Here is a 55,461-nt window from a genome sequence, read left to right on the forward strand (position 1 = left end):
GCCCCGTGCCGCGCCGCCCGCCGGCACGACCCAGCCGCCGAGCACATGCGGGCCGTCGGCGAGCAGCAACGGCCGGCTGGTCCCGACGGCGCCGGCGACCGCGAGGGCCGCCCGCTCGAGCTCGCCGGGATCCCCCGCCGACCAGCAGACGAACGCGAGCTGCGGGCCGGTCAGCACGTGGCCGAGCGCGCGCTCGGCCGCCCCGCGGTCGACCGGCTCGCCCGCCAGCAGGGCGCGGGCCACGTCGGCGCGGACGATCGCCGCGCGGCGCTGCCGCCGCTCGCGCTCGGCGACGTGCTCGGCGCCGACCCGCGCGGAGACCATGTCGATGTAGCGGAAGCTGAAGTCCGCGGTCTGCCGCAGCGCGACGACGAGCCGGTCGCGGTCGGGGATCGCCTCGGCCAGCGCGGTGCTCCAGCGGCCCCAGAAGTACGCGTGCCCGAGCCGGTAGAAGCGCAGCGTCGCGTCGACCCCGCCGCCGCGCGCCGCCATCCGCCGGGCGTGCTCGAGCGCGGCGACCGGCGCCTCGGTCGCCTCGACCGGGATCCCGTGGCGGATCATCGAGATGATCGCCTCGGCGTTGGACGCGCACGACGCGTGCGTGACCCCGGCGATGTCCGGGTCCTCCGCGATCTCCGGGATCTGGGCGGCGAGGTCGTCGAACATCTCCTGCGAGACGACGTCGAGCTGCGCCGACCACGCGGTGGCGAGCGCGCGGACCTCGGGGATGGTGGCCCCGGGGGCCGGCTCGTCGTGGGTCGCCGTCACGACGCCGAGCCTCGCAGGTCCGCGGCGGCGCAACCGATCCCCGCGGCGGTCCCCCCGCTCGTATGCTCGCCCGGACCCGGGGCGCCGCGTCGTCGCCCCGGCGGCCGCGCGTCGCGACCGGACCAACGATCAGGAGACGCCGGTGCACAGCTCGATACTCGTGGGGACCGACGGCTCGGGGACGGCCGCGGAGGCCGTCGCCGCCGCCGCGAGGCTCGCCGCGGCAATGGACGCCCGGCTCACGATCGTCTCGGCGTTCGCGCCGGTGCCGCGCAGCCGGCTGCGGGCCGAGGCCCAGCAGGCGCCGTCCGACGTCGAGTGGACCGTCAACGCGCGGGAGGACGTCGAGGCGCTGCTGGAGACCGCGAAGGCGGCGGCCCTGGGCGCCGGCGCGACGAAGGTCCGCACCGCGGCGCGCGAGGGCGACCCGGCGACCGGGATCCTCGACGTCGCCGACGAGCTGCACTGCGACCTCATCGTCGTCGGCAACCGCGGCATGACGGGCGGGGGCGGGCGCCGGTTCCTGCTCGGCGCGGTCCCCGACAAGATCAGCCACCACGCGCCCTGCTCGGTGCTGATCGTCGCGACGACCTGAGGACCTGAGGCCACCGCCACGTGGAGGCGCCGGCTAGCCCTCGACCCCGGCGATCTTGCGCTGCAGCGCCGCGCGCTCCGCGGCGTTGGCGCAGCGGTCGACCGCCTCGCGCAGCGCGGTCCGGGCGTCGTCCGGGCGGCCGAGCCGGATCAGCAGCTCCCCGCGGACGGCGGGGAGCAGGTGGGTGCCCGCGAGGTCCCCACCCGCGGCGATCTCGTCGACGATCTGGAGGCCGGCCCGCGGACCGGAGGCCATCGCGACCGCGACCGCGCGGTTGAGCGCGACGATCGGCGACGGGGCCAGCCGCCCGAGGGCCTCGTAGAGGAGCACGATCCGCGCCCAGTCCGTGTCGGCGACCGACGGCGCGACGGCGTGACACGCGGCGATCGACGCCTGCAGGCCGTACGGACCCAGCCCGCGCCCGTCCCCGGTGGCCCGGGCCAGGGCCGCCCTCCCGCGACGGATCGCCGCGTGGTCCCACCGCCGGCGGTCCTGGTCCTCGAGCAGCACGGGGCGGCCGTCGCCGTCGACCCGGGCGGGGAAGCGCGCCGCGGTGAGTTCCAGCAGGGCGAGCAGCCCGAAGGCCTCGGACTCCGGCGCGATCCGCACGAGCACGCGGGCCAGCCGGCGCGCCTCATCGGCGAGGTCCCGGCGGATCCACTCCTCGCCCTCCGACGCGGAGGAGCCCTCCGTGAAGATCAGGTATACGACGTGGAGGACCGCCCCGAGCCGCCCGTCGAGCTCGTCGCGGTCCGGCACCGCGAACGGCACGCGGGCGGCGGCGAGCGTCTTCTTCGCGCGGGTGATGCGGGCCTGGATGGTCGGGACCGGGACCAGGAACGCCCGCGCGATCTCGTTCGTGGTGAGCCCGCCGACGATGCGGAGCGTCAGCGCGATCCGCGCCTCGCTCGTCAGGACGGGGTGGCAGGTCGTGAACATCAGCGCGAGGACGTCGTCGTCGATCGCGCTGTCATCGAACAGGGCGTCCACGCCGGGCTCGCTCTCGGTCAGGTCCCGGGCCAGGACGGCGTAGCGGTCGTCCCGCGCGGAGCGCCGGCGGAACGCGTCGATGGCCCGGCGCCGACCGGTCGTGAGCAGCCAGCCGGCAGGCTCGGCCGGCACGCCGTCGACCGACCAGGACACCAGGGCCTCCGCGAGCGCCTCCTGTGCGACGTCCTCGGCCAGCGAGAAGTCGCCCGTGAACCGCGCGAGCGCGCCGACGATGCGGGCGGACTCCGTGCGCCACACCGCCTCGACGGCGCCGCGCGATCCCGGGCTGCTCATCGCGGGCTCAGAGCTGCCCGGTCTGCTCGCGCCACGCGCGCTCCTTCTGGATCCACTCGTTGTCCTGCGGGAACTCGTCGATCGTGGTCACGCGCCGGATCTCGGTCTTGCTGCCCGCGGTCAGCGGCGCGCGCTTGGCCCACTCGACGGCCTCCTGCTTCGACGCCACGTCGAGGATGTAGTACCCGGCGAAGAGCTCCTTCGTCTCGCCGTACGGGCCGTCGGTGACGACCGGCGTCTCGCCGCTGAAGTCGACGACGACGGTGTCCTCCGGGGTGTCCAGGCCCTCGGCGGCGAGCAGGACGCCGGCGCGGATCAGCTGGTCGTTGAAGCGCCCCACCGCGTCGAGGATCTCCGCGAAGTCGCCGCCCATGATGGTCGCGAGCGACTCGTCCGTCGGACGCATGATGAGCATGTACTTGGCCATGTCGTTCTCCTTGGTTCCGTGAGGCCCGGTCGACCTCTCACCCGGTGGTCGAACGGGGAGAGCGTAGATCGACACGGGCGCGGGAACCCTCCGGATCCGTCGCCGCGCGACCGGCCCCCCGACCGCGGAGCGCGGCTCGACTACCGTTGACCGCGTGGCGCTCAGAGCCCTGATCGCGGAGGACCAGGTGCTGCTGCGCTCCGGGATCGCGCGGCTGCTCGGCGACGCCGGGATCGACGTCGTCGCGCAGGCCGGCGACGCGGAGGACCTGATGCGCAAGGTCCGCGCCCACAAGCCGGACATCGCGATCGTCGACGTCCAGATGCCGCCGGACCACACCGACGACGGCCTGCGGGCGGCGGTGGCGATCCGCGCCGAGCTGCCGGACACCGCGGTCCTCGTCCTGTCGCAGTTCCTCGAGGAGCGCTACGCGCTGGACCTCGTCGGCGACGACCCCCGCGGCGTCGGCTACCTCCTGAAGGACCGCGTGATCGACGTCGACGCGTTCGTCGCCGCGGTGCGCCGCATCGCCGGCGGCGGGTCGGTCCTCGATCCGCAGGTCGTCGCGCTGATGGTCGGCCGCCGCCGCGCCGGCGACCCGCTCGACGCGCTGACGCCCCGCGAGCGCGAGGTCCTGGGGCTGATGGCGGAGGGCAACTCCAACCGCGGGATCGCCGAGACGCTCGGCGTCGGCGCCGCGGCGGTCGAGAAGCACTCGACGCGGATCTTCCAGAAGCTCGGCCTCGGCACGGAGCCGACCGAGCACCGCCGCGTGATGGCGGTCCTGACGTACCTGCGGGCGGGGTGACGGCGGCGCGGCGGTCGGTCGCATCGAGTTCGGCACCTCAGGGGTACGGACGTCGACGCGCGGCCGCACCACTGGCGGCGCGGCGGTCGGTCGCATCGAGTTCGGTACCTCAGGGGTACGGACGTCGACGCGCGGCCGCACCACTGGCGACGCGGCGGTCGGTCGCATCGAGTTCGGCACCTCAGGGGTACGGACGTCGACGCGCGCCACGCGGCCCGGTGCCGCGCGTGCGTCCCCGCGTCAGAGGGTCCCGGTCGACAGCCCCATGGCCGCGGCGATCGGGTAGCCGATGATCGCGATCCAGACGGTGCCGGCGAGCAGCAGCAGGTAGTCGGCGCGCAGCCGGCCCGGCGCGGGGCCGTCCGGGCGGGCCGAGATCCGGATCACGGCGAGCACGAGGGCGATCGCGACCGCGGCCGCCACGATCGCGAGGCCCCAGGCGGCGGGCTCGGTGTCGTCCTCCGGGCCCGCGAGCAGGACGAGGTGGAAGACCACCCCCGCGAGGACCGACCCGAGGGTGAGGATCCAGGCCGGGGAGCGGACGACGGCCGGCTTCTCGGGCAGCTCGGGGGCGGACACGCCCGGAACCTAGCGGCTCGCCCGCGGCAGGCGCGCGGTCAGACGGGTGCCGGCGGGGTCGTCGTCCGCGACGACGAGGACGCCGCCGATCGCCTCGACGCGGTCAGCGAGGCCCTGCAGCCCGCCGCCGGGGCGCGCGACCGCGCCGCCGCGGCCGTCGTCGCGGACGACCACGAGCAGCGCGCCGTCCTCCTCCCGGACCTCGACCTCCGCCCGCGCCGCTCCTGCGTGCTTCGCCACGTTGGCCAGCGCCTCGGCGATCACGAAGTACGCGGTCGCCTCCACCCGGGGCGACCAGCGGGCGTCGGGCACGTCGACCGTCACGGGCAGCGGGCTGCGAGCGGTCAGCGACTGGACGGCCGCCGCCAGCCCGCGGTTGGTGAGGATCGACGGGTGGATGCCGGCGACGAGGTCCCGCAGCTCGGCGATCGTGGCGCGCGCCTCGCCGACGGCGTCCTGCAGGGTCCGCCGCGCCGCGGCCGGGTCCCGCTCGAGGTCCCCGATCCCCTGCTGGACGCCGAGGGCGACGTTCATCAGCCGCTGCTGGGCGCCGTCGTGGAGGTCCCGCCCGAGCCGCCGGCGCTCGTCGTCCGCGGCGGCGACGATCCGGGCGCGCGACGCGTCGACCGCGTCGGCGCGCGCCCGCTCGACGGCCTCGCGGCGGCGAACGGCCTCCGCCTCCCGCCGCTCGGTCTCGTCGCGGAAGACCACGACCGCCCCGCGGCCGGCGCCCGTCGGGAACGGCGCCGAGCTGTACGACACGGGGACGAGCGAGCCGTCGCGGCGGACGAACCAGTCCTCCTCCACGCGCACGGTCTCACCGGTCGTGCGGGGCCGCAGCAGCGGGCACTCGTCCTCGGGGAACGGCGTGCCGTCGGGGCGGTGGTGGTGGATCGTCGCGTGGCTCGGGCGCCCAAGCAGGCCGGCCTCGTCGAAGCCGAGGATCGCCAGCGCGGCGGGGTTCGCGAAGCCCACGCGCCCCTCGTGGTCGACCACGTAGACGGCCTCGCCGACGCTCTGGAGCAGCGCGGTGAGCGCCATCGGGGGCGGGGCGGCGCCCGATTCCGCGAACCAGGCGCCGGGCGGACCGGCGGGCATCGCCCGAGCCTACGGGGCGCGGACGGAACGGGGCGGATCGTGTCGGGTTCGACACGGGATCGCTTTGGGATTACCATGTGATCCAGTCATGGCCACCGTCACGCAGCCCCGTCCCGACCTCGACGCGCACCGGCACGCCATGCGCGCGGACGTCGACGTCGTGGCCCGCGAGGTCCGCGATCTGCTCGGCGCGCGGCTGGGCGCCTACGTCGCGGGAGTGGGTGAGACGCGCGCGCTGCACGAGTGGGCCGAGGGCGCGCGCACCCCGAGTGCCGACGCGCAGCGGCGGCTCCGCCTGGCCCTCCAGATCGCGACGATGATCGCCGCGACGGACGGGACCCAGACGGCCCAGGCGTGGTTCCAGGGGCTGAACCCGCAGCTCGACGACCGCTCGCCGGCGCGCCTGATCCGCGAGGGCGCGCTCGACGAGGTCGGCGGCCAGGTCGTCGCCGCGGCGCGCGCGTTCGTCGTCGGCGGCTGATGGCCGAGCCGGACGTCGCGATCCCCACCGGCCGGCTGCACCGGCTGGCCCGCCGGCCGGACCCGTGGGCGTGGCCGGACTGGGCCTTCGCCGGTCCGGACGGGACGTTCGGCAACCGCTACGACGACCCGCAGTCGGAGTACCGCGTGCTCTACGCGGGCTCGGACCGCCTGACCTGCTTCCTCGAGACGCTCGCGCGGTTCCGGCCCGATCCACACGTGCTGGCCGTGGAGATCGCCCCGGACCCGCGCGACGGCGACTTCCCGACCGCGCCTGCCGGGCAGGTGCCCGTGACGTGGGTGGACGGCCGCGCGATCGGCACGATCGAGGTGACGTGGCCGTTCACCGACGTCGGCACGCGCGCCGCGCTCGCCCACCTGCGCGACGCGCTGCCCGACCTCATCGTCCGCCACGGGCTCGACGACCTCGACGGGGCGATCGAGCTGTTCGGGCTCGCGCTGGCCTGAGCACCAGCCACCGACGATCGGCCGAGCAGGGCGACCCCGAGCACGGCGTCTGGTCGATCGGGCTCGTCCAAGGACTGATCCACGACATCCCGACCTGCGCCGAGCTCGTCGAGCGGATGATCGCCGAAGCCGACGAGCTCATCCGCGGACGACGCAGCACGCTCATCGCGTAGGGGGCGCCGCCAGCAGCGTCGCTCGGGCCCGCTCGCACTCGTCGGCGGCCCGCAGCAGCGCGTCGCCGAGGCGAGCGATCGCGTCCATCTCGGGCTCCGGGTGCCCGGCGCCGAGCTCCCGCGTCGCGCCCTGGAGCGTCCGGAGCGTCGCCTCGAGGACGCCGAGGATCGCGATAGCCGGCGGCGGGTCCGCCGGCCGCTCCCGGACCTCGGTCTCGAGCCCGCGCGCGGCGAGCATCAGGTCGCACGCGGCGTCGAACACCCGATCCACCGGCGGGCCCTGCCGCTCCCGGGTCAGCCACGTGCGCACGGTCACCATGCCTCGAGCGTGCCGGTCGCGCGCCCCGAGGACCATGGTGGTTCCCCGCCATTCCGGGTCCCCAGATGGCGGGGAGCAGCCATGGCGCCGGGCCCGCCCGCCCACCAGGCTGGGGGCATGCCTCAGACGTTGTTGCCCAGGGACCAGGCGCTGCTCGTCACGAAGCCCGGATTCGACGCCCTGGTCGCCCGGCTCGCGGAGCTCCGGGAGGCCCGGGAGCGCGCCGCCGGCACCGACCCGGCCCCGGGCGACGACACCGCCGAGCTGACGGACCGGATCATCCTCGTGGAGACCGCCCTCGCCCGCGCGGTGATCGCCCACGGTGCCCGCCACGGGTACGCCCTGGCGGCCGTCGGCACGGTCGTCGAGGTCGACGACGGCGCGCGCCCGTGCGCCTACCGGCTCGTCCTCCTCCACGACGAGGGCGACGACACGGCCGCCACCCCGGTGTCGGTGCTGTCGCCGGTCGGCGCCGCCCTCATGGGCCGCGCCGTCGGCGACGCCGTGGAGATCGCGTTGCCGAACCGGCGACTCCGGTCGCTGCTCGTGCGCCGCATCCGGGACGACGCATGACCGTCCGGGCCGGGATCTGGCACCGTCCGTCGATGGGACTGACCACCACGCTCGCCCGGATGCCCCTCGCGCGCCAGATCTTCCTGGTCGCGGCCTTGGTGCTCGGCGGCGTGACCGCGGCGCTCGTCCTCTCGCCGGTCACGATCTCGTCGCCGATGACCGGGCGTGACACCGCCCTGGTCCTCGGTGGGCTGCTGCTCGTCCTCGCGACCATCCACCTCGCGCTGCGCCGCCTGCTCGCGCCGCTGCACCGGCTGGCCGACGCGATGGGGACGATCGACCCGCGCGACCCCGATCCGGGGCTCCGCGCCCGGATCGCCCCCGACGACCGCGACGTCGAGCGGCTGCTGGAGGCGTTCGAGCAGATGCTCGACCGCTTCCGGCTCGAGCGGCTCGACAGCGATCGCCGCACCAGCGCGGCCCAGGAGCACGAGCGGCGCACCATCGCCGGCGAGGTCCACGACGAGCTCGGCCAGACGCTGACCGCGCTGTCGCTGCAGCTCGACCGCGCGACGATGGATCCGCAGCACCGGGAGCTGGCGCAGCGCACGGTCGCCCGCGCGCTCGGCGACGTGCGCGACATCGCCCGGAGACTGCGCCCCGAGGGCCTGGACGACCTCGGGCTCGTCAACGCGGTGATCGCGCTGTGCGTCCGCGTGCAGGAGGAGAGCGGCCTGACGATCGACCGCGACCTCAGCGCCCCGCTGCCGCCGCTGGACGGCGACGTCGAGCTCGCGCTCTACCGGATCGCCCAGGAGGCGCTGACCAACGCCATCCGGCACGCCGACGCCGGCCGCGCGACCGTCGCGCTGCGGGCGGAGGACGGTCACGTCGTCCTCACCGTCACCGACGACGGCCGGGGATTCGTCGCCGCGCCTCCGGCCGACGGAGGCATCGCCGGGATGCGCGAGCGGGCCCGGCTGATCCGCGGCAGCTTCGACCTCCGGGCCGAGACGCGCCTGGGGACGAGGATGCGCTGCGCGGTGCCGGTGCCGTCGCGATGACCGTCCCCCTGCGCACCCGGATCCTGCTCGCCGACGACCACGCGCTCGTCCGCAGCGGCATCCGCCTGATCCTCGACGCCGAGCCGGACCTGCGGGTCGTCGAGGAGGCGGGCGACGGCATCGAGGCCGTCGACCGCGCGCTGGCGACCGACGTCGACCTCGCGATCCTCGACGTCTCGATGCCCGGGAGGACCGGCCTGCAGGCGGCGCGGGAGCTGACCCGGCGCCGGCCCGACGTGCGGATCCTGCTGCTGTCGATGCACGAGAACGAGCAGTACCTGTTCGAGGCCCTGAAGGCCGGGGCCGCCGGCTACGTCCTGAAGTCCGCCGCGAACCGCGACCTCGTCGAGGCCTGCCGGGACGCGATGCGCGGGACCCCGTTCCTCTACCCGCGGGCGCTCCAGACCCTGACGAAGGCGCTGCTCGACGACGCCCGCAGCGGCGGCTCGCTCCCCCGCGACGTCTTGACGGCCCGCGAGCAGGAGGTCGTCAAGCAGATCGCGGAGGGCCTGACGACGGACGAGATCGCCGAGCGACTCGTCATCAGCCCGCACACGGTGCAGCGCCACCGCTCCAACGCCTTGGAGAAGCTCGGGCTGCGCAACCGCGTGGAGCTCGCGCGGTATGCGATCCGGCGCGGCCTCGTGGAGCCGTGAGCACCCGACCGCGAAAAGCACTCTCCCAGGCAATGGTCGCCTAGGAGATGAAGCACTAGTATGCAAGTCGTGACGACGGATCGGAACGTGGCAATCGTCGGTGCCGGGATGATGGGCACCGGCATCGCGGAGACGGCGGCGCGCGCCGGGCTGACGGTGACCCTGTACGAGCCGTCCCCCGAGCCGCTCGAGCACTCGCGGGAGCGCCTCGCCTCGTCGCTGGAGCGCATCGTGTCGCGCGGCCGGCTGACCGAGGAGGAGGCCGCCGCGACCACCGCGCGCGTCACCTGGACCTCCGACCTCGAGGACCTCTCCGACACGACGATCGTCATCGAGGCCGTCAAGGAGGACGTCGACGTCAAGCGCGACGTCTTCTCCCGGCTGGACCGGATCGTCCGCCCCGACGCGCTGCTGCTGTCGAACACCTCATCGATCCCGATCGCCGAGCTCGCCGCCGCGACCGGCCGCCCGGACCGTGTCGCCGGGCTGCACTTCTTCAGCCCCGTCCCCGTGATGTCGCTGGTCGAGATCGTCGTCGCGCTGGAGACCGGCGACGACACCGTCGCTCGGCTGGAGGCCTTCGCCGCCGCGCTCGGCAAGCACGCCGTGCGCACGAAGGACCGCTCCGGGTTCATCGTCAACTTCCTCCTCGTGCCGTACCTGATGGCCGCGGTGCGGATGGTCGAGGAGGGCTTCGCGACCCGCGAGGACATCGACGAGGGCATGAAGCAGGGCTGCGGCCACCCGATGGGCCCGCTGACGCTCGCCGACATGATCGGCCTGGACGTCCTCTACGCCATCGGCGTCTCCCTGCAGAGCGAGTTCCAGAAGCCCGAGTACGCCCCGCCGCCGCTGCTCAAGCGGATGGTCGCCGCGGGCCGCCTGGGCCGGAAGTCCGGCCGCGGGTTCTACGAGTACGCGCCGGCGCAGGCGCCGGTCGCCGCCTGAGCGGCGGCCGGGCCAGGGAGCCCGGGGCAGCGACCGCCGTCCCGCGCGGCCGTGGTCCCGCGACCCGGGGACGACGGTGCCGTCGTCGCCGGTCCTCCGCCCGCTACTCCGCGTCGTCGAAGTCCCCGGCCTCGCGGCGCAGGTCCCGCAGCGCGACGATCACGTCGTCGAGCGCGCCGGGCGCCAGCGGCGCCGTACCGAAGTCGATCGCGTTGACGGCGTGGGTGGCGGCCTCGGCCACCTCCCGCCCGCGCGGCGTGATCGTCGCCAGCGTCGTCCGCCGGTCCTCGGGGTGCGGCGTGCGCTCCGCCAGGCCGCGGGCCTCGAGCGCGTCGACGAGCTTCGTCACGTTCGTCAGGTGGACCTGCAGCCGCACACCCATCTTGCCCAGCGGCAGCGCGCCCTCGCCGCTGTAGAAGAGCAGCATCAGCGTCTCGTAGCGCGAGTACGTCAGGTCGAAGTCGCGCAGGACCGCGTTCAGGCGTGCGACGACGATCTGCTGCGCGCGGACGATCGAGATCACGGCCTCCATCGGCGCCGCGGTCTCGGCGCCCCAGTGCGTCTCCCACTGGCGGCCGGCCTCGCGGATCGGGTCGAACGGCAGCGGCGGCACGCCGCGGAGCGTGCCACACCCGCCCGCCGCCGGCCCCTCCCGCCGCCGACCGGCCGCGCCGCTCGTCGCCTACCCCCAGCTCGCCGGCCCGTGGCGCTCCCGCTCGTCCTTCGCCGTCCAGCCCGCGGCGGCGTCCGCGCTGACGGACAGGATCGCCGCGTCGGCGAGGGCGCGGAACTCGTCGGTGACCTCCAGGCCCCTGGGGCCCTCGAACGTGATCACCGGGTCGGCGCCGGCGCCTATTCGCACCTCGTGGACCCCGCACCGCCACGCCAGGCGGGCGCAGAGGAGGTCGCGGGCCGCCGGGCTCAGCGCGGCGACGTCGGCGGGGACCTCGACGACCCGCCGGTCGCGGCGGTCGCGTCCGTCACGCACGTCCGCCCATCGGAATCTGGGGGGCTGCCAGCTCATCGGGTCCGTCCTGCTCGTCGCTCCTGGGGGCGGGACCCTAGGACCGCGACCGGGCCGTCACAACGAACCTGGCCGAACGGGCAGGCGGGGCCCGCCGGAGGCCGTCCGGGCGGACCTCGGCGGCGCCGGGATCGGGCCGTCGGATGCGCTCGGGCCGGCGTCTCCGGCCGGGCGACGGACGCCGCCGGCCGACATCCGGGACCCGTGCGGCACCGACCGGCAGCCGCCGCGCACTACCCTCCCGCGCATGCCCGACGGCGCCGCGTCCCCCTTCGCGTCGCTCGCCCTCGGCGGCCCGCTGCGCCCGTACCAGCGGCGGGCGCTCGCGGCGTTCGAGGAGGACGTCGCCGCCGGCCGCACGTCGACGCACGTCGTCGCGCCGCCGGGGTCCGGCAAGACCGTGATCGGCATGGAGATCGTCCGCCGGCTCGGGCGGCCCGCGCTCGTCCTCGCGCCGACGGCGACGATCCAGTCGCAGTGGGTGGAGAAGCTCGCGCTGTTCGGCGGCGACGCCGCCGCGCTGCTGGCGCCGGCCGGCCCGCTGCACGTCCTGACCTACCAGGCCGTCTGCCAGACCGCCGACCCCGACGCCGCGCTGCGCGAGGCAGCCGAGGCGCGCCTGGCCACCGAGCGTGCGCAGGCCACGGCGGTCACGGTCGACGCGGCGCGTGCGGACGCCGCCGCGTTCACCGGCGCCGCGCGCGAGCGCCACGAGCGCGACCTGCGGTCCGAGATCGCGCGGATGAAGCACGAGGTCGCCCGTGGCGAGCACGCCGACGCGTCGCTGGAGGCGCTGCTCGCGCCCGGCGCCCGCGCGCGGATCGACGCCCTGCGCGCCGCCGGCGTCGGCACGCTGGTCCTCGACGAGTGCCACCACCTGGCGTCGATGTGGGGCTACCTCGTGCGCGTGATCGCCGCGTCGCTGCCGGGCGTCCACGTCGTTGCGCTGACCGCGACGTCGCCGGCGGACCTGCGCGGCGACGAGGCGGAGCTCTACGCGGGGCTGCTCGGCCCGGTCGACTTCGAGGTCTCGACCCCCGCGGTCGTCCGCGACGGGCACCTCGCGCCGTACCAGGAGCTCGCGTGGTTCACGACCCCGCTGCAGGGCGAGCGCGCGTGGCTCGCGGAGCGCCACGTCCGCTTCGCCGAGCTGCTGGACCGCCTGCACGACCCGGCTGCGCCGGACGAGGAGGACCTCGCGTTCGGGCCCTGGGTGATCGGCCGCCTGCGTTACCGGGACACCGGCGACGGGTCCGCGCGCGTGCCGTTCTCGACGCTCGCCGCGCGGCGACCGGACCTCGCGCGCGCCGGGCTGCGCTACCTCGCCTCGTCCGGATTGGAGCTGCCCGACGACGCGCCGCGCGGCGAGGGCTGGCGCGAGCCGCCGACGCTCGAGGACTGGCTCGTCCTGATCGGCGACTACGCCGTCGGCTGCCTGCGCGCCCACCCCGGCGACGCCGCCGAGCGCCGGCTGACCGAGCTCGGCGTCGGCCTGCGCGACCTCGGCTTCACGCTCACCCGCCAGGGCGTCCGGCGCGGGGCGTCCGACGTCGACCGCGTGCTGCTGCAGAGCGCCGCCAAGCCGCTCGCGGCGATCGAGATCCTCGGCGCCGAGGCGGAGGCCCGCGGCGGCGGCCTGCGCGCCGCCGTCCTCTGCGACACCGAGCACCCGCCCGCCAGCGCGGAAGGGACGGCGCTCGCGCTGACCGGCGGCGCGCGCGGGGTCCTGCGCGCGTTCGCGGACGACCTGCGCACCGCGGCGCTGCGGCCGCTGCTGGTCACCGGCCGGACGGTCGCGTGCCTGCCCGACGACGCCGACCGCTTCACCGCGGCGCTCGGCGCGACCGAGCGCCGCGAGGAGGACGGGCTCGTCCTGCTCGGCACGCCGGGGTGGGACAGCCGCGCCTGGGTCGCCGCCGCCGGCCGCGCCCTGGCCGGCGGCACGACGCAGCTGCTCGTCGGCACCCGCGGCCTGCTCGGCGAGGGCTGGGACGCGCCGACGCTGAACGTCCTGGTCGACCTCACGAGCGTCGCCGCCGACGTCTCCGTGCGCCAGCTCCGCGGCCGCACGCTGCGGCTGGACCCCGCGGACGACCGCAAGATCAGCTCGAACTGGGACGTCGTCTGCGTCGCCGCCGATCTCGCACGCGGGACCGCCGATCACGACCGCTTCGTCCGCCGCCACGCGCACCTGCGCGCGCCGTGCGAGGACGGCTCGATCGAATCCGGCGTCTCGCACGTGCACCCGACGCTGTCGCCCTACCTGCCGCCGCCCGACGAGGATCACCCGGCCCTCAACGCCGCGGCGCTCGCCCGGACCGCCGACCACGACGCGGCCCGCGAGCGCTGGCGCGTCGGCGAGCCCTACGTCGGCGAGGACGTGCCGGTCCTGCTCGTCGGCGCCGCCGCGGGGCGCGAGGGCGCGGGGGCGACGCGGCTGCTGGAGCCGGGGGACGGCGCGGGTGCGGGCGGCGCGGGTGCGGATGCGGATGCGGGCGCCGTACCCCCGGCCGATCCCGGCTCGACGTCCCTCGGCGACCGGCGCTCCGGGCGCCTCGTCGGTCGCGCGGGGACCGTCGGGGCGCCGACCGGCCCGGGAGCACGGGGCGCCGCCCCCGGCCGCCCCGCCCACCGCGCCGGCGGGCGCTCGGCCCCGGTCGGCCGGCCGCTCGGCGCCGAGGCGCTCCTCGCCGACGCCGCCCCGGACGGCCCGCCCCCGTCCGCGGTCGGGCTGGGCGCGGCCTTCCGCCCGAGCGCGCTGCACCGCGCCTACCCGGCGGTCCTGCCCCTGGACCGCGTCGCCCGCGCCGTCGCCGACGCCTACCGCGCCCTCGACGAGATCCGCGGCGCGGCGGCCGACTCGCTCGTGATCGCGCCGCGGCCCGGCGGCCTGGTGCGCTGCGTGCTGAGCGCCGGCGACGCCGAGGAGAACCGCCGGTTCGCCGACGCGCTGGAGGAGGCGCTGTCCCCTGCGCTCGGCCAGCGCTACGTGGTCAGCCGCCCGACCTGGCCGGTCGGCCGGCGGCGGCGCACGGTGGTCTGGCGCGCGCTGACCCGCCGCGCGCCGCTGGACGTCGCGTGGCACCCCGTCCCCTCGGACCTCGGCCGCCACAAGGACCGCGCGACCGCGTACCTGACCGCGTGGACCGCGCACGTCGGCGCGGGCGAGCTGCTGTTCGCGGGCCGCGAGGGCGCGGCCGGCCGCAGCTCGCTGACCGCGGCGACATCCGCCACGGCGCCGTACGTCACGAGCCGCCGCGAGCTGTGGCACTGAGCCGCGGGGCCGGCCGGCGCTGCGGCCACCGGGGACCCTGCGTCCGTCCGGATCTCGGTCGCGGCCCCCGCACCCTGCGATGGTGCGGGGATGGAGACCTTCACGTTCAACGTCACCGAGTTCGAGCCGAACAAGCCGTGGATCGCGCGGGGGACCTCGACGCAGACCATCGAGGCCGCGTCGCACGCCGCGTTCTGGAAGGAGGCGAAGGCCCGCTTCCCCGAGGAGCGCTACCTCGTCACGCCGATGGTGAACCAGGGCTTCTAGACGGCGGCCGCCGCGCCCCCGCTACAGCTTCCGCAGGGCCGTCGCGGCGCTCGTGACCTCGGTCTGCGTGTTCGGGTCCACGTAGATGAACCGGTACCGCTGGGTGGTCGAGCGCGGGACGCGGACCTGGAAGATGCCGTACTTGTCGGTCTTCACCGTCTTGTAGTCCTTGAACGACGAGGACGCCTTGCCCCCGCGCTGCAGGCGGACGGTGGTCGCGGTGTCACCCGGCCGGACCTGGCCCCAGACGTTGGCGGCCTTCGCGGTGCGCCAGCCGAAGATCGGGTTGGCGAAGACGGCCGCCAGCGCCTTGGGCTTGCCGTCGAAGGTGTAGAGGCCCGACTGCCACTTGTTGAAGGTCTGGTCGCCGTTCTTGTCCTCGCCGAGCGACTCGTCGAACCACTCGTACTGCGTCAGGGTCTGCACCCGCGGGTTGCTGGCCGCCAGCCACCAGCCCCACTGGAGGTAGGCGGCGGCGGTGCTCGGCGACTGGAAGCCGTCCTGCTTGTCCGGCGGGTTGGTCTGGTAGCCGTACTCGTCGAGCCAGAGCGGCAGCCGGCTCGCGCCCTGGACCTTCAGCCGCTTGCGGGTCGTCAGCCGGTCGATGGCCTTGATCAGGCGCGGCAGATCCGCCATCCGGGCGTTGTCCGGGTTCGGATCGGGCTTCCCGGGCGAGAACCGCGTCGAGTGCGGGTGGTACGCGAGCGCGTCGCCGGTCACCGGCTTGAAGCCCTTGCAGTCGCCGGTGGTGATCGACCGGTACTTCGCGTTCACGCAGCCCATCGTGCGCAGGAAGGCGAGCGGAGGGGTCGTGGAGTTGGCGCTCGAGGTGAGCCGATCGCCGTACGACGAGGTCGCGCCGATCGCGACCCGCGCGTCGGGGTCCGCGGCGTGGATGGCGTCGTAGCCGGCGCGCGCCAGCTCGCGGTAGAGGTGGGGTGCGACGGAGGTGCACTTCACCGGCGGCTGCGTCGACGGCCGCGACACGCAGGAGTACTGCGGCTGGAGCCAGTAGCTCTGGTTCGGCTCGTTCCAGACGATGTAGCGCGCGACCTTCGGGCCGACGTTCTTCGCGATCGCGGTGGCGAACTTCGCGAACTTCGCGGGGTCGGGCTTCCACGTGCCGTTCTGGCGCGGCGCCTCCGAGGACCCCCACACGGGCCCGGGGCCGGTGACGACGAGCGTGACGTTCAGGCCGTGCTTGACGACCGCGTCGATCTTGGCGTCGAGGTTCGTCAGGTCGTACGACGCCGGGTCGTCCGGCACGAAGCCCGCCGGCATCTTGGTCTCACCCTTGGTGTCCTGCGGGACGAGCTTGTTCCACTGCGCGAAGATCCGGACGTCCTGCACGCCGGAGGCCTTCCACTTCGCGACGGTCGCGTCGGTGCCGCCCGGCGTGTTGCCGTTGAGCACGTTCTCGTCGGCGATCCCGACCTCGAGGTCCTTCGCCGCGAAGGCGCCGGACGGGAGGGCCAGGAGCGCGACGGTCGCGGCGACGAGGGCCGAGCGCAGGAGGCGAGGGGTCATCGGGATGGGTTCTCCAAGGGACGTCCCACCGGGTCGCGGCCGAGGGCGGACGCGTCGGGGCACGGCGGGGTCTGGGCTCTACAACCCGCGGCAACCGTCGATGTTGCGGCGAGAACCACCACGGTACGGGATCTTCGGGCGTGCGACGCCGCCGCAACGCGCGGTTCGCCGCGGTCCTGCGTCGGCGTCGCGACCGGCACCGGGCCCCGCGCGGTCCGACCGCTCAGCCCGGGCTCGTCGCCAGGTCGGCGGCCAGCTCGGCGATCGCCAGGTGCGCGTCGTCGTCCAGGCGCTCGAGGAGGTGGCGGCGCACGGCGACGGCGTGGACCGGGACCGCGCGAGCGAATCGCTGGGTGCCCTCGGCGGTCATCGAGACCTCGACCCCGCCCGCGGCGAGCGGCTCGCGGAGCACCAGTCCGCGGCCCTCCATGCGGCTGATGTGGTTGGACATCCGGCTCTGCGTCCAGCCGAGCACGTCGCACAGGTGCTGCTGCCGGACCGGCAGCGCGCCGTCGCCCGACGGGTCCGCGTCGGCGACGATCCGCAGGACGCCGAAGTCCGCGTCCGACAGGCCCGTCGCGACGCGGACGTCGCGGCGGACGCGCTCGAGGACGACGCCGCTGGCGTGCTTCCACGCGGCCCAGCGGGCGCGCTCCTCGTCGGTGAGCGGCGCGCTCACGCGCCCGTCCGCCGCCGCGGGGTGGTGCTCCGGCGGGTGTCGCGTGGTCGCCTCACGAGAGGAACGCTATCCGATCTCCGGTCCGGATGACAATTGCCTATCGGGATTCACCTATTATTTCGGGACAGGCCCGCCGGGCCCCACCCCGGTGTCGCCGGGGTCACGCGCGACGACACCGCGCCCAGGCGGAGGGCCGGCGCCCGGCGCCCGCCTCAGGCGATCGCGATCCCGCCGTCGACGACGATCGTCGCGCCGGTGATGTACCCGGACCCCGCCCCGGCGAGGAAGACCACGGTCGCGGCGAGCTCCTCCGGCCGGCCGCCACGGCCCAGCAGCGCGCGCTCGGTCACGCCATCCATGTAGCCGTCGGCGTACTGCTCCGTCATCTCGGACGGGAAGAACCCCGGGCAGATCGCGTTGACGCGGATGTCGCGGCGCCGGGACCACTGCTGCGCGAGGTCGCGCGTCAGCCCGAGCAGCCCCGCCTTGCTGGCGGTGTAGGCCGCCTGTGGCAGCCCGGCCGTCGTCAGCGCCAGGACGCTCGAGATGTTGATGATGCTGCCGCCGTCGGTCATCGCCCGCGCGGCCTCCTGGGCCATCCAGTAGCAGCCGTTGAGGTTCAGGTCGATCACGCCGCGGAACTGCTCGGGCGTCTCCTTCAGCGCGGGCACGGCGGTGCCGATCCCCGCGTTGTTGACGAGCACATCGACCCGGCCGAACTCGTCCTTCGCGCGCGCCACGAGCGCCGCGCAGGCCTCGGGGTCGGAGACGTCGGTCGGGACCGCCAGCGCCCGCCGGCCGGTGGACTCCACCAGCTCGACGGTCGCCTGCAGCTTGTCGGCGCGCCGGGCGGCGACGACGACGTCGGCCCCGGCCTCCGCCAGGCCCTTCGCGCACGCCACCCCGAGCCCGGCGGAGGCTCCGGTGACGATCGCGACCTTGCCGTGGAGGGAGAACAGCTCGTCGATGCTCACGGTCCCGACCCTACGGCGCGCGGGGCCGGGACCGCCAGTCAGGCCCGCGCCGGCACCCCGCGCGCCGCGCTCCCGCCGATCCTGCTCCCCGCCGCCGCGCCGATGCGCGCCCCGCCGACGCCGGGCCACGCGTCGGCGAGCAGCTCGTACGAGCGCACCCGGTCGGCGTGGTCGTGCGTGATGGTCGTGATCACGAGCTCCTGGGCGCCGGTGGCGTCGCGGAGCTGCGCCAGCCGCTCCACGGCCGTCCGCGGCGAGCCCACGATCTGGGTCTTCACGCGGTCGGCGACGATCGGGTCGTCGTCCGGACCCCACGGCAGCGCCGCGGCCTCCTCCGCGCTCGGGAACGGGATCGCCCCGGCGCCGGTGCGGATGGAGCGGACCCAGTGGCGGAAGCCCGACGCGAGCTCCGCGGCGTGCTCGTCCGACTCGCCGACGACGACGTCGGCCGACACCGCGACGTACGGCTCCGGCACGGCCTCCGACGGCCGGAACGCGGCGCGGTAGGCCGAGACCGCGTCGATCACCGTGGCGGGGCTGTGGTGGTAGCCGGCGACGAAGCGCAGGCCCTTCTCCCCCGCCACCGTGGCGCTCTCGCCGCCGTTGGCGCCGAGGATCCAGAGCTGCAGGTCCGCCTCCTCGGCCGGGTGCGCGTGCGCCTCGAACCCGTAGGAGGACTCGAACGTGCCGTCGAGGAGGGCGAGCACCTCGTCGATCTGCTCGGCGTAGCTCGGGACCCAGGCGCCCGGCTGCTGCAGCACGCTGAAGAGGTGCGCGATCTTCTCGGGGGAGAACGACGTGCTGTAGTCGAACTTCTTCGGCAGCAACAGCCCGTTGTCGGTCCGCTGGTCCTCCCGGTGGGCGTCGGCGTTCAGCGTCAGGTACGACGCGATCCCCTCGGCCAGCGCGGCCCGGGACTCGGCGTCGGTCTCGACGACGGTCGGGTCCTTCGGCTTCGTCCGGCCCGGCGAGCGGCCGATGCCGAGGTCCAGGCGGCCGGGATGCAGCGCGCTGATCAGCCCGAACTCCTCGACCGCCGACAGCGGCGTGCGGTGCCCGAACTGCACGCCGGCGGAGCCCAGGCGGATCGACTCCGTCGCCTGCGCCACCAGCGCGATCGCGACGGCCGGGGCCACGCCGATGATCCCGGGGTTGAGGTGGTGCTCGGCGAACCAGTAGCGCCCGTAGCCGAAGCGCTCCGCGCTCTGCGCGAGGTCGATCGCGTTGCGCGCCGCCTCCCCGGCGTTCGAGCCGCTGGAGATCGGGATGAGGTCCAGGACGGACAGCGGGACGGCGGGGCTCATGCGGGGACTCCGGTCGGGACGGGGACGGCGGGCCGGCGCGTGCCGGCGGGCGGCAGGCCGAGGTGGTCGCGCAGGGTCGTGCCCTCGTACTCGCGGCGGAAGCTGCCGCGCTCCTGCAGCTCGGGGACGACGCGGTCGGCGAACTCGTCGAGGCCCGCCGGGGTGATGTGCGGGACGAGGATGAAGCCGTCGTCTGCGCGGGTCTGGACGCGCAGGTCGATCTCCTCGGCGATCTCGGCGGGGGTGCCGACGAACGTCTGCCAGGCGGCGTCCTCGATCGCGATGTCGCGGATCGAGAGGCTCCCGGCCTCGGCGCGGGCGCGCCACTCGCGGATCTTCTCCTGGCGGTCCTCGAACCGCCGCGCCTGGCCCTGCTGGATCGCCGTCCCGTCGTCGAGCGGCTCGATGTCGGGCAGCGGCCCGTCGGGGTCGTACGCGGTGAGGTCGCGGTTCCAGACGGCCTCGAGCAGCTGGATCGCCGTCGCGCCGCTGACCTGCTGCGTGCGGATCTCCGCTGCGCGCTCCTCGGCCTCGGCGTGCGTGTCGCCGATGACGAACGTCGCGGCGGGGAGCAGCAGCAGGTCGTCCTCGTGGCGGCCGTGCGCGGCCAGGCGGCCCTTGACCTCGCGGTAGAACGCGCGGGCCTCCTCGATCGGGCGCGGCAGCGTGAAGATGCCGTCCCCGTGACGTGCGCCGAAGTCCCGCCCGGCCTGCGAGTCGCCGGCCTGCAGGATCACGGGCTCGACCTGCGGCGTGCGCGGGACGGAGAAGCGCCCCTCGACGTCGAAGAACTCGCCGCGGTGGGCGAACCGGCCGGCGTCCTCGCCGGCCAGGAAGCGGCCGCTCGCGGCGTCCGCGGGGATCGCGTCGGCGGGCCAGCTGTTCCACAGCTCCCGCGCGATCGCCAGGAACTCGGTCGCCCGGTCGTAGCGGCGGTCGTAGGGCAGGTAGCCGCCGCGGCGGAAGTTCTCGCCGGTGAACGCGTCGGACGAGGTGACGACGTTCCAGCCGGCGCGGCCGCCGGAGAGCTGGTCGAGGCTCGCGAACTGGCGCGCGACCTCGTACGGCTCGTTGTACGTCGCGCTGATCGTGCCGATCAGGCCGAGGCGTTCCGTCACCGCGGCCAGTCCGGCGAGGACCGTCAGCGTGTCGGGCCGGCCGACGACGTCGAGGTCGTGGATCAGCCCCTTCTTCTCGCGCAGGCGCAGGCCCTCGGCGAGGAAGAGGAAGTCGAACTTCGCGCGCTCGGCGGTCTGCGCCAGGTGCACGAACGACGCGAAGTCGATGTGGCTGCCCGACCGCGGGTCGGCCCAGACGGTCGTGTTGTTGACGCCGGGGAAGTGCGCGCCGAGGCGGACCTGGCGCTTGGGGACGGGGCTCACGGGGCCTCCACGAGGTCGGGGGTGCGGGCGTAGCGGGAGAGCGGGCGGTCCAGGCCGAGGTGGCCACGGAGCGTGTCCGCCTCGTAGGCGGTGCGGAAGAGGCCGCGGCGCTGCAGCTCGGGGACGACGCCGTGGACGATCTGCGGCAGGTCGACGGCGGTCGCGGCGGGGCGCAGGCGGACGCCGGCGTAGCCCGCGCGGTGCCAGGCCTCGATCAGGTCGGCGAGCTCGGCGGGCGACCCGGCGAAGATCCGCGCGTCGGACGCGTACGCCTCGCCGCTGAGCGCGTCGAGCCGGTCGAGCCGGCCGCGGGCGGCGGACGGGTCGTCGTCGAGCACGACCACCAGGTCGCCGAGGACGAGCTGCGGCGGCGCGGGGCGGCGCACCTCCTCCTCCGCCGCGCGCACCTCCGAGAGGATCCGCACCAGGTCGTCGTCGCCGTGGGGCGTCACGAACAGGACGTCGCCGACCTGCGCGCCGAGGCGGTACGGCAGCGGGCCGTGGGCGAGGATCGCGACCGGCGGCTGCCCCTGCGGCGAGCGTGGCACGATCGACGGCCCCTTGACCGAGAAGAAGCGGCCGCGGAAGTCCGCGTAGTGCAGGCGGTCGCGGTCGATGAAGCGGCCGGTCGGGACGTCGCGGATCTCGGCGCCGTCCTCCCAGCTGTCCCAGAGCCGGCGCAGGACCTCGGCGTGCTCGCCGGCCTCGGCGAAGAGGTCCTCGACGAACGCCACGATCTCGGGGTCGTCGAGGCGGTCGGGGGTGAAGTCGGGGAACGTGCGGACGCCGACCAGGCGGGCGTCGGCGGCGCTCGGCCCGGCGGTCAGGCGCACCCCCGCCCGGCCGGTGCTGACGAAGTCCAGCGTCTGCAGCGCGGTGGCGACGTGAAACGGCTCGGTGTGCGCGGTGACGACCGTGGGGACGATGCCGATGCGGCTGGTCAGCGGCGCGATGCGGGACGCGAGGAGGACCGCGTCGACGCGGCCACGGACGCGGTCGGTGCGCGGGGTCTGCGGGCCGTAGCCGTCGGTCTGCAGGCCGAGCCCGTCCTCGATCGTGACGAGGTCGAGGAGGCCCTCCTCGGCGAGCCGGACCTGCGCGGCCCAGTGCTCGGGGTCGCCCAGGCGGCGGGCGCCGTCGGGGTCCTCGCGCCAGGCGGCGGGGTGCCAGCCGACGTCGCTGAGCGCGACGGCGAGGTGCAGCGGGTGGTCGGTCATCGGGGGCTCCTTCGGGGGGACGTGGAGGTGCTCATGCGCTCAGCCGAGGATCCGGGCGGCGCCGAAGCCGCCGGACAGGGCGCCGGTGGCGGTCGCGAAGCGGTCGGGCGAGAACGCGCGCAGGCGCGGGTCGGGGTCCTCGCCGGCGAGCAGGCCGGCGACGTGGTCGCCGAGGACGGGCGAGAGCTTGAAGCCGTGGCCGCTGGTGCCCGCGTCCACGACGATCCGCTCCGAGACCGCGCCGATGACCGGCTGCCAGTCGGGGCTGACGTCGTAGAGCGACGCCCAGCCGGCCCCGCGGCGGGCCGACGCGCGGGCGGGGGCGCGCCGGGCCGCGCGCGTCGCCAGCCACTCGTGCTCGTCGTCGTGGATCTCGGCGTCCAGGACGTCGGGGTCCGACGGGACGGTCGGGGCGAGCGGGCCGAGCAGGAACTCGCCGGGGCCGCTCGGCCGCGAGTAGTAGCCGTTCACGACGTCGAGCAGCACGTGGTCCAGCGCCGTCGCGATCGCCGCCGGCTCGTGCCGGAGCGCGGCGACGACGTGGCGCTCCGCGGTCAGCGGCAGGTCGACGCCGACCTGGAGCAGCAGCGGCCGGGTCCACGGGCCCGCGGCGACGAGGAGTCGCTCGACCGCGTGGACGGTGCCGTCCGCGAGCGTCACCCGCACGGCGTCGGCGTCCTCCGCGATCGCCACGACCGCGGTCCCGGTGCGGAACGTCGCCCCGAGGTCCGCGGCGCGCGCGGCGTACGAGACGGTCGTCGCGTGCGGGGCCGCGTATCCGGCGTGGTGCTCCCAGACGCCGATACCGACGTCGTCCAGGACGAGCCCGGGGTGGTCGGCCTCGAGCCGGTCGCGGTCGAGGACCTCGTGCTCGACGCCGGCGGCGGTCAGGCCCTCGGACGTCGCGCGGACGTCGTCGGCGTCGCCGGGCCCGTGCAGGACGAGCCCGCCGGTGCGGACGTAGCCGGAGCGCCCGCCGACGCGCGCGTCGAAGTCCGCGAGGATCCGCGTGCTCTCGCGCGCGACCTCGGCCAGGAAGCGGTTCGTGTAGTAGGAGCGGACGACGCCGCTGGCCCGGCCGGTCGGCCCCGACGCGGGCGTGCCGCGCTCGAAGACGACGACGTCGATCCCGCGGCGGGCCAGGTGGTACGCGGCGGTGGCGCCGTGCGCGCCGGCGCCGATGATGCCGACGGTGTGGCTCACGAGGGCTCCTCGGTGGGGGATGCGGGACTCGTCCGCTCGAGCGTGGGCACCGCCGCCAGCAGCTGCCGCGTGTACTCGTGCTGCGGGCGGGAGAAGATCGCCTCGACGTCGCCCTCCTCGACCACGCGGCCGTCCTTCATCACGAGCACGCGATCGCTCACGTGGTAGATGACGCCCAGGTGGTGGGAGATGAAGACGTAGGCGACGCCCAGGCGCTCCTGCAGGTCCGCGAGCAGGTCGAGCACCTGCGCCTGGATCGACACGTCCAGGGCAGAGACCGGCTCGTCGCAGACGATGATCCGCGGGCTCGGCGCCAGCGCGCGGGCGATCGCGACGCGCTGGCGCTGACCGCCCGAGAGCTCGGCGGGGCGACGGCCGGCGACCTCGGGGGCCAGGCCGACCTGCTCGAGCAGCTCCCGCACCCGCGGCGCGCGGGCGGCGCGCGGGACTCCCGCGACCGCGAGCGGCTCGCCGACGATCCGCCCGACGGTGTACCGCGGGTCGAAGGCGCTCAGCGGGTCCTGGTGGATCACCTGGATCTCGCGCCGCAGGTCGCGGCGCGTGCGCTTGTCGAGCGTCGCCCAGTCGCGGCCGTCGACCTCGACGCGCCCCTCCTCGGGGTCCTCGAACGCCAGCAGCAGCCGGGCGACCGTGGACTTGCCGGAGCCGGACTCGCCGACGATGCCGAGCGTCTCGCCGGCCCGGAGCTCGAGCGACACGCCGTCGACGGCCACGAGCTCGCGGTCGCCGTCCACGGCGAAGGTCTTGCGCAGGTCGTGGGCCTCCAGGATCGTGCCGCCGGACGCCGGTGCCGCCGGGCGCGGCGCGCAGACGCCGGAGCCGGGCGACAGCCGCGTCCCCTTGGCGTGCGCGGCCGGGATCGCCGCGATCAGCCGCTGCGTGTAGGGGTGCTGGGGGTCGTCGAGCACCTGCCGCGTCGGGCCGTGCTCGACGACCTCGCCGTCCTTCATCACGTGGACGACGTCGGCGACCTGCGAGACGACCGCGAGGTCGTGGCTGATCAGGAGCAGCGCGGTGCCGGCGGCGCGGCGGGCCGCGAGCAGCTCGAGGATCTGCGCCTGGACGGTCACGTCGAGCGCGGTGGTCGGCTCGTCGGCGATCAGGAGCGGCGGGTCGGCGACGAGCGCCGACGCGATCAGCGCACGCTGCCGCAGGCCGCCGGAGAGCTGGTGCGGGTACTGCGCGGCGCGCAGCTCGGGCTCGGGGACGCCGACGTCGCGCAGCAGCTCGATCACGCGGGCGGCGCGCTCGTGGCGGTCCAGCAGCCCGTGGGCCAGCAGCGTCTCGGAGATCTCGGCGCCGACCTTGCGGAGGGGGTCGAGCGACCCGAGGGCGTCCTGCAGGACGAAGCCGATCTGCCGGCCGCGCAGGGTGCGCCAGCGGTGCTCGGCCAGGTCGCGCGCGTCGACGCCCGCGACCTGCAGGCGCTGGGCCTGGACGGTCGCGCGCGGCCCGGCGAGCCCGACGAGGCTGCGCGCGGTGACGCTCTTGCCCGACCCGGACTCGCCGACGATGGCGACGCTCTGCCCGGCCTCGATCCGCAGCGAGATCCCGCGGACGGCGTGGGCCCCGTCGCGGAAGGCCACGTGCAGGTCGCGGACGTCGACGATCGGCTCGTCGGCGCCGGGGGCCACGGCGGCGCGGGACGCGCCGGGGGTCGTGGTCGGTGCGCTCATCGGGCCACCCGCCCCTCGGCGCGCAGCTGCAGGCGGCGGCCGACCACGGTCACCGTCAGGACGGTCAGGGTGATCGCCACGCCGGGGAAGACCGCCGGCCACCAGGCGACCGACAGGTAGTCGCGGCTGCTGGCGAGCATCGCGCCCCACTCGGCGGTCGGGGGCTGCGGGCCGAGCCCGAGGAAGCTCAGCGACGAGCCGACGCCGATCGCCGCACCGACGCCGATGGTCGCCAGGACGATCACCGGCCCGACCGCGTTGGGGACGACGTGGCGGAGGACGACCTGCGGCCGGCTCCAGCCGAGCCCGACGGCGGCCTCGACGAACGCCGAGCCGCGGATCCGCAGCACCTCGCCCCGGACGAGCCGGGCGTAGCCGGGGGTCGAGATCAGCGCGATGCCGAGGATCGAGTTGCGGGTGCCCGGGCCGAGCGCCGCGATGATCAGCAGCGCGAGCAGCAGACCGGGGACGGAGAGCAGGACGTCGAGCAGCCGCGACACGACGCGGTCGCCGACCCGGCCGCCCTGCGCGGCGAGCACGCCGAGCGCGGTCCCGAGCACGAGCGCGAGCGCGGACGCCGCGACGCCGATCAGGAGCGACGGCCCGGCGCCGTGGACGACGCGCGAGAAGATGTCGCGGCCGTTCTGGTCGGTGCCGAACCAGTGCGCGCCGCTCGGCCCGGTGAGGGTGTCGGCCGCGCTGGCGGCGTTGGGGTCGGTGCCCGTGAAGAGCCCGGGCGCGACCGCGGCGGCGACGAGCAGAGCCAGCAGCAGCAGGCTGAGGACGAGCCCGACGGGCACCCGCGTGCGGCGGGCCCGGGGACGGGCGAAGGGGATGGCGGCGGCCGGCGGCGCGGCCGCCCCGACGAGCCCGGGGGACGTGGTGGTGCTCATGCGGCGGCCTTTCGCAGACGGGGGTCCAGGCGGACGTAGGCGGCGTCGATCGCGAGGTTGACGACGACGTAGAAGACGGCGGCGACGATCACGATGCCGGTGATCAGGGGGAAGTCCTTCGCGCCGATCGCGTTGACGATCAGGCGGCCGAGGCCCTGGCGGGAGAAGACCTGCTCGATCACGACCGCGCCGCTGATCATCGCCCCGGCGATCCAGCCGGAGAGGGTCACGACGGGCATCAGCGCGTGGCGCAGGACGTGGCGCAACAGCACCGCGGACTCGCCGAGCCCGCGGGTCCGGGCGGTGACGACGAACGGCTCGTCGAGCACGCGCTCGAGCCCCTGGCGCAGCACCTGGACCAGGAGCGCGGTCGGCGTCGCGGCCAGCGCGATCGTCGGCAGGACGAGGCCGGAGATCCCGTCGTTGCCGATCGCGGGGAACCAGTGCAGCCCGAAGGAGAAGACGCTGAGCAGCAGGATGCCCAGCCAGAACGAGGGGATCGCGACGAGGACGACCTCGACCGCCGACGCCGGCCCGCGCACCCAGCGCGGGCGGTTGGCGGTCAGCAGCGCGACGACGATGGCGGTCAGGAACGACACGACGGTGGCCGCCAGCAGCAGCTGGAACGTCGGCCCGATCTGCTGGCCGATCGCCTCGGAGACCGGCATCCGCAGCGCGTAGGACTGCCCGAGGTCGAGGTGCAGGAGGCGCCACAGGTACGCCCCGTACTGCTCGATCGGCGAGCGGTCGAGGTGGTAGTCGGAGACGATCTGCGCGCGGACCTCGGGGCTCAGCTGCGCGTTGCCCGCGATCGCGTCGACCACGTCGCCCTTGACGAGCGAGAGGGCGACGAAGGTCAGGGTGATCGCGCCCCACACGACCAGCACCGCGCTGGCGAGGGGCGCAGGAGACGGCCGGCCACCGTCCGCGCCGCGCGGGAGCGCGGGGCGGACGGGGACGGCCTGCGGCGGACGACCGACGGCGGGGCCGCCGCGCCCTGGGTGCCGACGGAGCTCATCAGGAGCCGATCCAGGCGTCGTAGAACGTCGGGTAGGCCTGCGGCTCGAACGTGATCCCCTGGACCTTGTCCGAGCGCCCGAGCACGTAGTCGAAGACGTAGACCGGGAACGTCGCGGCGTCCTTGGCGATCAGCTGCTGGGCCTGGGCGTACGTGGCCTTCTGCTGGGCCAGGTCGGTCTCGGCGAGCCCCTGCTTCAGGAGCGCGTCGAGCTTCGGGTTGGAGTACCGCGCCTGGTTGGTGCCGAAGCCGCCCTTGGGCGCGATGTTCTCGGTGCCGAACAGCGTGCGCAGGGCGTCCGGGGAGGAGCGCTGCCAGCTGAGGTCCCCGAGGTCGGCCGTGCCGTCGCCGAGCTGCTTGAGGTACGCGTCGAGCGTCGTGTTCTTGTTCACGACCTCGATGCCGAGCTCCTTCGCGGCGGCCTGGATCTGGTCGCCGAGCACGTCGCGCTGCTCGCGGACGTACGCCTTGAGGTACGGGTGCAGCAGCGTCAGGCGCTTGCCGTCCTTCGTGCGGTAGCCGGCGCTGTCGCGGCCGGTCCAGCCGGCCTCGTCGAGCAGCTTCTCGGCCTTCGCCTTGTCGAACGCGTACGCCGCGGCGCTGGAGCCGTCGTAGCCGACCGTCGTCGGGCCGAGCGGGCCGTTCGCGGCCGGGAAGACGCCGAAGTACAGCTTGTCGACGATCGTCTTCCAGTCGATCCCGGCGCGGAACGCCTCGCGGACGCGAATGTCCTTGAACGGGCCGCTCTGAGTGTTCGGGTAGTAGCTGTAGTTGCCGCCCGGCGCGCTGGCGGTGTCGACCGCGAACCCGGGCGTGCCCTTCAGCGCCTTGACGTTGACCGGCGGGACGCTCGCGATCGCGTCGATCTGGTTGCTCGTCAGCGCGCCGTAGCGGGACGAGTCCTCCGGGATCACCGACACCGACAGGCGGTCGAGGTAGGCCGCGCCCTGGTGCTTGGCGTTGCCGGGGCCCCAGGCGTAGGCGGGGTTCTTGACGTACTCGATGCCCTTCTGCGGGACGTAGCCGTCCTTGCTGACGAACGGGCCCGAGCCGACGACCTTGGAGCAGAGCTTCTCGGGCGCCTGCTTCAGCGTCGACGGCGCCTCGATGCCGAGGTACGCGGAGGCGGCGCTCGGGAGGAACGCGGAGTTCGGCGACTTGAAGTGGACCTTCACGTGGGTGGCGTCCACGACGGTCGTGCCGCTGTAGGTCGCGATCGTGTTCGCGGCCAGCTGCGACTTCGTCTTCGGGTCGACGATGTGGTCGAGGTTCGCCTTGACCGCGGCGCCGTCGAACGTCTCGCCGTTGCTGAACTTCACGTCGTCGCGCAGGGTGAACGAGTACGTCTTCTGGTCCTTCGAGACGGACCACTTGGTGGCCAGCCACGGCGACAGCTTGCCGTCGACGTCGAGCGCGACGAGCGAGTCGAGGATCGGCCGCGAGAAGAAGCCGGCGACATCGGCGGGGCTCTGGTGCGGGTCCAGGCAGTTGGAGTCGCTGTTGATCGCGAAGCGCAGCGTGCCGCCGGAGACCGGCTTGCCGGTCGACGCGGACGCGTTGCTGGAGGAGCCGGAGCTCGAGGAGTCGGACGACGAGTCCGAGCCGCAGGCGTTCAGGCCCAGGGCGAGCGCCGAGACGGCGAGCACCGCCGCACGTGAGCGGGTGGAGGAGAACGGTCGGGTCATGCTGGTGGTCTTCCTGTGGAGGGGACGCGCCGTCAGGCGGCGGTGGGACGGGTGGGCGCGGTGCCGGCCGCGATCGCGACGAGGTCGCGGACGAGCGTGCGGCGCTCGAGCTCGTGGAGGTCGGCGCGCAGCGCGAACGAGCGGCGGGTGAGGTCGGCGCGGGCGTCGTCGGTCAGGCCGGCGGGGAAGGCCGCGCGGTCCAGCCCGGGGTGCTCGGCCAGGAACGCGTCGAGCAGCCCGCCGACCGCGACGCCGAGCTCCGGCGTGCGCTCGACGAGGACGCCGAGCTCGTCGCCTTCGGCGTTCAGGACGACGTAGGTCGGGATGTGGCTGCGGCCCTCGAAGGGGTACGCGTCGGCGACGTCGCGGGTCTCGGGGCCGCGCACCAGGACGTGGAGGTCGAAGCGGTCGGAGGCCTCCGCGATGCGGTGCACGACCGGCAGCGTCACGACGACGTCGGGGCACCAGTCCTCGACGATCGCGAGCACGTCGACCCGCGCCGGGATCGTCGCCAGCAGGGCGCGGTCCGCGTCGTCGAGCGCCGTGCGGTCCAGCGCCACCGCGAACTCGTCGGCGTGGGTCGCGACGCCCGCGAGGAAGGCGTCGAAGCCGATCGCCTGCTCGAAGGCGCGTCGCAGGCGCTCGGCCGGCACGGCCGGCGGGCGGCCCGCGGGGGCGACCGTGGCCGGTGCCGTCGGGTTCGCCACGACCGTGGCCGGCGCGGCCGGCTCCGGCGACGCTGCGCCACCCGTCGGGGCGTCGATCGTGGACGTAGGGGTACTCGCCATGGGGAACTCCAGTGGTCAACGGGCCGCAGGGGCCCTGCGCTTGCGTCGCCGATCGGCGACGCCGTGTCTTCACCCGGAGCACCCCGCCGCAAAGGAGGGTTGCCGACCAGCGAGCCGGGGCTTCGTGCTGGTGCTCGTGACACGCCTTGTCTCGGCGACCGTCCGTCGGCCGCCGCAGCGAAACCTAGCGGAAGCCGTACGTGAATGTCTAGTAACCTGATCCGCATTCACATATTTGAGATCGAGGGCCGGAGGAACACCCCATGGCAACACCGAGCAGCACCGAGTCACGCGCCCCGGGAACGCTGCGGATCCACTCGGTCGAATGGGCCGACCCGCGGGCGGTCGCCCTGCGCGACGCGATGGCCGCGGAGCTCCACGGCCGCTACGCGGAGTGGATCGCGGCGGCCGCGAAGGACGGCGACGGCGACGCGCTCGCCGACGACATCGACCCGGGGATCGTGGCCCACACGGTCATCGCCGAGCTCGACGGCGAGCCGGTGGGCCACGCGACGCTGATCCGCTCCCGCGCCCCGGCCCACGCCGGCGAGCTCGAGGTCAAGCGCGTCTTCTCCGACGACCGGATCCGCCGCCGCGGGGTCTCGAAGGCCCTGCTCACGGCGCTGGAGACCTGGGCGGCCGAGCAGGGCGCGCCGCGGGTGATCCTCGCGACGGGCCCGAAGCAGCCGGAGGCCGTCGCCCTCTACCGGCGGACCGGCTACACGGCGATCCCGTCGTTCGCGCCCGAGCCGTGGACGGCGCACGTCTTCTGCTTCGAGAAGCGGCTGGGGGTGGTGAGTGCCGGGCCGGCGGGCTGACCACCCACCGCGACAGGCCGCGGCCTCACTAAAGCGCCAATATGGCGCCCTACGCGTGATTGGCGTACGATGTGATGCATGAGCTCCGATGCCCTAGAGCTGTCCGTCACCGAAGCCCGGAACGGGTTCTCCGACGCCGTGAACCGTGCGGCGTTCGGCGGCGAGGTGACCTTCGTGACGCGGGGGCGCGGCCACCAGCGCGCCGCCGCGATCGTCCCTGCCGCGCTCGTCGAGCGGTACGAGGCGATGCTGGACGCCGAGGACGGCCGGGTCGCACTGGCGCGTCTGAACGACCTCGAGGCCGGCCGGTCGACCGCCGTCCCCGCCGCTGACGTCCTGCGGGACCTCGAGGGGTGAGCGACACCGGACCGTACGAGGTCGCGTACGACCCCAAGGCCGTCAAGGAGCTGAAGAAGCTCGACAAGCCGACAGCCCGACGCATCGTTCGGGCGGTCGACGGACTGGCCGCCGATCCGCGTCCCGCCGGCACACGACCACTCGTGGGGCATCCTCAGTTCTGGCGGCTGCGGGTCGGCGATTGCCGGGTGATCTACACGGTGCGCGATGCCGAGCTCGTGGTCCTTGCCCTGCGCGTCGCGCACCGAAGTTCCGTCTACCGCGACCTCTGAGCCGTCTCGGCTGCGAGTCGGATCAGGTCACTCCCCGGAATCCTGCGACGGACGCACCCACCCAGCTCACGCCCGCCGCGCCACCGCATCCGCCGGCGACCAGCGCGGCAGGCCGAGCCGCTCGCGCAGCGTCCCGCCCTCCCACTCGGTGCGCAGCGAGCCGCGCTCCTGCAGCAGCGGGACGACGCGGTCGGCGAAGTCGTCCAGGCCGCCCGGCGTGATGTGCGGGACGAGGATGAAGCCGTCGCAGGCGTCGAGCTGGACGTGGCGGTCGATCTCGTCGGCGACCGTCTGCGGGGTGCCGACGAAGGAGTGACGGGCGCGGGTCTGCACCATCACGTCGCGCAGCGACAGGTCGCCCTTCGCGGCCAGGGCGCGCAGTCCCTCGACGGTCTCGTGGCGCTTGCCGGCGAACGCGCGGGCCGGGATGCTGCCCGGCGCGATCGTGATCTCGCCCTCGATCGGGTCGACGTCCGGCAGCGGGCCGTCGGGGTCGTAGGCGGAGAGGTCGCGGTTCCAGAGCTGCTCGGCGAAGACGATCGACGTGGGCCCGGAGACCTGCTGGCGGCGGACGATCGCCGCCTGCTCGCGGGCGTCCTCGTCGGTGTCGCCGAGGACGAACGTGGCGCCCGGCAGGACGAGCAGGTCCTCGGGCCGGCGGCCGTAGCGCGCAAGGCGGCCCTTGACGTCGCGGACGAACGCCTGGCCCTCCTCGACGCTGGCGTGGCGGGTGAAGACGGCGTCGGCCTGCTGGGCGGCGAACTCGCGGCCCGCATCGGAGTCGCCGGCCTGCAGGATCACCGGCCGGCCCTGCGGCGGGGACGCGAGGTCCCAGTCGCCCTGCAGATCGACCTGCCGGCCCTCTGCGCGGAACGGGCCGGGACCGTCACGCCACAGGCGGTCGGCCAGGCCGAGCAGCTCGCGGGCCCGGTCGTAGCGGCCGTCGTAGGGCAGGTACGCGCCGCGGCGGAAGTTCGCGCCCGAGACCGCGTCGGTGGACGTGACGAGGTTCCACGACGCGCGGCCGTCGGAGAGGTGGTCCAGGGTCGCCAGCTGCCGCGCGACCTCGAGGGGCTCGTGGTAGGTCGTGGTCAGCGTCGCCGCCAGCCCGATGCGCTCGGTGACGGCCGCCAGCGCGGAGAGCACGGTCATCGCGTCGGGCCGGCCGACGACGTCGAGGTCGTGGAGGTGCCCGGCGTGCTCGCGCAGGCTGAGGCCCTCGGCGAGGAAGAAGAGGTCGAACATCGCCCGCTCGGCGGTCTGCGCCAGGCGCGCGAAGCCCGCGAAGTCGATGTGGCTGCCCGACGCCGGGTCGCCCCAGACCGTCGTGTTGTTGACGCCCGGGAAGTGGGCGGCCAGGCGGACCTGCTTGCGCGGGGTGCTCATGCGCGGACCTCGAAGGCGTTGACGGCGGGCGCGAGGCCGAGGCGCTCGCGGAGGGTCGGCGCCGCGGCGGCGGCGCCGGGGTCGCCCTGGGCGGCGACCGGGTCGATGCGGTCGGCCGCGACCACCGGCGCGGCGGGATCCGCGGACCGCTCCGCGGCCGCGGGCCGGACCCCGGCCTCCTCCAGCGCCGGCAGGACCGCCGCGAGCGCGCCGGCCAGGTCGTCGGCGTGCAGGACGACGCCGTCGGCGCCGCCGGCGTGGAGCGCGAGCAGGCGCGCGGCGAGGCCGTCGAGGCCGTCCGAATCGACGAGCACGTCGACGAAGCGGAGCGGGGCGTACGTCGCGGCGTCGATCGGCGCCGCGTCGGCGTCGGCCCGCCGGGCGTCGGCCCGACCACCCGGGTCGCGGGTCGACGCGGTGCCGCCGGGGCCGTCGTCCTCCGCCGTCACGACGACGTCCGCCCCCGCCGCGACGAGCCGCTCGGCCGTCGCGGCGCCGGCCCGCGCCAGCACCACCGGGTGCCCCTGCGGCGGGCGCGGCGTGATCGACGGGCCGCGGACCGACAGGTGCTCGCCCACGAAGTCGACGTGGTGGACGCGGTCGCGGTCGATGAACCGCGCGGTGGCGACGTCGCGGATCTCGGCGCCGTCCTCCCAGCTGTCCCACAGCGCCCGGACCGCCGTCAGGTGCTCGGCCGCGTCGCCGGCGGCGTCGCGGGGGACGTCCCAGGTGACGGTGTCCTCGACGGCGGCGGGGTCCTCGACCCGCGCCACCCAGCCGGCCCGGCCATGGGCGACGACGTCGATCGTCGCCAGCGCCGTCGAGACGTGGAAGGGCTCGGTCGTCGTGGTCGACACGACCGGCGCGATGCCGATCCGCGTCGTCCGCGCGGCGAGGTTCGCGGCGACGAGCAGCGGATCGAACGGCCCCGGCTCGATCGTCACGAGCTCCAGGCCGGCGGTCTCGGCGACCAGCGCGTCTCGCACGAGCGCCTCGCGGTCGGGCAGGGGACGCCGGTCGGCGAGGGCCGCGGCGAGGAGGAGGGGGCGAGGGCTCATGGGAACGGGGCGGGGATCGGACTGCTCTACGGTGACCGTAGGGAATCTCGATCGGGTATCCGTCACCACGGGGCGTTGCGGCCCGTCGGCGGCGGACCGACCGTCGGAAGGCCACCGCTCACCATGCTGCTCTCGCTCCTCGACCAGGCCCCGACCCGCCGCGGCGGTGCGCCCGGCCACGCCTTCCGCGACTCGATCGCGCTCGCGCAGACCGCCGACGACCTCGGGTTCCACCGCTTCTGGGTCGCCGAGCACCACGCGATCGGCAGCGTCGCGATCTCGGCACCCGAGGTCCTGATCGGGACGCTCGCGCTGACCACGACCAGGATCCGCGTCGGCTCCGGCGGGATCCTGCTGCCGAACCACCGGCCGATCCACGTCGCCGAGCAGTTCCGCTCGCTCGAGGCCCTCTACCCCGGGCGCATCGACCTCGGCATCGGGCGCTCCGAGGGCGCGCTGGACGAGGCGATCGTCCGGGCCTTCGCCCGCCCCGCCGACAACGCCCACGGCGCCGGCTTCGAGGACCAGCTCGACGAGCTCCTGGCGTTCGGCGAGGCGCGCCCCTGGCCGGCCGGCCACCCGCTGTCCGCCGCCCGCGCCGCGCCCACCGACGTGCCCCTGCCGCCCGTCACGCTCCTCGGGTCCAGCGCGAGCTCGGCCCAGACCGCGGCCCGCAAGGGCCTCCCCTACGCCTTCGCGGCGCACACGAACACCCAGGGCGCCGCCGGCGCGCTGCGGGCCTACCGCGAGGCGTTCGTGCCCGCCCGCCCCGGCGACAGCCCCCACGCGATGCTCGCCGTGAAGGTCATGGTCGGCGAGGACGACGAGCACGCCGCCGCGCTCGCGGCCCCGGCGCACCTGTCGATGGCGCAGGCCCGGCTCGGCCAGCACGCCGCCCTGATGTCGGTCGACGAGGCGCTCGCCCACCGCTGGACCGCCGAGGAGCGCGAGGCCGAGGCGAACCACATCGACGTGCGCTCCGACGTCGTCGGCGGACCGGAGACCGTGCGCGCGGGGCTCGAGGCCGCCGTCGCCGCGTCGGGCGCGGACGAGGTCATCACGATCTCCAACACGCCCGACCCGGAGGACCGCCGCGCGGCGGTCGGCCGGCTGGCGCGGGTCTTCGCGCTCGCGGCGGCTTGAGGCCGCGCACCGCCCGCGGGCGCGGGCTCGCGAAGCGCCGAGGCGTGTCCCACTCGGTTCGTCGAGGGATCTCGGTCAGGTGGCCTGGGTGAGGGGGGCGGGGCCGGGCCGGCGGAGCGGCCCCCTCGATGCGGTCGAGCGTCTTGCGACGCAGGTCGCAGCGGAGGCACGCGATGCACATGATCGCTGCGTTGTGGCGCTTGCCCTCCGCCCGCCCGTTTGCGGTCGTGGTAGGGCCTGGAGCGCGGGTGGTGCGGCGAGCAGACCGCGGAGAGCCACAGCTCACCTGTGGTTGCCGCGTCTGGAGCGGCTCAGGCCGCGGACCGATGAGCCGGATCGGCGAGTCACGGGCGCGAGGTCGGCGTAGGCGGCGAGGTGCCCGGCGGTCATCAATCGGGTCAGGTGACCGATCTCCCTGAGCCAGGTTGGTGTCAGGGTCGGGGTGTGCCCGGTCTGGATCGATCTTTCGCGTGACGGATGCCGGGCGGTGCACCGAGGCAAGCCCGTAGGGCGAGGCTCGGTGCACCGCCCGGCTCGCGCCCGAGAGGCGGTTCGGGAAGGGTGCAAGCCGACGACGTTCGAGCTGACTCGTGAGCCTGGTGTCGCGCCCCGTGTCGAGGAGCGACCTTCGGATGTTGTGTCGCTCGATCGTCGCCGGCCGCATGACCGCCCGGCGTGACTTCATAGGAGCGTTGCACCGCACCCACCAAGCCGTGTCCGCCGGACGGTCGTGTCCCCCTGCTCAAACGGAGGAGACCAGAACATGATCGTGATCGGGACCGACACGCACAAGGACACCCACACCTGCGCCATCGTCCGGCGCGAGACCGGCGAGCTCCTGGCAACCGCCACCAGGCCGGCCCGCAACGACGGGTTCGAGAAGTTGCTGCTCTGGACCCGCCAGCACGCCCCGGACGACGAACCCAGGGTGTGGGCGATCGAGGACTGCCACCACGTCTCCGGCAGCCTCGAACGGTTCCTCTTGGCCCACGGAGAGCGCGCCGTCCGCGTCTCGGCGTACCTCACCGCCGGAGGCCGCAAGACCGCCCGCGAGCGCGGCAAGAGCGACACCATCGACGCCACCGCCGTCGCAAGGGTCGCCCTCGCCGAGGGCATCGAGAACCTGCCCGTAGCGATCCTCGACGAGGCGTCCCGCGAGATGCGGCTCCTCGTCGATCATCGCCAGTCGCTGGTCAAGCAGCGCACCCGCGCCCAGAACAAGCTTCGTTGGTTCCTGCACGACCGCTGGCCCGACCTGCAGGTCCCCACCGGTGGCCTGGACCGCATCAAGTGGCTCGATCTCCTCGCCCGCAAGCTCGCCCGGACCGAGCAGGCCGCCGACGTCCGGATCTGCCGCGACCTGCTCAACCAGATCCGAGCGCACACCCGACGCGTCCACGAGCTTGAGCGCGAGATCGCCGTGCTCGTCGCCGACTACGCGCCCGGTCTGCTCGACGTCGTCGGCATCGGACCCGTCACCGCCGCCCGACTGATCGGCGAGACCGCCAACGTCCACCGGCTCAAGAGCGACGCCGCGTTCGCCCGCATGTCCGGCGTCGCACCCGTCCCAGCCTCGTCAGGACGAACCGACCGCCACCGGCTCGATCGCGGTGGCAACCGGCAACTGAACTGCGCGATCCACCGCATCGCCGTCACACAGGGCCGAATCCACCCGCCAGCACGCGAATACCTCGCCCGCCGCCAGGCCAACGGAAACAGCAGAAAGGACGCCATCCGCGCGCTCAAGCGCCAGCTCGCCCGCGTCATCTACAACGCGCTGAAGGCCAGCACACCCATCCCCGCCTTGACATAGGAGCGACGCCGCGTTCGCCCGCATGTCCGGCGTCGCACCCGTCCCAGCCTCGTCAGGACGAACCGACCGCCACCGGCTCGATCGCGGTGGCAACCGGCAACTGAACTGCGCGATCCACCGCATCGCCGTCACACAGGGCCGAATCCACCCGCCAGCACGCGAATACCTCGCCCGCCGCCAGGCCAACAGAAACAGCAGAAAGGACGCCATCCGCGCGCTCAAGCGCCAGCTCGCCCGCGTCATCTACAACGCGCTGAAGGCCAGCACACCCATCCCCGCCTTGACATAGGAGCAATCTCCGACAGAGACTTTGATCTGACCCGGTGTCGGTGGAGTCGGCAGCCCGATGCGGCCGCGCCGGGCGGCAGCCCGGCGCGGTTGACGACCGATGAGCGAAAGCAGTTGCAGAGCTCGAGCGAGAGAACGTCGAGCTCCTGAGCGCGATCCGGCGGGTTCGTCAACGCGGGTCTCATACGGATCGTCTATCGACCTGAAGGGTTGATCGTGGCGGATCCTCTGTCCCCACCGGCGATCTCCCCGAAGGGGCTATCCATGTGAGTGCAGTAGCGTGAAGCGATGCTGGATCGGCCGGTCGAGGGCGTGCACTATCCGGGGAGCCTGACGGCGCTGCGGTCGTGGTTCCCGGACGACGAGGCGTGCCTGGACTACCTGGACTGGCTGCGTTGGCCGCGCGGGTTCACCTGCCCGCACTGCGAGAGCGAGCAGGCATGACGCCTGCCGGACGGACGCCGTTCGTGTGGCAGGTGTCGCCGTCGGGTCAGCGTGACCGCCGGAACGATCTTTCATCGCACCAGGACGCCGATGACGGTCTGGTTCGAGGTCGCCTGGCTGATGACGACGTCCAAGGCCGGCACCAGCGCCCTGAACGTTCAACGGGTCCTTGGCCTGGGCAGCTACCAGACGGCCTGGGCGATGCTGCACCGCTACCGCTCGGCGATGACCGCCCCGGGGCGCGACAAGCTCTCCGGGCAGGTCGAGATCGACGAGGCGTTCTACGGCGGCAAGGACAAGCCCGGCCCTCGTGGACGAGGGGCCACCGGCAAGGTGCTGGTCGCCGGCGCGATCGAACATCGTCCGGACGGCCGGCGAGGCTCCGGCCGCGCGCGATTGTCGATCATCCCCGCGGCCACCACCGCAGCCCTCGGGGCGTTCGTCACCGAGAACGTCGCCGCAGGCAGCACCATCATCACCGACGGCTGGGTCAGCTACCCCAGCGCCGTGTCCGGCAAGGGCATCGAGCACGAGCCGATCAACATCAGCAGCTCCGGTCAGCACGCCCACGAACTGCTCCCCGGCGTCCACCGGCTCTTCAGCCTGTCCAAGCGGTGGCTGGAAGGCACCCACCAGGGTGCCGCCGAGCCCGACCACCTGCAGGCCTATCTCGACGAGTTCGTCTTCCGGTTCAACCGGCGTACCGCCCGGCACCGCGGCCTGCTCTTCCTCCGTCTGCTCGAACGCGCGGTCGACACCGCTCCGACGACCTAAGCCGCCATCGTCGCCAACCCGCACCCGACCGACCGCAAGATCACACCGCCAGGCAAGCGCTCGTTGCCCAGATCCCTCACCGCACTGCCGATCGGCCGGCCGTGGCGCCAGGCACCGTAGCCCGCATCGGGCAACGATCCACTGCACTCACATGGATAGCCCCTATAGGCATTATCGCTCGCAAGGCGGACGGACCCCCTCCGGCAGGAACTGACGACGCGCTCGGCGACCACGGGTGCTATCGCTCGCAAGATCACCGGTTCGCGCACGAGGGCGGTCCTCGTCGACGTCGACGAGGTCATCGATCGGCGGAACGCAGCTGCACTGATGTGGACGCCGAACGCCCCAGAGCGCGCTGCGCCCGAACCTGTCGCCGGATCTCCTTCGCGAGCGGCGGCGACCTCGATCACTGAAACCGGGCCGTATCACACTGCCCCTGGATCCACCCATGACCACGTCCACCTACGCGTGACGCGGTCAGCTCGCCAGCCAGGAGCATGATTCTTCTGCCCTCTCGCCCCCGGCGCACAGCCAAAGCTACGGCCGCAATCAAACGCCCTCGTGAACGTCCCACCCGTCGTCGGTCTTGACCGCTCGAAGAATTGAGTCACCAAGCCCGTCGAGCCGATCTAGCCAGAAGGACCCCTCCGGCTCCGACGTCATGGGCGTCACGCCGAGTGCCTCGAGCGAACAAGCGAGAAACTCCGTCAGGTCATCGTCGTAGCGGCGGTGGACCGGCTTCTCCAACCTTCCAGCAAGTTCCACTACGAGCTCCGAAGGGGTCAGCCGAGACCCCACCCGCTCAACATCATCAGCCACTTGTCCGTCGCCCCCTGAACGAAACAAAAGTAAAAACTCCAACCGCAACAACAATCAGAACTGCCGACGCCCCGAACAAGAGCCAAGGCCATGCGGGTCGGCCCAGAACCGTTACGGTGCCGTCACCCCCGATGTAGGCAGGAAACGTCCCGACACGCCGTTCGTGAAGTCTCTGCACTGCTTCGATTGCCAGGGCCAAGCCTGCAACCCCCAAACCCACGATCAGCAGGCAGCTGCGATAACCCAACCGAGGAACGAGTCTCACCTCCAGCGACACTGATCTTCAGATGTGGAGCAATTGAACCGCGGTGAGTTTACGGATTTGCCCTCGGGAATCCTGAATCGACCGTTATCAATAGTCGCCTTAATATGATCGCGGGTCACCACATTTGGATAGCCAAGCGCGTACCAACGGATATCAAAACGAATATAGTGCCCTCTCTCCGTCTCGGTATCAATCGGGTAGTACCGTCCCGAAACGGCGTATTCCTTCTTGATCGGGTATCGCACACGATCAGTGTTGTATCGAGGTGCGAGGAATGCAACTTCAGATGCGCCAGTTTCGATATCCGCGACGTCAATCCGGTCCATCCTGGAGGTGATCCTGAGATCCTGTCGGATAAACGGGTTGGGTCCGCTCTCATCCTGAGCCCACGCAAGCGCCACTTTCGAGCTCACCGTATTCGGCCCCTTCAGGAACACATCAGCAGACGCCTTCACCAAGCCGACCGTCTCCGCAAAACCATTCTTATAGTAGCCGTAGTATTGCTCTCCCACGAAGTGGCACTTGAAGTCCGAGACCTCCTTGCACTGAACATCTCGAGACTTGCTGGGGCGCGGGTCGGAGGCCCGAGCCGATGCGGTCGCAGGCCCATCATCGGGATCTTCGATGGGCTCGGGGCCGGGAATCTGTGTCTCGTCGAAGTCGCTGCAGATGAAACTCGTATCGTCCTCCACGAAGGTAGGTGGTGCGTGGTCGTAACAGTGCGTCTGCGGGGCGCCTTGGATGACATAGGCCGCTCCAGCACCCGCTCGTCCCCGGGGGTTGGCTTGGGGTGACCCAACCAACGAGTCAGAACTCGACGCCGCCGTTCCGCCGTCCACACCGGCCACAGCAGCGCCGAATGCGTCGCCGGTCGGACCATCGAAGCGAATGCCACGCTCGCCACCGAAGTTGTCAAGCACGCGCGGCACCGGAGCCGGATCGCTGTATACCAACCATGCCCTACCCGTGCCGGTCGTAGGGTTACTGGAACCTACGAGCCAGTCATCAATCAGGTCGCCGTTGGCATCTGCGATGCGACTCACCTTCATAGGGCCGGAGTCGCTTGAAGGAGCAAGGCGCTGAACCTGCGGCGCTACTGTGGAGACAGAGCCGCTGAGCCCATAGGTATGAACGAGGAACGCCCCATTGCCTCCAATGGCTAGATCGTTTGTGCCGTCGCCATCGACGTCACCCATGCTCGAAACGTCACTCAGGCCCTGCCCGTCTGCGCCGGTAACGCTCAGTACGGCGGGCGCATCAAGAGTGACATCGCCTGATCCACCGCTGACGATGTAGACGGCGCCGCCGGCCGATACGCTGGGGGCGTTGTGTCCGGGTGCCGTCACTGCGATATCCATCGCCCCGTCGTTGTCGACATCGCCGGCTAGCGCGACGGACGCTCCTGCGTGATCTCCGGATCCGACGCCGGTGATCTTGAAACCGTCGGTCCCCAGGTTCGTCGCATCGACCGCGGCCGCAGACGCGCGACCGTAAATGACGAACGCAGCTCCCGCCTCCGGCGCGCCTCCGGTCGCCTGATCTCCGGCACCAACGACGATGTCGTCGAGACCGTCATCGTTGACATCGCTGGTCGACTCTCCGACCAGCGACGGGTCGAGCCCGGCTACTGAAGATCCGAACGTGTCAACCGATGTCGCAGCACCTGGGAGGCCCAAGCGCGTAGGGCCCGAGATCTTGAAACCTTGGTTTTCAAGGGCGGCCAAATCGATTCGGGAATTCTGTCCCGGAGGCCGTCCGAAGATGACGAATGCCGCGCCGTTGGAGATCGGTGTCCTGACCGTACCGTCGGCGCCGGGCGCGCCGACGACAACGTCAGGAATCTCGTCGCCGTTCACGTCCCCCGCTGCAGAGACGTCCCAACCCGCGAAGTCTTCCGCGGTGGCTCCGTCGATGCGATATCCCCGATCTGCGGGTAGAGCGCCCAAGTCTATGGAGCCACTAGCACCAGCCGCTCCATAGACGATGTACACGGTGCCCGATCGCTGACGTCCGTTGTTCGATGCGTAGGGAGCTGAGATTGCATAGTCCGGGATTGCATCATCGTTGACATCTCCGATCTTGGCGACGCTTTTCCCTGCTTCGTCACCTGCGACTGCGCCGTCGAATCGGATCGCAGATGCCTCTGAGATGGGTCGTACTGCTGGCGGCAGAGGTGATCCGCGGGGATCGAGCTTGACGGCGAAGTTCGTCTCGTCCTGAAGGCCCACGCGGTCGGTGCTAAGAACGGTGATGCGATGCATTCCGGGAGGAAACTGGGCCTGCTGCAGAGTCCACGTTCGATCGAACGAGCATCCACCTTGTGGGGCCGTGCACGGCGGCGCACTGGCCTGATCGACCACCACACCGTCCACTAGAACCTGGGTTGAAGCTACACCTGAGCCGGTATCCGCCGCTTGGATGGTGAGGGCATAGGTCGCTTCGGTGGCAACCGATCCCACACGGCCGTAGAGCGTTCCCGAAAGACGATGCGCAGGCGGGGTGCTGTCGAACTTCAACTGGAAGGGAATCCGCTTCGTGGTCCCGCCAGATGCGTTGCCACTGCCCGCGGCGTCGGTAGCCGCTACGTACTGCGTCGAGATCCCCTCTGGTGCGCCGGAAACGGGCAGGTTCTTCGTGCCAGTATCGAAGGGACAGATCTGCAGGCCGACCGCGGGGCACGGCAGCTCAACACCCGTACCGAGCGTCGTGCCATCAGCCTTTTGAAGCGAAAGGAAACGGACGCCCATGCCGTTGTCGGTTGCTCGCGCAGCGACGGTCGAGTTGGACGTGAGCCAGCCGTCGTTTCCGGCCACAGTGGGCTGCGGCGCGACGTCGTCGGATGCGTATCCTAGGTACCAACCGATCGAGATTGCGCCGGCGGGGTGGTCGTAGGTCGCGAACGCCGCGTTGGCGGGGTTGGTGAGCCCGAACCCGATCGTGCCGTCGGTCAGGTGGCTGGCGCCGGCGGAGAGGTCGACGGTCGCGCCGTTGGTGCCCGACGTCAGGGTCGTGCTCGTCGTCGTGTGGCCGTTCTGGTCGCCGAACCCGACCGTGCCGATCGGATAGTTGTACCCGTGGTACCACTGGGTCGGAACGACACCGTAGACGACGTTCCCAGCGACGAACCTCGTCCAGTACCCGTGCTCGCCGGACAAGAGGCGACCCGACCCGTTCTGCGGAACACCGACGGCCGGGTTGCCGGGCGCGAACCGTCCCCACGCGGCGGTCGCGCCGAGCGGGTAGGAGCCTGGCGGGGCGTAGATCGAGAGCTGCGACGCCGGCTGCGGACCGGTAGGGTAGATGTACGTAAACGGCAGCGTCGTGTTCGGCGTGTTCTGCGCGAATCACCCATCGGCCACCTGCCCCGCCGTGAACGTCTGCGAATAAAGAAGCGGGTCTAGGGTTACGGGGTACGCAACGGTGCCCTCGGCGTGATCGACGTCGTAGACGATCGCATCGTCCTCGACTCGCGTGCTGACCGGGACGCGCTGGCCATCGGCATCGATCGCGATCGCTGGCGTGATCGTCGTCGCTGGATCGTCCTTGTCCCCGGTGACGCTCACGCCACCCTGGTCGTCCTTCCGGAGCTGCCGTCCGGCGGGGACGGAGATCCCGACGCGCAGCTCTTGCTTGCTGCGCGGGGACCGCAACGACCAGGCATACCCCACCCCGGTCGGGAGCGCCCGAGTGACCAGATCCGTATCTGTCGCGATGTTCGGGTACGTCACCGTCTCGCCCGACACCGTGCCCGGAGCGTCGCTGCCCGGGTCAGCGAGCCGGAACGCCACGCCGTTTCCCAGCCGCGCGACACCGCCGGCGGTCTTGGGCAGCGACACGGCCTGCACCGGGCGGGAGATCGTGTACCGGTCCCCGGCCGTCTTCCAGTCGAGGTCCGCGAGCCGGTAGCTCACCGGCTTGCCGGCGGTCGGCGCGGTCGCGGTGGCCAGCGGCATGCTCGACAGCATCACCTGCGTGCCCTTCCCGCCCGGACCCTTGACCTGGACGGCGCGGTCGGAGAGCACCCCGCGCACCTGGTCCGCGGGCGGGACGATCTTCCCGGCCAGCGTGAGATCCGGGGCGCTGTCCTTGACGTTGGCGCGCACCGTCGCCGCCGACACCCGGCCGCGATGCTTCGTGGCGGTCACCTTCAACCGCGCCGCGCTACGGTCGGGGCGCTTCGCGCGCGGGCGCTTGCCCGCTGCCTCCGACAACGTTCGGCCGAAGGTCTCCAGCACGTGCTGGTCGCCCGCCGGGGCAGCAACCGCACTGGGCACCCGCGCCGGGTGCGGGGAGGGTGCCGCCTGGGAGACGGCGATGCCACCACCGGTGGCCAGGACGCCGACGGAGACACCGGCAAGGATCGTTCGAACTCGACGCACGCGGCGCCTCGTTTCAGGGGGATCTGGAGGGGGACGGGAGACGATCGACACGAGCGCCGAACGTCCGGCGACCTTACGCTCGGGTAACCCACCTGCGCCATGCAACATCCGTTGGCATCGTCAACGCGCCACGTTCCAGGACCCGATCGCCGTCTCTCACTGGCGGGGCATGCGGGAGGCGACGAGCAGTCGTGCGGCCTCGTCGGCCTCCTCGTCGTCGTACGCGCCCTCGACGTCGCCGCGGAGGATCGCGCCGGCGACCAGGCACTTGGCCTCGGCGAAGTCCCGGCGCGGGTGTGAGGACGGCAGTCCCTCGACCGCGGCCGCGAGGAACACGCGGTCGACGGTGCAGCTCGCGGCGACCTGGCCGTTGACGAGGACGACGATCGACGTGGGGAGGTCGAGGCTCTTGGCGGTGTGGCGGTTCATGCTCGGTAGACCCCGGAGACCGAGCCCTCGATCGCACCTGACCGGTAGACCAGGACACGCCAAGACGCAAGGCGGCAGGCGACGCCCCCCGCCCCTCAACCCCCGACCATCCGCCGCAGCAGCGCGGCGCGGTCACCGCCCGGGACGCGGACCAGCGGCGGCCACGCCGGAGCGGCGGGGTCCTGGGGCGGCGGCGCGGCGTCGGCGGACGCGCGCAGCGGCGTCACGGTCGCGCCGTCCTGCGGCGGCGGACAGCGCTCCTCGCCGTCCCCGTCGCCCGGCCCGTCGGCCCCTGCCCGGCGCGCCATCAGCGGTCCCGGAGCGGCGCGGTCGCCTCGGCGAGCACCGCGAGCGCCGTGGCGTACGGGCGGTCACCGTCGGTCGCGTGGGCGGCGTGGTCCTCGATGTCCGCCTGCAGCACGACGAGCGCGAGCTCGCGGGCGGGGTCGGGCGCGGCCCGGACGACCCGGCGGACGTGCCGGAGCAGCGGCTCGCGGCCGCGCTTGGTCAGCAGCACCAGCGCCTCGCGCTCGTCGCCGTCGAGGTCGAGCCGCTCCGCGACCTCGCCCGGCCACACGCCCGACCGCTCGCAGACGTCGTGGACGAACGCGACGGTCCGGGCGCTCGGGGGGACGCTCGCCGCGACGCGCTCGACGTGCTCGAGCAGCGGCCGGCCGTGGCGGTCCAGCTGGCCGTCATGGATGTCGCGGGCCAGCTTGCGGGCCCGGCGGGCGGGGGCCGGCAGCGGGTCGCCGGCGAACGGGTCGGCGCGCGCCCGGGCGACCGCCGACCGGAGCGCCGTCAGGTCGACGTCCGCGACGCGCGGCGGTGCGCCCGGTGCGGTCGCGGCGGGGTTGGGGGCGGGGCTGGGCATCGCGGCGGTCTCCGGACGGTCGGGGCGCGACCGCCCCGCACGACGGCGCGGGACGGAGGCGGATCGGCCCTGAACCTACCCCTCCGGCGGCTCGGAATCAAATCCGGATCGGCATTACGGTAATTTTCCTCGAGGATGATCCAGGTCGACGCTCTCACCAAGTCGTTCCGGCGCGACGGCCACGACCACGTCGTGCTCGACGACGTCACGCTGCACGTCGCCACGGGCCGGATCGCGGGCGTGATCGGACCGAGCGGCGCGGGGAAGAGCACGCTCGCGCGCTGCGTCAACCTGCTGGACCGCCCGACGTCCGGCACGGTGACCGTCGGCGACCAGGAGCTCACGGCGCTCGGCGACCGCGGGCTCCAGGCCGCGCGCCGCCGGATCGGGACGATCTTCCAGGCGGCGAACCTGCTGTCGTCGCGGACGGTCGCGGGCAACGTCGCCCTGCCGCTCGAGATCGCCGGGGTCCCGCGCGCCGAGCGGCGCGAGCGGGTCGCGGAGCTCGTCGCCCGCGTCGGGCTCGAGGACCACGCCCGCGCGTACCCGGCCCAGCTCTCGGGCGGCCAGCGCCAGCGCGTCGGGATCGCCCGCGCGCTCGCGCTGCGCCCCGACGTCCTGCTCTCCGACGAGGCGACGTCCGGCCTGGACCCCGACACGACGCGCTCGATCCTCGCGCTGCTGCGCGGCCTGCGCGACGACCTCGGGCTGACGATCCTGCTGATCACGCACGAGATGGAGGTCGTGCGCGACGTCTGCGACCAGGTCGCGCTGCTGCGCGATGGCCGGATCGTGGAGCACGGCGACGTCGCGGCGCTCGTCAAGGACCCGGGCTCCGCGCTCGGCCGCGGGCTCGTCCCGGCCCGCCCGGTCGCCGACGCGCCCGCGGGCGGCCAGGCGTGGCGCGTCACCTACACCGACGGCGACGTGGACCCCGGCTGGCTCGGCGGGTTGGAGCGCGAGCTCGGCGCCCGGGTCGCGCTGCTCGGGGCGAGCGTCGAGGCCGTCGACGGCCGGCCGTCGGGCCACGTGACCGTCGCGCTCGACGATCCCGCGGTCGACCTCGCGGCGCGGCTCCGCGACCGGGGGCTGCACGCGGCCCGTCTGGCCGCGGGCGACGCCGTGGCGCCGCCCGCGGCGGTCGCCGACCTCGTCGCGGCCCCGACCGAGGACGCCGCATGAGCCTCCCCCTCGCCGAGGCCACGCCGTGGAACGAGATCTGGGAGCTCGTGCGCCCCGCGCTCGGCCAGACGCTGTCGATGGTCGTGATCTCGACCGCGATCACCGGCGTGCTCGGCCTGCTGCTCGGCGTCCTGCTCCACACCACGGGCCGCGACGGCCTGCGGCCACTGCCGCCGGTCAACGCGGTCCTCGGACTGATCGTCGGCATCGGCCGCTCGGTGCCGTTCATCGTGCTGCTCGCCGCGATCATCCCGTTCACGCGCCTGGTGGTCGGTACGTCGCTGGGGACGAAGGCCGTGATCGTCCCGCTCGTCGTCGGCCTCACCCCGTTCTACGCCCGCGTCGTCGAGCAGGCCCTGCGCGAGGTCCCGCGCGGCCTCGTGGAGATGGCGCGCGCCGCCGGCGCCAGCCGCACCCAGACCGTCCGCAAGGTCGTCCTGCCCGAGGCCGCGCCCGGCCTCGTCGGCGGCCTCACGATCACCCTCGTCGCGATCGTCGGCTTCTCCGCGATGGCCGGCACCGTCGGCGGCGGCGGCCTCGGCGCCCTCGCGATCGACTACGGCTACAACCGCTACGACGGCAACGTGATGCTCGCGACCGTCGTCCTGCTCGTGGTGATCGTCCAGCTCTTCCAGATCGTCGGCGACCTCCTGGTCCGCCGCATCTCGCACCGATGAATTCCAGAGAGAGGTCCCACATGTCCGTACGCCTGCGCGCGTTCCTCGCGCTCATCGCCGCCGTCGTCCTCGGCCTCGGGCTGACGGCCTGCGGCAGCGACGACGACCAGGGCTCGTCGTCCAGCGGCTCGTCCGACAACGCGTCGAAGCCGTTGAAGGTCGGCGCCAGCCCGGTCCCGCACGCCGAGATCCTCGAGTACATCGAGAAGACCCTGGCCCCGAAGGCCGGCCTGAAGCTCGACATCAAGACCTACGACGACTACATCCAGCCCAACGTCGCCCTCCAGGAGGGCCAGCTGGACGCCAACTACTTCCAGACCGTCCCGTACCTGGACGCCCAGAAGAAGGACAACCCGGACTACTCCGACCTCGTCGCGCTGAAGCCGGTCCACCTCGAGCCGCTCGGCATCTACTCGAAGAGGATCAAGAACATCGCGGACGTCAAGGAGGGCGCGTCGGTGACGCTGTCCAACGACCCCGCCAACGAGGCACGTGGCCTGAAGCTCCTGCAGCAGGCCAAGCTGATCACGCTGAAGACCGACGCGCCGGACAACGCCACGCCGCGCGACATCGAGTCCAACCCGAAGAAGCTGAAGTTCACGACGATCGCGCCGGCCAACCTGCCGCGCACGCTCGACGACACCGACCTGTCGGTGATCAACGGCAACTACGCGATCGAGGCGAAGCTCACGCCCGCCAAGGACGCGCTCGTGCTCGAGGACGCCGCCGGCAACCCCAACGCGAACCTCGTCGTCGTCAAGAAGCAGAACGAGACCGACCCGCGCGTCGTCAAGCTCGAGCAGCTCCTGCACTCGCCCGAGGTCAAGACGTTCATCGAGGACCAGTACCAGGGGTCCGTGATCCCCTCGTTCTGATCCGCGGGGGTCCCCTCGTCCCGGTGAGGGCGAGGGTCCGCCCCTGATCGTCCCGGCGCTGGCCGAGGAGTTCACCGTCGTCGTGGTGCGTCGCCTTCGGACCTGCTCCCTCACGGGTGCAGGTCGTCGTAGGCCTTGCGGACCTTCTTGTCGAAGGTCGCAAGACGCACGTCCGCCCGGCCTCGATGCTCCAGATGGATCGCGGTCGCCAGAGCGTAGGCGTCGGGGAGCTTGAGGTTCGTGCGAGCGCGCACTGCGGCAGCCCGTTCGGCCAGCGCCATGTCGACCGTCGCGGTCGTGATCGAGAGGTTGGTCAGCATCGCCTTGACGTGCTCCTGCTTGCCGTCACGCAGCGGCGCGATCAGGAGCTCGGAGTAGTTGACGGCGCTGATCCAGCGCTCGGTCTGCGGCCGGGTGGCCTCGCGCATCCAGGTGACGGCGTCGGCGTGGTGGACGTCGTCGGGGTTCATGAACCCGATCAGGACGTCGGAGTCGAAGACGACTACTCCCATTCGCCGCGCAGCTCCCGCAGGTAGTTCTCGCCGTAGACCCCGGGCATGCTCCCGGCGTACTTGGCGATGAGGGCGTCGGTCTGCACGATCTCGATCCGCCCCGGAGCGGGCGAGACGACCTGGACGTCGTCCCCGGGAGCGAATCCGGCCGCGCGCATGACATCGACGGGCAGCGTGAGTTGGTGCTTGCTCGAGATGACACTCATGCCTTTACCGTACCGCGATCACGTAAAGGGGTCCAGTGGTGAACAGACGCACGTCCACCCGTCCGGGAGCTCCGCGCCAGCCTATGACCGCGGGTACCAGCATGACTCCGCGTCTTGTTGGCGGCGGGCGCAGGCGGAAGCCTGGATCGCCATGCCCTCCTTCGCCCTGCGCCGCGTCCGCCGCGCATCACCCCTCGTCCTGACCCTCGCCGCGGCCTGCGCCCTGGCCGCCTGCGGCAGCGACGACGACGCCACGTCGACGAACGCCGCGCAGGCGACCGGCACACCACGCAGCGGCGGCTCGCTCGTCTTCGCGACCGAGAAGGAGCCGGAGTGCTTCGACACGCAGGTGTCGCAGTCCGACGTCTCCGGCGTGATCATGCGCAACGTCTACGAGTCGCTCGTCTCGCAGGCCAAGGACGGGTCGTTCAAGCCGTGGCTGGCGACGAAGTGGACCGTCTCGCCGGACGCGCGGACGTACACGTTCGACCTCCGCGACGGCGTCCAGTTCAGCGACGGGACCCCGTTCGACGCCGCCGCCGTGAAGGCGAACCTCGACCGGATCGCGGACCCGAGGACGAAGTCGAAGTACGCGATCTCGCTGCTCGGCCCGTACCGCGACTCCACCGTCGTCGACGACCACACGGTGCGCGTCCGCTTCAAGACGCCGTTCGCGACGTTCCTGCGCAACGCGTCGACGACGTACCTCGGGTTCCACTCGCCGAAGTCGATCGAGGAGCACGGCTCGCGGCTCTGCGCCGGCGGGCCTGATCAGGTCGGCACCGGCCCGTTCCTCCTGCAGTCCTACACGCGCGGCCAGCAGGCCGTGCTCGTCCGCAACCCGAAGTACACCTCGGCGCCGGGCACCGCTACGCACACCGGCCCCGCGTACCTCGACCGGCTGACGTTCCGGTTCATCCCCGACCCGACCGTGCGCGTCGGCAGCGTCGTCGGGTCGCAGGTCGACGCCGCCGACGCCGTCCCGCCCAACCAGCTGCCGAAGGTGCAGCGCGACGCGGCCCTCAAGGTCGTCTCCACCGACACGCCCGGGGTCGGCTACACGTGGTACCTCAACACGACGAACGACCTCTTCCGGGACCGGCGGCTGCGGCTCGCGGTGCAGCAGGCGTTCGACGGCGAGGCGGCCGTCAAGGCCGTCTACTTCGGAGCCTACGCGCGGTCGTGGAGCGTGCTGAGCCCCTCGACGCTCGGCTACGACCCCGCGCTGAAGGGCACCTGGGGCTACGACCCGGCCGCCGCGAACACACTCCTCGACGAGGCCGGCTGGACGGGCCGGGACGGCGACGGCTACCGCACCAAGGACGGCCAGCGGCTGTCGACGCGCCTGCTGTTCGTGCCCGAGTACACGTCCGAGGACCGTGCCGCCCTGGACCAGGCGCTGCAGGCGGACCTCAAGAAGGTCGGCCTCGAGCTCAAGCTCGTGCCGCTGGACTCCGCCGCCTACGAGCCCGTCCGCAACGCCGGCAAGTACGGCCTGATCGGCTTCGCCTGGGGCGGCGGCGACCCCGACCTGCTGCGGGTCCTCTTCGACTCGACGCAGCTCTTCGACGACGGCGGCAACAACGCCGCGCGCCTCGACGACCCGCAGGTCGACGCGGCGCTGCACGCGGGCGGAGCGACCACCGACGTCGCGAAGCGCAAGGCCGCCTACGCGACGGTCCAGCAGCGGCTGATCCAGGAGGGCGTCGCGCTCCCGACCGCCGTCCAGAAGCGCCAGATCGCCGTCGCGTCGAAGGTCTCGGGCCTGACCTTCGACGCCAACGGCTGGCCGCTCTTCTACGACGTCGCGAAGTAGGGCCGTGCGTCCCGGGACCGCCCGCGCCGTCCTGCTCCGCCTGCTCGCCGGCCTCGGCGTCATGTGGGGCGCGGCGACCCTGACGTTCATCGCCCTGCAGCTCGTGCAGGGCGACCAGGTCGCCGGCGTCCTCGGGACGAACTCCCTCGCCACGCCCGCCGTCCGGGCGCAGGTGATCCACGAGTACGGCTTCGACCAGCCCGTGCTCGTGCAGTACCTGCACTGGCTCGGGCGGCTGGTGACGGGCGACCTCGGCCGCTCCTACCAGCTCAACACGCCCGTGACGCAGGCGCTGTCGGGCCAGATCTGGCCGACCGCGCAGCTCGCCGGCGCGGCCACCCTGATCGCGGTGGTCGTGTCCGTCGTCGTCGCGGTCCTGACCACGGGCCGCGGCCGGCGGGTGCGCTCCGCCGCGTCCGGCGCCGAGCTCGTCGCGGTCTCCGTCCCCGCCTTCTGGATCGGCCTGATCGCGCTCACGTACCTGTCGTTCAAGTGGCACCTGCTCCCGGGCGCCGGCGCGACCGGGCTGTCCGGGCTGCTCCTGCCCGCGGCGGTGCTGTCGATCCCGCTGACGGGGATCCTCAGCCAGGTCCTCCGCGAGGGCCTGGACGAGGCGCTGCGCCAGCCGTTCGCGATCAGCGTCCGGGCGCGCGGCGTCGGTCCGACCGCGCTCGTCGCCCGGCACGCGCTGCGCCACGCGCTCGCGTCGCTGGCGACGCTCGTCGGCTGGATGGTCGGCAGCCTCTTCGGCGGCGCGGTCCTGATCGAGACGGTCTTCGCGCGGCCGGGCCTGGGGCGCGTCCTGCTGTCCGCGGTCACGTCCCGCGACCTGCCGGTGGTCTCCGCCGTCGTCCTGCTGGTGGCCGGCGTCTTCGTCGTCGTCAATGTCGTGGTCGACCTGCTCTACCTGCGCATCGACCCGCGCCTGCGCACCCCGAGGTCCGCATGATCCGTCGCCCGTCCCGCGTCGCCCTGGCCGGCGCACCCAGCGGCATCGCGGCCTCGGTCGCGCTCTCCCCGCCGGGCCGCCGCCTGCGCGGCAGCCCGGCGGTGTGGGTCGCCGGCGCCGTGCTCGCGTTGCTCGTCCTCGCCGCGGTGTGGCCGGGGCTCCTGACCGGCCGCGCGCCGAACGACACCGACGTCGCGCACGCGATGACCGGGCCGAGCGGCGCGCACCCGTTCGGCACCGACCGACTCGGCCGCGACGTCTTCGCGCGCGTCGTCCACGGCGCCCGCACCTCGCTGACGATCGGGCTGTCGGCGACCGCGATCGGCCTCGTGGCCGGCGCGCTCGTCGGCGCGGTCGCGGGCTTCGGACCCAAGCTCCTCGACGGCGTCCTGATGCGCCTGGTCGACGTGCTCTTCGCGCTGCCGGAGCTGCTCCTCGCCCTGATCGCGATCGTCGTCCTCGGCACCGGGCCGGCGAACGTCGCCGTGGCGATCGGGATCGCCAGCGTGCCGAACTACGCGCGGCTGGTGCGCGCGCAGGTGCTCGTCGTCCGCGGGACGGAGTTCGTCGAGGCCGCGCGCGTTCTCGGCCGCGGCCGGACGTGGATCGTCCTGCGCCACGTGCTGCCCAACGCGCTCGGCCCCGTCCGCGTGCTGGCCGCGATCTCGACCGGCGGCGCCGTCGTCACCGGCGCGGGCCTGAGCTACCTCGGCTTCGGCCCCGGGCCGCCGTCCCCGGAGTGGGGCAGCATGCTCGTCGACGGCCAGGACTTCATGCAGGACGCGCCGTGGCTCGTGCTCTTCCCGGGCCTCGCCGTCGCGGCGGTCGTCCTGTGCTGCAGCGTCCTCGGCCGCGCGATGCGGGGGCGGACGGCGTGCGCGCGCGGCGACGCGTCGCGCGGGCGACGGACCGGAGGAGCGCCCGCGTCCTCGACCCCCGCGACGGTGGCCGGGCGGCCGGCGCGTCCCCGGCCGCCGACGGAGGGCCCGCGGCGATCGGCGCCGACGCCCCGCTCCTCGACGTCCGCGACCTGCGGATCGCCTTCGGCCACGGCCGGGCCGCGACCGAGGTCGTCCACGGCCTCGACCTCGACCTGCGGCGCGGCGAGTGCCTGGCGCTCGTCGGCGCGTCCGGGTCCGGGAAGAGCGCGACGGCGAGGGCGCTGCTCGGGCTCGCCGGGCCGACCGCGACGGTGACCGCGGAGCGGCTGCTCGTCGCCGGCCACGACGCCGCGGCGCTCGACGAGCGCGCGTGGCGGGACGTGCGCGGCCGCGAGGTCGGGCTCGTCCTGCAGGACGCGCTGTCGTCGCTCGACCCCCTGCGGACCGTCGGCGCCGAGGTCGCCGAGCCCCTGCGCGTGCACACCCGCCTGGACCGCGCGAGCACCGACCGCCGCGTCCTGGAGCAGCTCGCCGCCGTCGGCATCCCGGACCCCGAGCGCCGCGTCGACCAGCACCCGCACGAGCTCTCCGGCGGCCTGCGGCAGCGCGCGCTGATCGCCACCGCGCTGATCGCCGACCCGCCGCTGCTGATCGCGGACGAGCCGACGACCGCCCTGGACGTCACCGTCCAGCGCCAGATCCTCGACCTGCTGGAGCGGCTGAAGTCCGAGGGCCGTGGGTTGCTGCTCGTCAGCCACGACCTCGCCGTCGTCGCCCGCATCGCCGACCGGATCGCCGTCATGGACGACGGCCGGATCGTCGAGCACGGGCCCGCCGACCGGGTGCTGCGCGCGCCGGAGCACGCGGTCACGCGGGCGCTGCTGGAAGCGGTGCCGCGCGGGCGGCGGGCGACGGCGCGCGGTGCGGCCGCCGAACGCGGAACCGCCGGGGGCGGGACGGACACGACCTCCCCCAGCGCGTCCGTGGGCGTCCCCCTCGTCCGCGTCTCGGGCGTCACGAAGCGCTACCGCGAGCGCGGCGGCCGGACGCGCGACGCGCTCGCCGGCGTGAGCGTCGACCTCGACGCCGGCGAGACGCTCGGGATCGTCGGCGAGTCGGGGTCGGGCAAGAGCACGCTCGCGCGCGTCGTCCTCGGGGTGCTCCAGCCCGACGACGGGACCGTGGAGCTGCGCGGCGGCCCGTGGAGCGCGCTGACCGATCGCCGCCGCCGGGACCAGCGGCGGACCTTCGGGCTCGTCCCCCAGGACCCACTCGCGGCCCTGGACCCGCGGCACACCGTCCGGCAGGTCCTCAACGAGAGCCGAGGCGGGGTGCGGCTCCGGCGGCGCGACCACGACGAGGAGCTCGCCCGGCTCCTCGCGGAGGTCGGCCTCGGCGCCGAGCACCTGGACCGCCGGCCCGCCGAGCTGTCGGGCGGCCAGCGCCAGCGCGTCGCGATCGCCCGGGCCCTGGCCGGCGACCCGGCGGTCCTCGTCTGCGACGAGCCGGTCTCGGCCCTCGACGTCCGCGCGCAGGCCCGCATCCTCGCGCTGCTGACCACCGTCCAGCGCGCCCGCTCGCTCGCCGTCCTGCTGGTCTCGCACGACCTCGCCGTCGTCCGCGAGGTCTGCGACCGCGTGGCCGTCGTCCGCGACGGGCTGATCGTCGAGCACGGCCCCGTCGAGGCGATCTTCACCGCGCCGCAGCACCCCTACACCCGGGCACTGCTGGCGGCCACGCCGCGACTGCCGGGGGACGAGGACGAGGCGGAGATCGCGCCCGTACCGACGGAAGAACCCACCACCGGAGCCCGCCGATGACCCTCGAGCTGCGTGGCGGCGTGCGCGCCGCCCCCGTCCTCGGCCGCGACGCGGAGGAGCGCGAGGCCCTGCGCTTCGTCCCCGACCCGCGCGACCGCGACGCCGACCCCGTCCACGTCACCCGCGAGGCGACGCGCAACCAGGAGGACGGGCTCGACAGCGCGCTGGTGACGCAGTCGAGCTCGTGGCCGGACCCGTGGGCCGTCGCCGGCTGGGCGCTCGCGCGGACGACGCGGCTGCGCGTGGTCGCAGCGCACCGGATCGGGACGACCGCGCCGACCGTCGCGGCCCGCACCCTGCAGAGCCTCGACCGGCTCTCCGGCGGCCGCGCCGGCGTGCACCTGATCCTCGGCTCCGCCGACGACGACGTCCGCCGCGACGGCGACGTCCTCGACAAGGCCGGGCGCTACGAGCGCGCCGCGGAGTTCCTCGACGTCTTCGAGCGCACGCTCACCTCCGACGCGCCGTTCGACGGGATCGGCCCGCACTTCCCGGTGCGCGACGCCTGGTCGGGAGTCCGGCCGGCGCCGTACGACGTGCCGGCCGTCGGAGGTTCCCACCCCGGTCCGCCGTGGGACGCCCCGGCCGTCCCGCGAGGACCCGTGGACCCGTGGAGCCCGGCCGACGACGGCGCGGTGGCCCCGCCGTCCGTCGTCCCGACCCCCGCCCGCCCCGAGATCTCCTTCGCCGGCTCCTCCGACGCCGGGATCGCGTTGGCCGCCCGCTACGCCGACGTCTACGGGATCGCGGTCCAGGACCCGGAGCGCACGCGCGCGCAGATCGATCGGGTCCGCGCCGCCGCCGCGGCGCACGGGCGGACGATCCGCATCTGGGCCAACGCGCGGTTCGTGCTCGCCGACGACGACGAGCGCGCCCACGCCCGCGCCGCGGCGATCGTCGCCCGGGCCGGGGAGCTGCACCACCGCGTCCTCGACCTCGACTGGATCCGCCGCGTCGCGCCCGACGGGGCCCCGCCGCCGTCCGCCACGGACGTCCGCGCGCGGGCCCGGGCGTCGGTCGCGAGCGCCACGATCGGGTCGCCGGAGACCGCCGCCCGCGCCGTCGCGGCACTGCACGAGATCGGCGTCGACGTCGTGCAGCTCACGACCGCGCAGGAGACCCCGCAGGACCGCGAGCTGCGCCGCCGGCTGATCAGCGCGGCGCGGTCCGCCGCGGGCGCGCCCGGGCCACGGGGCTCGTGGGCCACCGGCGCCCACGTACCACGGTAGGGTCCCCGATGCGTGGTTTGCGGGGCCCGCTTCTGCGGACTCCGGAAGCGTCCATGCGACACGATCGTGCCCTTCCGGAGGAGACAGCCGCGGCGATTCTCGGTCACGGCCGATTCCCTCGACGCGCTCTACCGTGCGCACGCCCGCGGCATCCTCGTCTTCTTCTCGCGGCGTCTGTCGGACCCCCAGGCAAGCCTGGATCTTCTTGCGGAGACGTTCACCGCGGCGTTCGCGTCGCGGCGAACGTTCAAGGGCGATTCAGAAGAACAAGCCGTCTCCTGGCTCTACGGCATCGCCCAGAACGTCTTCCTCATGCACCTTCGCAGCGAGGGCGCGCGCCGCCGGACGCTCGCGCGACTGCCGGTCTCCCCGCCGCTGCTCACCTCGCCCGAGATCGAGCAGATCGAGAACCTGTCGGCAACGGGCGACGTCCGCCGGCGGTTGTCGAACGCGATGGGTGCGTTGCCCGAGACTCATCGCGAGGCGATCGAGCTGCGCGTCGTCCGCGAGCTAACGTACGGGGAGATCGCCGCGAAGCTCGACATCACCGAAGCGACCGCCCGAGCGCGAGTGAGTCGGGGGCTCCGGGCCCTCGGAGGGCGGGTCGGCCAGATCGACGGTGGTCCGGGGCATGAGGCCTGAGGATCACGAGACTCCGTTGCCGGCCGTCGATGCGCTGGGGGATCAGCTGCACGCCCATCACCGCCGCATCGAGCAGCGGGAACGTCGACGTCGGGTCCTGGGCGTCACGGCCGGCGCGCTGTCGGCCGGGGCGCTCGCTTTCGCGGTGGCCGGCGATCACCTCACCTCGGAGTCCGCGTCCCCCAAACGCGAGCACGTCTTGCGCCGGGGATCGGTCGGCGACGCAGAATGGGAGCTCGTCTCGTCGGCGGACAAGGGCGCCCCTTGCATCCGCGTCCTCGTGGGCGGCACCCCGCGCGGCACCTGCGTTGCGATGGACCGAGCCGCGATCCGTCACGACGCGCAGCAGGTGCCCTCCTCCGGTCGCCTCATCGTCTACGGAGCGGTCGCAAGCAACGTCGCCACTGTGGAGATCACCGACGGGGCCGGACCCCGCCGAAG

Annotated in this window: 54 protein-coding genes, 4 pseudogenes and 1 riboswitch (1 of these 59 only partly in view); of the genes and pseudogenes, 27 read left to right on the forward strand and 31 right to left on the reverse strand. The window is 73.6% G+C overall.

What is annotated here, in order from left to right; all coding sequences use genetic code 11:
• A pseudogene (locus tag AB0L40_RS03110) lies at positions 1-768 on the reverse strand (hypothetical protein); the annotation flags it as partial.
• Between the two features lie 142 nt (positions 769-910).
• Between AB0L40_RS03110 and AB0L40_RS03115 the strand changes: the two are divergent.
• Entirely contained in the window at positions 911-1,363 is a 453-nt protein-coding gene (locus AB0L40_RS03115) for a universal stress protein (protein ID WP_364349011.1), read from the forward strand.
• Between the two features lie 33 nt (positions 1,364-1,396).
• Here the strand turns inward: AB0L40_RS03115 and AB0L40_RS03120 are convergent, their stop codons facing one another.
• Positions 1,397-2,647: a DUF6596 domain-containing protein gene (locus tag AB0L40_RS03120; protein WP_364349014.1), complete on the reverse strand. Its 1,251-nt coding sequence runs from the start codon at positions 2,645-2,647 to the stop codon at positions 1,397-1,399.
• Positions 2,648-2,654: 7 nt separating this feature from the next.
• A complete protein-coding gene (locus tag AB0L40_RS03125) occupies positions 2,655-3,074 on the reverse strand; it encodes a YciI family protein (RefSeq protein WP_364349017.1) in 420 nt (139 codons plus the stop codon).
• Positions 3,075-3,228: 154 nt separating this feature from the next.
• Here AB0L40_RS03125 and AB0L40_RS03130 point away from each other — a divergent pair, with 154 nt between their 5' ends.
• Positions 3,229-3,882, forward strand: a complete 654-nt coding sequence (locus AB0L40_RS03130; protein WP_364349020.1) for a response regulator transcription factor — start codon at positions 3,229-3,231, stop codon at positions 3,880-3,882.
• A 240-nt stretch (positions 3,883-4,122) separates the two neighbouring features.
• Here the strand turns inward: AB0L40_RS03130 and AB0L40_RS03135 are convergent, their stop codons facing one another.
• The gene (locus AB0L40_RS03135; RefSeq protein WP_364349023.1) at positions 4,123-4,461 is read right to left on the reverse strand and encodes a hypothetical protein; all 339 of its coding nucleotides are present in this window, start codon (positions 4,459-4,461) and stop codon (positions 4,123-4,125) included.
• Between the two features lie 9 nt (positions 4,462-4,470).
• Positions 4,471-5,559 (reverse strand): PAS domain S-box protein, encoded by a 1,089-nt coding sequence (locus AB0L40_RS03140; RefSeq protein WP_364349026.1) that lies wholly within the window; start codon positions 5,557-5,559, stop codon positions 4,471-4,473.
• A gap of 88 nt (positions 5,560-5,647) precedes the next feature.
• Between AB0L40_RS03140 and AB0L40_RS03145 the strand changes: the two genes are divergently transcribed.
• On the forward strand, positions 5,648-6,040 hold the full coding sequence (locus AB0L40_RS03145) for a hypothetical protein (protein ID WP_364349029.1): 393 nt from the start codon (positions 5,648-5,650) through the stop codon (positions 6,038-6,040).
• Positions 6,040-6,507 (forward strand): RES domain-containing protein, encoded by a 468-nt coding sequence (locus AB0L40_RS03150; protein ID WP_364349032.1) that lies wholly within the window; start codon positions 6,040-6,042, stop codon positions 6,505-6,507. The genes AB0L40_RS03145 and AB0L40_RS03150 overlap by 1 nt, the downstream gene beginning before the upstream one ends.
• 162 nt (positions 6,508-6,669) lie before the next feature.
• On the opposite strand, the gene AB0L40_RS03155 is transcribed toward AB0L40_RS03150, so the two are convergent.
• Positions 6,670-6,999 carry a hypothetical protein gene (locus tag AB0L40_RS03155; RefSeq protein ID WP_364349035.1) on the reverse strand — a complete coding sequence of 110 codons (330 nt, stop codon included), beginning with the start codon at positions 6,997-6,999 and terminating at the stop codon, positions 6,670-6,672.
• A gap of 117 nt (positions 7,000-7,116) precedes the next feature.
• On the opposite strand from AB0L40_RS03155, the gene AB0L40_RS03160 reads away from it, so the two are divergent.
• Genes AB0L40_RS03160 through AB0L40_RS03175 form a run of 4 tightly spaced genes read left to right on the forward strand, consistent with a single transcriptional unit; the run spans position 7,117 to position 10,180 of the window.
• Positions 7,117-7,572 carry a GreA/GreB family elongation factor gene (locus AB0L40_RS03160; protein ID WP_364349038.1) on the forward strand — a complete coding sequence of 152 codons (456 nt, stop codon included), beginning with the start codon at positions 7,117-7,119 and terminating at the stop codon, positions 7,570-7,572.
• Positions 7,573-7,604: 32 nt separating this feature from the next.
• Entirely contained in the window at positions 7,605-8,576 is a 972-nt protein-coding gene (locus tag AB0L40_RS03165; protein WP_364349041.1) for a sensor histidine kinase, read from the forward strand.
• On the forward strand, positions 8,573-9,232 hold the full coding sequence (locus tag AB0L40_RS03170) for a response regulator transcription factor (protein WP_364349044.1): 660 nt from the start codon (positions 8,573-8,575) through the stop codon (positions 9,230-9,232). The genes AB0L40_RS03165 and AB0L40_RS03170 overlap by 4 nt, the downstream gene beginning before the upstream one ends.
• A 60-nt stretch (positions 9,233-9,292) precedes the next feature.
• Positions 9,293-10,180: a 3-hydroxybutyryl-CoA dehydrogenase gene (locus tag AB0L40_RS03175; protein ID WP_364349047.1), complete on the forward strand. Its 888-nt coding sequence runs from the start codon at positions 9,293-9,295 to the stop codon at positions 10,178-10,180.
• 103 nt (positions 10,181-10,283) lie between these two features.
• Here the strand turns inward: AB0L40_RS03175 and AB0L40_RS03180 are convergent, their stop codons facing one another.
• Entirely contained in the window at positions 10,284-10,793 is a 510-nt protein-coding gene (locus AB0L40_RS03180; protein ID WP_364349050.1) for a MarR family transcriptional regulator, read from the reverse strand.
• A 69-nt stretch (positions 10,794-10,862) separates the two neighbouring features.
• Complete coding sequence (locus tag AB0L40_RS03185; RefSeq protein WP_364349053.1) at positions 10,863-11,168, reverse strand: hypothetical protein; 306 nt, start codon at positions 11,166-11,168, stop codon at positions 10,863-10,865.
• Between the two features lie 283 nt (positions 11,169-11,451).
• Between AB0L40_RS03185 and AB0L40_RS03190 the strand changes: the two genes are divergently transcribed.
• Positions 11,452-14,478, forward strand: coding sequence for a DEAD/DEAH box helicase family protein (locus AB0L40_RS03190; protein WP_364349056.1), 3,027 nt, complete (start codon positions 11,452-11,454; stop codon positions 14,476-14,478).
• A 90-nt stretch (positions 14,479-14,568) separates the two neighbouring features.
• Positions 14,569-14,745 carry a hypothetical protein gene (locus AB0L40_RS03195; RefSeq protein ID WP_364349059.1) on the forward strand — a complete coding sequence of 59 codons (177 nt, stop codon included), beginning with the start codon at positions 14,569-14,571 and terminating at the stop codon, positions 14,743-14,745.
• Positions 14,746-14,766: 21 nt separating this feature from the next.
• Here AB0L40_RS03195 and AB0L40_RS03200 read toward each other — a convergent pair whose 3' ends face one another.
• The 12 genes from AB0L40_RS03200 to AB0L40_RS03255 form a co-directional block, all read right to left on the reverse strand.
• Positions 14,767-16,272 carry a hypothetical protein gene (locus AB0L40_RS03200; protein ID WP_364349062.1) on the reverse strand — a complete coding sequence of 502 codons (1,506 nt, stop codon included), beginning with the start codon at positions 16,270-16,272 and terminating at the stop codon, positions 14,767-14,769.
• 223 nt (positions 16,273-16,495) lie between these two features.
• Positions 16,496-16,951: a MarR family winged helix-turn-helix transcriptional regulator gene (locus tag AB0L40_RS03205; protein WP_364349065.1), complete on the reverse strand. Its 456-nt coding sequence runs from the start codon at positions 16,949-16,951 to the stop codon at positions 16,496-16,498.
• 212 nt (positions 16,952-17,163) lie between these two features.
• A complete protein-coding gene (locus tag AB0L40_RS03210) occupies positions 17,164-17,925 on the reverse strand; it encodes an SDR family oxidoreductase (RefSeq protein ID WP_364349068.1) in 762 nt (253 codons plus the stop codon).
• 38 nt (positions 17,926-17,963) lie between these two features.
• Entirely contained in the window at positions 17,964-19,229 is a 1,266-nt protein-coding gene (locus tag AB0L40_RS03215) for an LLM class flavin-dependent oxidoreductase (RefSeq protein WP_364349071.1), read from the reverse strand.
• The gene (locus AB0L40_RS03220) at positions 19,226-20,611 is read right to left on the reverse strand and encodes an NtaA/DmoA family FMN-dependent monooxygenase (RefSeq protein ID WP_364349074.1); all 1,386 of its coding nucleotides are present in this window, start codon (positions 20,609-20,611) and stop codon (positions 19,226-19,228) included. The genes AB0L40_RS03215 and AB0L40_RS03220 overlap by 4 nt, the downstream gene beginning before the upstream one ends.
• Positions 20,608-21,828 carry an LLM class flavin-dependent oxidoreductase gene (locus AB0L40_RS03225; protein WP_364349077.1) on the reverse strand — a complete coding sequence of 407 codons (1,221 nt, stop codon included), beginning with the start codon at positions 21,826-21,828 and terminating at the stop codon, positions 20,608-20,610. The genes AB0L40_RS03220 and AB0L40_RS03225 overlap by 4 nt, the downstream gene beginning before the upstream one ends.
• 39 nt (positions 21,829-21,867) lie before the next feature.
• On the reverse strand, positions 21,868-23,031 hold the full coding sequence (locus AB0L40_RS03230) for an FAD-dependent oxidoreductase (protein WP_364349080.1): 1,164 nt from the start codon (positions 23,029-23,031) through the stop codon (positions 21,868-21,870).
• Positions 23,028-24,728: an ABC transporter ATP-binding protein gene (locus tag AB0L40_RS03235; protein WP_364349083.1), complete on the reverse strand. Its 1,701-nt coding sequence runs from the start codon at positions 24,726-24,728 to the stop codon at positions 23,028-23,030. The genes AB0L40_RS03230 and AB0L40_RS03235 overlap by 4 nt, the downstream gene beginning before the upstream one ends.
• A complete protein-coding gene (locus AB0L40_RS03240; RefSeq protein WP_364349086.1) occupies positions 24,725-25,621 on the reverse strand; it encodes an ABC transporter permease in 897 nt (298 codons plus the stop codon). The genes AB0L40_RS03235 and AB0L40_RS03240 overlap by 4 nt, the downstream gene beginning before the upstream one ends.
• Entirely contained in the window at positions 25,618-26,508 is an 891-nt protein-coding gene (locus AB0L40_RS03245) for an ABC transporter permease (protein WP_364349089.1), read from the reverse strand. Before AB0L40_RS03245 ends, AB0L40_RS03240 begins: the two co-directional genes overlap by 4 nt.
• A 130-nt stretch (positions 26,509-26,638) precedes the next feature.
• On the reverse strand, positions 26,639-28,324 hold the full coding sequence (locus AB0L40_RS03250; protein ID WP_364349092.1) for an ABC transporter substrate-binding protein: 1,686 nt from the start codon (positions 28,322-28,324) through the stop codon (positions 26,639-26,641).
• Positions 28,325-28,356: 32 nt separating this feature from the next.
• On the reverse strand, positions 28,357-29,112 hold the full coding sequence (locus AB0L40_RS03255) for a thioredoxin family protein (protein WP_364349095.1): 756 nt from the start codon (positions 29,110-29,112) through the stop codon (positions 28,357-28,359).
• 31 nt (positions 29,113-29,143) lie between these two features.
• A riboswitch (SAM riboswitch) is annotated at positions 29,144-29,254 on the reverse strand.
• Between the two features lie 121 nt (positions 29,255-29,375).
• Here AB0L40_RS03255 and AB0L40_RS03260 point away from each other — a divergent pair.
• The 3 genes from AB0L40_RS03260 to AB0L40_RS03270 all read left to right on the forward strand — a co-directional run bounded on the left by AB0L40_RS03260 (position 29,376) and on the right by AB0L40_RS03270 (position 30,559).
• Positions 29,376-29,930 (forward strand): GNAT family N-acetyltransferase, encoded by a 555-nt coding sequence (locus tag AB0L40_RS03260; protein ID WP_364349098.1) that lies wholly within the window; start codon positions 29,376-29,378, stop codon positions 29,928-29,930.
• A 78-nt stretch (positions 29,931-30,008) separates the two neighbouring features.
• Positions 30,009-30,287 carry an antitoxin of toxin-antitoxin stability system gene (locus AB0L40_RS03265; RefSeq protein ID WP_364349101.1) on the forward strand — a complete coding sequence of 93 codons (279 nt, stop codon included), beginning with the start codon at positions 30,009-30,011 and terminating at the stop codon, positions 30,285-30,287.
• Positions 30,284-30,559: a type II toxin-antitoxin system RelE/ParE family toxin gene (locus tag AB0L40_RS03270; RefSeq protein ID WP_364349104.1), complete on the forward strand. Its 276-nt coding sequence runs from the start codon at positions 30,284-30,286 to the stop codon at positions 30,557-30,559. The genes AB0L40_RS03265 and AB0L40_RS03270 overlap by 4 nt, the downstream gene beginning before the upstream one ends.
• 66 nt (positions 30,560-30,625) lie before the next feature.
• Here AB0L40_RS03270 and AB0L40_RS03275 read toward each other — a convergent pair whose 3' ends face one another.
• Positions 30,626-31,945 (reverse strand): LLM class flavin-dependent oxidoreductase, encoded by a 1,320-nt coding sequence (locus tag AB0L40_RS03275; protein ID WP_364349107.1) that lies wholly within the window; start codon positions 31,943-31,945, stop codon positions 30,626-30,628.
• On the reverse strand, positions 31,942-33,003 hold the full coding sequence (locus AB0L40_RS03280; protein ID WP_364349110.1) for an LLM class flavin-dependent oxidoreductase: 1,062 nt from the start codon (positions 33,001-33,003) through the stop codon (positions 31,942-31,944). Before AB0L40_RS03280 ends, AB0L40_RS03275 begins: the two co-directional genes overlap by 4 nt.
• A gap of 123 nt (positions 33,004-33,126) precedes the next feature.
• Here AB0L40_RS03280 and AB0L40_RS03285 point away from each other — a divergent pair, with 123 nt between their 5' ends.
• Complete coding sequence (locus AB0L40_RS03285) at positions 33,127-34,146, forward strand: MsnO8 family LLM class oxidoreductase (protein ID WP_364349113.1); 1,020 nt, start codon at positions 33,127-33,129, stop codon at positions 34,144-34,146.
• A 282-nt stretch (positions 34,147-34,428) separates the two neighbouring features.
• On the opposite strand, the gene AB0L40_RS03290 is transcribed toward AB0L40_RS03285, so the two are convergent.
• Positions 34,429-34,536, reverse strand: coding sequence for a transposase (locus AB0L40_RS03290; protein WP_364349116.1), 108 nt, complete (start codon positions 34,534-34,536; stop codon positions 34,429-34,431).
• A 373-nt stretch (positions 34,537-34,909) separates the two neighbouring features.
• On the opposite strand from AB0L40_RS03290, the gene AB0L40_RS03295 reads away from it, so the two are divergent.
• From AB0L40_RS03295 to AB0L40_RS03305, 3 genes and pseudogenes are all read left to right on the forward strand, one after another.
• Positions 34,910-35,959 carry an IS110 family transposase gene (locus tag AB0L40_RS03295; protein WP_364349119.1) on the forward strand — a complete coding sequence of 350 codons (1,050 nt, stop codon included), beginning with the start codon at positions 34,910-34,912 and terminating at the stop codon, positions 35,957-35,959.
• Positions 35,960-35,972: 13 nt separating this feature from the next.
• Positions 35,973-36,248: pseudogene (locus AB0L40_RS03300) on the forward strand (transposase); the annotation flags it as partial.
• 287 nt (positions 36,249-36,535) lie between these two features.
• Positions 36,536-37,465 (forward strand): annotated as a pseudogene (locus AB0L40_RS03305) (IS1595 family transposase).
• Positions 37,466-38,014: 549 nt separating this feature from the next.
• Here the strand turns inward: AB0L40_RS03305 and AB0L40_RS03310 are convergent.
• The 6 genes from AB0L40_RS03310 to AB0L40_RS03335 all read right to left on the reverse strand — a co-directional run bounded on the left by AB0L40_RS03310 (position 38,015) and on the right by AB0L40_RS03335 (position 44,231).
• A complete protein-coding gene (locus AB0L40_RS03310; RefSeq protein WP_364349121.1) occupies positions 38,015-38,230 on the reverse strand; it encodes a hypothetical protein in 216 nt (71 codons plus the stop codon).
• Positions 38,231-38,545: 315 nt separating this feature from the next.
• Positions 38,546-41,704, reverse strand: a complete 3,159-nt coding sequence (locus tag AB0L40_RS03315; RefSeq protein ID WP_364349123.1) for an integrin alpha — start codon at positions 41,702-41,704, stop codon at positions 38,546-38,548.
• Positions 41,705-41,893: 189 nt separating this feature from the next.
• A complete protein-coding gene (locus AB0L40_RS03320) occupies positions 41,894-42,784 on the reverse strand; it encodes a hypothetical protein (RefSeq protein WP_364349125.1) in 891 nt (296 codons plus the stop codon).
• Positions 42,785-43,084: 300 nt separating this feature from the next.
• Positions 43,085-43,357, reverse strand: a complete 273-nt coding sequence (locus AB0L40_RS03325) for a hypothetical protein (RefSeq protein ID WP_364349127.1) — start codon at positions 43,355-43,357, stop codon at positions 43,085-43,087.
• A 95-nt stretch (positions 43,358-43,452) separates the two neighbouring features.
• Positions 43,453-43,665, reverse strand: a complete 213-nt coding sequence (locus AB0L40_RS03330; RefSeq protein WP_364349129.1) for a hypothetical protein — start codon at positions 43,663-43,665, stop codon at positions 43,453-43,455.
• The gene (locus tag AB0L40_RS03335; RefSeq protein ID WP_364349132.1) at positions 43,665-44,231 is read right to left on the reverse strand and encodes a hypothetical protein; all 567 of its coding nucleotides are present in this window, start codon (positions 44,229-44,231) and stop codon (positions 43,665-43,667) included. The genes AB0L40_RS03330 and AB0L40_RS03335 overlap by 1 nt, the downstream gene beginning before the upstream one ends.
• Before the next feature lie 135 nt (positions 44,232-44,366).
• Here AB0L40_RS03335 and AB0L40_RS03340 point away from each other — a divergent pair, with 135 nt between their 5' ends.
• From AB0L40_RS03340 to AB0L40_RS03350, 3 genes are read left to right on the forward strand one after another with little or no spacing between them, the layout of a single operon-like run.
• Complete coding sequence (locus tag AB0L40_RS03340) at positions 44,367-45,413, forward strand: ATP-binding cassette domain-containing protein (protein WP_364349135.1); 1,047 nt, start codon at positions 44,367-44,369, stop codon at positions 45,411-45,413.
• Positions 45,410-46,090 (forward strand): methionine ABC transporter permease, encoded by a 681-nt coding sequence (locus tag AB0L40_RS03345; RefSeq protein WP_364349138.1) that lies wholly within the window; start codon positions 45,410-45,412, stop codon positions 46,088-46,090. The genes AB0L40_RS03340 and AB0L40_RS03345 overlap by 4 nt, the downstream gene beginning before the upstream one ends.
• Positions 46,091-46,110: 20 nt before the next feature.
• Positions 46,111-46,965: a MetQ/NlpA family ABC transporter substrate-binding protein gene (locus tag AB0L40_RS03350; protein ID WP_364349141.1), complete on the forward strand. Its 855-nt coding sequence runs from the start codon at positions 46,111-46,113 to the stop codon at positions 46,963-46,965.
• Positions 46,966-47,075: 110 nt separating this feature from the next.
• On the opposite strand, the gene AB0L40_RS03355 is transcribed toward AB0L40_RS03350, so the two are convergent.
• Complete coding sequence (locus tag AB0L40_RS03355; RefSeq protein WP_364349144.1) at positions 47,076-47,477, reverse strand: type II toxin-antitoxin system VapC family toxin; 402 nt, start codon at positions 47,475-47,477, stop codon at positions 47,076-47,078.
• A complete protein-coding gene (locus AB0L40_RS03360) occupies positions 47,468-47,683 on the reverse strand; it encodes an AbrB/MazE/SpoVT family DNA-binding domain-containing protein (RefSeq protein ID WP_364349147.1) in 216 nt (71 codons plus the stop codon). Before AB0L40_RS03360 ends, AB0L40_RS03355 begins: the two co-directional genes overlap by 10 nt.
• Positions 47,684-47,834: 151 nt before the next feature.
• Here AB0L40_RS03360 and AB0L40_RS03365 point away from each other — a divergent pair, with 151 nt between their 5' ends.
• The 7 genes and pseudogenes from AB0L40_RS03365 to AB0L40_RS03395 form a co-directional block, all read left to right on the forward strand.
• Entirely contained in the window at positions 47,835-49,499 is a 1,665-nt protein-coding gene (locus tag AB0L40_RS03365; RefSeq protein ID WP_364349150.1) for an ABC transporter substrate-binding protein, read from the forward strand.
• 4 nt (positions 49,500-49,503) lie between these two features.
• Positions 49,504-50,448, forward strand: coding sequence for an ABC transporter permease (locus tag AB0L40_RS03370; RefSeq protein ID WP_364349153.1), 945 nt, complete (start codon positions 49,504-49,506; stop codon positions 50,446-50,448).
• A gap of 203 nt (positions 50,449-50,651) precedes the next feature.
• Positions 50,652-51,293, forward strand: a pseudogene (locus tag AB0L40_RS03375) (ABC transporter permease); the annotation flags it as partial.
• A gap of 191 nt (positions 51,294-51,484) precedes the next feature.
• The gene (locus AB0L40_RS03380; RefSeq protein ID WP_364349183.1) at positions 51,485-53,149 is read left to right on the forward strand and encodes an ABC transporter ATP-binding protein; all 1,665 of its coding nucleotides are present in this window, start codon (positions 51,485-51,487) and stop codon (positions 53,147-53,149) included.
• Positions 53,146-54,378, forward strand: coding sequence for an LLM class flavin-dependent oxidoreductase (locus AB0L40_RS03385; RefSeq protein WP_364349156.1), 1,233 nt, complete (start codon positions 53,146-53,148; stop codon positions 54,376-54,378). The genes AB0L40_RS03380 and AB0L40_RS03385 overlap by 4 nt, the downstream gene beginning before the upstream one ends.
• Positions 54,379-54,444: 66 nt before the next feature.
• Complete coding sequence (locus tag AB0L40_RS03390) at positions 54,445-55,020, forward strand: RNA polymerase sigma factor (RefSeq protein WP_364349159.1); 576 nt, start codon at positions 54,445-54,447, stop codon at positions 55,018-55,020.
• On the forward strand, positions 55,010-55,461 hold the 5' portion of the coding sequence (locus AB0L40_RS03395) for a hypothetical protein (protein ID WP_364349162.1). The gene runs 163 nt beyond the window's last position; only the first 452 of its 615 coding nucleotides appear in the window; the start codon lies at positions 55,010-55,012; its stop codon lies beyond the right edge, outside the window. Before AB0L40_RS03390 ends, AB0L40_RS03395 begins: the two co-directional genes overlap by 11 nt.

This window comes from Patulibacter sp. NPDC049589, assembly GCF_040675535.1.
Taxonomy (GTDB): domain Bacteria; phylum Actinomycetota; class Thermoleophilia; order Solirubrobacterales; family Solirubrobacteraceae; genus Patulibacter.

Excerpts from the sequence above, each read along its gene's own strand:
- AB0L40_RS03120 (WP_364349014.1), bottom strand. The coding sequence starts at position 2,647 with ATGAGCAGCCCGGGATCGCGCGGCGCCGTCGAGGCGGTGTGGCGCACG.
- AB0L40_RS03125 (WP_364349017.1), bottom strand. The coding sequence starts at position 3,074 with ATGGCCAAGTACATGCTCATCATGCGTCCGACGGACGAGTCGCTCGCG.
- AB0L40_RS03140 (WP_364349026.1), bottom strand. The coding sequence starts at position 5,559 with ATGCCCGCCGGTCCGCCCGGCGCCTGGTTCGCGGAATCGGGCGCCGCC.
- AB0L40_RS03145 (WP_364349029.1), top strand. The coding sequence starts at position 5,648 with ATGGCCACCGTCACGCAGCCCCGTCCCGACCTCGACGCGCACCGGCAC.
- AB0L40_RS03150 (WP_364349032.1), top strand. The coding sequence starts at position 6,040 with ATGGCCGAGCCGGACGTCGCGATCCCCACCGGCCGGCTGCACCGGCTG.
- AB0L40_RS03155 (WP_364349035.1), bottom strand. The coding sequence starts at position 6,999 with ATGGTGACCGTGCGCACGTGGCTGACCCGGGAGCGGCAGGGCCCGCCG.
- AB0L40_RS03160 (WP_364349038.1), top strand. The coding sequence starts at position 7,117 with ATGCCTCAGACGTTGTTGCCCAGGGACCAGGCGCTGCTCGTCACGAAG.
- AB0L40_RS03165 (WP_364349041.1), top strand. The coding sequence starts at position 7,605 with ATGGGACTGACCACCACGCTCGCCCGGATGCCCCTCGCGCGCCAGATC.
- AB0L40_RS03170 (WP_364349044.1), top strand. The coding sequence starts at position 8,573 with ATGACCGTCCCCCTGCGCACCCGGATCCTGCTCGCCGACGACCACGCG.
- AB0L40_RS03175 (WP_364349047.1), top strand. The coding sequence starts at position 9,293 with ATGCAAGTCGTGACGACGGATCGGAACGTGGCAATCGTCGGTGCCGGG.
- AB0L40_RS03190 (WP_364349056.1), top strand. The coding sequence starts at position 11,452 with ATGCCCGACGGCGCCGCGTCCCCCTTCGCGTCGCTCGCCCTCGGCGGC.
- AB0L40_RS03195 (WP_364349059.1), top strand. The coding sequence starts at position 14,569 with ATGGAGACCTTCACGTTCAACGTCACCGAGTTCGAGCCGAACAAGCCG.
- AB0L40_RS03200 (WP_364349062.1), bottom strand. The coding sequence starts at position 16,272 with ATGACCCCTCGCCTCCTGCGCTCGGCCCTCGTCGCCGCGACCGTCGCG.
- AB0L40_RS03215 (WP_364349071.1), bottom strand. The coding sequence starts at position 19,229 with ATGAGCCCCGCCGTCCCGCTGTCCGTCCTGGACCTCATCCCGATCTCC.
- AB0L40_RS03225 (WP_364349077.1), bottom strand. The coding sequence starts at position 21,828 with ATGACCGACCACCCGCTGCACCTCGCCGTCGCGCTCAGCGACGTCGGC.
- AB0L40_RS03235 (WP_364349083.1), bottom strand. The coding sequence starts at position 24,728 with ATGAGCGCACCGACCACGACCCCCGGCGCGTCCCGCGCCGCCGTGGCC.
- AB0L40_RS03240 (WP_364349086.1), bottom strand. The coding sequence starts at position 25,621 with ATGAGCACCACCACGTCCCCCGGGCTCGTCGGGGCGGCCGCGCCGCCG.
- AB0L40_RS03250 (WP_364349092.1), bottom strand. The coding sequence starts at position 28,324 with ATGACCCGACCGTTCTCCTCCACCCGCTCACGTGCGGCGGTGCTCGCC.
- AB0L40_RS03255 (WP_364349095.1), bottom strand. The coding sequence starts at position 29,112 with ATGGCGAGTACCCCTACGTCCACGATCGACGCCCCGACGGGTGGCGCA.
- AB0L40_RS03260 (WP_364349098.1), top strand. The coding sequence starts at position 29,376 with ATGGCAACACCGAGCAGCACCGAGTCACGCGCCCCGGGAACGCTGCGG.
- AB0L40_RS03265 (WP_364349101.1), top strand. The coding sequence starts at position 30,009 with ATGAGCTCCGATGCCCTAGAGCTGTCCGTCACCGAAGCCCGGAACGGG.
- AB0L40_RS03275 (WP_364349107.1), bottom strand. The coding sequence starts at position 31,945 with ATGAGCACCCCGCGCAAGCAGGTCCGCCTGGCCGCCCACTTCCCGGGC.
- AB0L40_RS03280 (WP_364349110.1), bottom strand. The coding sequence starts at position 33,003 with ATGAGCCCTCGCCCCCTCCTCCTCGCCGCGGCCCTCGCCGACCGGCGT.
- AB0L40_RS03285 (WP_364349113.1), top strand. The coding sequence starts at position 33,127 with ATGCTGCTCTCGCTCCTCGACCAGGCCCCGACCCGCCGCGGCGGTGCG.
- AB0L40_RS03290 (WP_364349116.1), bottom strand. The coding sequence starts at position 34,536 with ATGACCGCCGGGCACCTCGCCGCCTACGCCGACCTCGCGCCCGTGACT.
- AB0L40_RS03295 (WP_364349119.1), top strand. The coding sequence starts at position 34,910 with ATGATCGTGATCGGGACCGACACGCACAAGGACACCCACACCTGCGCC.
- AB0L40_RS03325 (WP_364349127.1), bottom strand. The coding sequence starts at position 43,357 with ATGAACCGCCACACCGCCAAGAGCCTCGACCTCCCCACGTCGATCGTC.
- AB0L40_RS03330 (WP_364349129.1), bottom strand. The coding sequence starts at position 43,665 with ATGGCGCGCCGGGCAGGGGCCGACGGGCCGGGCGACGGGGACGGCGAG.
- AB0L40_RS03335 (WP_364349132.1), bottom strand. The coding sequence starts at position 44,231 with ATGCCCAGCCCCGCCCCCAACCCCGCCGCGACCGCACCGGGCGCACCG.
- AB0L40_RS03340 (WP_364349135.1), top strand. The coding sequence starts at position 44,367 with ATGATCCAGGTCGACGCTCTCACCAAGTCGTTCCGGCGCGACGGCCAC.
- AB0L40_RS03345 (WP_364349138.1), top strand. The coding sequence starts at position 45,410 with ATGAGCCTCCCCCTCGCCGAGGCCACGCCGTGGAACGAGATCTGGGAG.
- AB0L40_RS03350 (WP_364349141.1), top strand. The coding sequence starts at position 46,111 with ATGTCCGTACGCCTGCGCGCGTTCCTCGCGCTCATCGCCGCCGTCGTC.
- AB0L40_RS03355 (WP_364349144.1), bottom strand. The coding sequence starts at position 47,477 with ATGGGAGTAGTCGTCTTCGACTCCGACGTCCTGATCGGGTTCATGAAC.
- AB0L40_RS03360 (WP_364349147.1), bottom strand. The coding sequence starts at position 47,683 with ATGAGTGTCATCTCGAGCAAGCACCAACTCACGCTGCCCGTCGATGTC.
- AB0L40_RS03365 (WP_364349150.1), top strand. The coding sequence starts at position 47,835 with ATGCCCTCCTTCGCCCTGCGCCGCGTCCGCCGCGCATCACCCCTCGTC.
- AB0L40_RS03385 (WP_364349156.1), top strand. The coding sequence starts at position 53,146 with ATGACCCTCGAGCTGCGTGGCGGCGTGCGCGCCGCCCCCGTCCTCGGC.